This window comes from Ruegeria sp. ANG-S4, assembly GCF_000814005.1.
GTDB lineage: Bacteria > Pseudomonadota > Alphaproteobacteria > Rhodobacterales > Rhodobacteraceae > Ruegeria.
This window is the reverse complement of sequence record NZ_JWLK01000006.1, coordinates 115,344-172,616: the sequence shown is the minus strand read 5'-3', so window position 1 is coordinate 172,616 and position 57,273 is coordinate 115,344. Positions and strand designations below refer to the sequence as shown.

The window sequence follows — 57,273 nt, the reverse complement described above, 5'->3', positions numbered from 1 at the left end:
GCCCGGACGTTGACCGCCCTTGTTCAGACAGCGCGCGTATAGGCGGATTCCCTGTCATGCGCAAGCAGAAAGCCGTTTAACTAAAGGGATTGGCAATATCCCTACCCATTTTGGCGCGCTTTTGCCTGCCAGACATGCGCGTCCTTTTGCAACATCGCGCGTTCGATTTCTTCGAGCCGCAAGATTGCGGCATCCGGGTTGCGGGGGCCGCCAGCGCGGCTCCAGACTTTCAAGGCGGATTCAGGGCTCCATGGCAGACAGGCTGAAGCCAGCCAAAGACGCAGGTCGCGCGGCAGCGCATCAAAAGCGCGCATCCTCGACCCACCTCGCCGACGCGTTTTCATTGACGTTCTCAGATTTCGTCTGATCATTTTTTCAGTCATGGCACCCCTTACTTGGCACTTGCCCTGAACTTGCCTGCCGAAACCCGCTGGCGCGGAATCTGGTTGTCGTCGGAATGCCTCATAATACGTTATCTCATAACAAATCGAGCCCAGCAGACAAGGTCTATTTGGCTGGGTTTTCCAACCACTGTCGGCGTTCAAAACCGACGCTTCCCTATCGCTAAACGGGAAATTTCACCTCAATGAGTGACACAGCCTGCGCCAGCGCATCTTCGATACTGAGGTTTGATGTATCCAGCAGAACCGCGTCATCCGCCGGCTTCATGGGCGCCGTACTGCGTTCTGCGTCGCGCATATCTCGCTCTCGAACATCGGCCAGAACCTGATCGCGCGTTGCATCGCCACCCTTGGCGGCAAGTTCCAGAAACCGGCGCTCGGCACGCACCTCAGCACTCGCGGTTACGAATAATTTGACCTCAGCTTGAGGACAAATGACGGTACCAATATCGCGCCCGTCCAGCACCGCGCCCCCTTTTCGGAGAGCGAACGCTCGTTGAAAATCAACAAGGGCGGCACGAACCTCGGGGATCACCGCAACTTTCGAGGCCGCCTGAGCGATTTCGGCTGTGCGCAGGTCGCCCTGCTGCAGCTCTTCTGCCGTCAGGGTTTGCGCCGCAGTCACTGCGGATGTCCCGTCCAGCGTGCGTCGCCCCACCGCGCGATAAAGCAGCCCGGTATCCAGATGCGAAAACCCAAAGTGCGCAGCAACCCCTTTCGAAATCGTTCCCTTGCCGGCTGCCGCAGGCCCGTCTATGGCGACGGTGAAGCTCATTTGCGAACAACCTTTGCGCCCAAAGCAGTCATCAAAGGTTCAAAAATTGGAAATGACGTGGCGATCGGCCCGCCATCATCAACTGAAACCGCCGTCTGTGCGCCCATGCCCATCACCATAAAAGACATGGCAATCCGGTGGTCCAGAAAGCTCTCGCATGTGCCGCCGCCGGGTACATTTCCAATGCCAAGCCCTGTGACCGACCACCAATCCTCGCCTTCGTCCACGGTGACGCCATTGGCCCGCAACCCACGCGCCATGGCGTCGATGCGGTCGCTTTCCTTGACCCGGAGTTCTTTCACTCCGGTCATCAGCGTCTCACCGGTCGCGTTTGCGGCCACCACAGACAGAACCGGGTATTCGTCAATCATCGAGGCCGCGCGTTCTGGCGGCACGTTTATTCCTTTCATGTCGGGCGAGTATTTCGCGCGCAGGTCGGCCACCGGCTCACCGCCCTCTTCCCGTTCGTTTTCATAGGTCAGGTCCGCGCCCATCTCACGCAACGTCGTGAACAGGCCCGCGCGAGTGGGGTTCAGCCCGATACCCGGCACCAAAACGTCCGAGCCGGGTGTGATCAACGCGGCGCAAACGGGAAAGGCAGCGCTGGAGGGGTCGCGCGGTACCGCAATGACCTGCGGCTTCAGTTCCGGGCGTCCGGTCAACGTGATGACACGTCCTTCGTCTGTGTCTTCAACTGTGATTTCGGCGCCGAATCCGGCCAGCATACGCTCTGAGTGATCGCGGGTCGCCTCTTTCTCGATCACCACGGTTTTGCCGGGTGCGTTCAGACCCGCCAGCAAAACGGCCGATTTCACCTGAGCCGATGGAACCGGGACCTCATAACGCACCGGCACCGGATTTGCCGCACCGACAATTGTCATGGGCAGCCGTCCGCCCTCTCGTCCCACGGACTGCGCGCCAAACAGCGCCAAAGGGTCGGTGACCCGCGCCATGGGACGTTTGTTCAGACTGGCATCGCCCGTGAAGGTCGCCGTGATCGGGGATGTTGCCATTGCTCCCATGATCAGCCGCACGCCGGTGCCCGAATTGCCACAATCGATCACCTGATCCGGTTCGGCAAAACCGCCGACACCGACACCATGTACTGTCCATGCACCGTCGCCGTGGTCGATAACTTCGGCCCCGAACGCACGCATAGCCTTTGCGGTGTCCAGAACGTCTTCGCCCTCCAAAAGCCCCGAGATTCGGGTCTCACCGACCGCCATTGCGCCCAAAATCAGTGACCTGTGCGAAATCGACTTGTCGCCCGGCACTTCGGCCGTCCCGGTCAGCGGGCCGCTCGGATGCGAGGTCATCGGGATGGGCGTGCCGTGTCCGGACATGGAGGCTCCTGTTGTCGCTATCAGTCTCAGGCCGATTAGCGAATTGGGGCCGATTGGTCCAGCAGCAATCAGTCTTTGCGGCGGAAGGTCAGGTAATGAGGCGTTCGGCCTTCGCGTAAGGCCTTCTGCTCATACCGGGTTGAAATCCAGTCATCCCAGGGCTCGCGCCAATCAGAGGGGTGTTCCGCCAACCACTCGAACCCTGCGCGCGGGACTTGTTCCAAAGTTTGTCGCACATAGTCTGGAATATCGGTGGCAACGCGGAATATCGAACCGGGTTTCAGCGCCTGCACCAAAGGCTCAAGATGCTCAGGGGTCACAAACCTGCGGCGATGATGCCGCGTTTTGGGCCAGGGATCGGGATAGAGCAGAAATGCGCGTGAAACACTTGCCTCGGGCAGCACGTCGAACAGGTCGCGCGCATCGCCGGGATGTACCGCAAGGTTTTCGACCCCCGCTTGTCGGATTTTACCCAACAGCATCGCGACGCCGTTGATGTAGGGTTCCGCCCCAATGATGCCGATATCGGGATTGTTCTGCGCCTGATGTACCAGATGCTCACCGCCGCCAAAGCCAACCTCTAGCCAGACAGGCTTGCCGCCGAACAAGGCGCCCAGATCCAAAGGGTTGCGTTTGGGGTTGGCGTCCCAATCAACATCACCGGGTGAAAGTGCTGCCAAATCTTCGCTCAGATAGGTCTTTTGGCTGGGCTTCAGGGCTTTGCCTTTGAAGCGGCCATAGAAGTTTCTGCGTGGACGTTGTGGGATATGTGTGCTCATACCGGTGGCCATACTGCGGCGGTCGCAGCGTGACAAGGGGCGGAGGTGGGGGCCAGCCCCCACACCCCCGGAGTATTTCGAAAAAGATGAAGAGCGGTCAGACTGCGGCTTTTAGGGCGTCAGTCAGGTCGGTACGCTCCCAGCTAAAACCGCCATCGGCATCGGGCTCACGGCCAAAATGGCCGTAGGCTGCGGTTCGCTGGTAGATCGGTTTGTTCAGTTGCAGGTGTTCACGAATGCCGCGCGGGGTCAGGTCCATGACCTCGCCGACAGCCTTTTCGATAACGGCATCAGCGATCTGACCGGTGCCATGCGTATCGGCGTAGATCGACAGCGGTTTCGACACGCCAATCGCATAGCTCAACTGGATCGTGCAGCGATCCGCCATGCCAGCCGCCACCACGTTCTTCGCCAGATACCGCGCGGCATATGCGGCAGAGCGGTCGACTTTGGTTGGGTCTTTGCCGGAAAACGCGCCGCCGCCATGCGGCGCGGCCCCGCCATAGGTGTCAACGATGATCTTGCGACCTGTAAGGCCTGCATCCCCGTCCGGCCCGCCGATCACGAATTTACCTGTCGGGTTCACGTGCCACTCGGTCTCGGCCGACAGCCAGCCTTCGGGCAGTGTTTCAGTGATATAGGGTTCGACGATCGCCCGAATATCTTCCGAACTGAGCGATTCATCCAGATGCTGGGTCGACAATACGATCGAGCTTACACCAACTGGCTTTCCGTCGCGGTAGATGACGGAAAGTTGCGACTTGGCGTCCGGACCGAGCGCAGGTTCCGAGCCGTTTTTGCGCACCTCGGCCAAACGCCGAAGAATCGCGTGCGAATACTGAATCGGGGCGGGCATCAGCGCAGGGGTTTCCGTCGTGGCATACCCGAACATGATGCCCTGATCCCCAGCACCTTCGTCCTTGTTGCCCGAAGCGTCCACGCCCTGTGCGATATGGGCTGACTGTTCGTGAAGCAGGTTTGTTACTTCGACGGTTTCGTGGTGGAACTTATCCTGTTCGTATCCGATATCTTTGATGCACGAGCGTGCGATTTCGTCGATACGCTCCATGTAATCATGCAGCTTTTGCTGATCAGACAGCCCTACTTCGCCGCCAATGACGACGCGATCCGTCGTGGCGAAGGTTTCGCAAGCGACGCGCGCTTCGGGTTCTTCGTTCAGAAAGGCGTCAAGCACGGCGTCGGAGATCCGGTCGCAAACCTTGTCAGGGTGCCCTTCGGAAACGGACTCCGAAGTAAACGTGTAGTTTTGTCGGGACATGAAAGTGCTCCATTAAGTTATCTCCGTCACGCCAGGAAGCCGTTGTGACGGGCCTGCGCGGGGATACGCCTGCACGCGCGCGGGGTCAATCCCGATTTGCCGCTCCTGTGCGAGCGTTGCGCCAAAACACTGCAAACAGAACCAAAAGCACGCCAAAAACGCCAATGTCGCCAATCCGTGAATAGAGCGTCGGCGGATGGGGTTGCGACAAATCGGCGTCGATAAACCCTGCCTCACCCAGCCCAAGTGACAGCGTCACGCGCCCCAATGGGTCGATCATTGCCGACACTCCGGTATTTGCCGATCGCATCATCGGCAGTCCCTGCTCAATCGCACGCATCTGCGCCTGCGCGAGATGTTGGTAAGGACCAGACCGTGTCCCAAACCAGGCATCGTTTGTGATTTGCAACAGAAAGTCGGCGCGCCCCGGCGCGGACAGGACATCCTGCGTAAACACCGCCTCGTAGCAAATCAGCGGCAACGCCTTTCCCAATGGGCCGGCATCCAACAGCGCGGCACCCGGCCCGGCGCTGAACCCATGGCCTGCGGTTGCGGCCATGCCATAGATCCCAAATTGCCCCATCAAGTCACCGAAAGGGACATACTCGCCGAAGGGGGCAAGGTGATGTTTGTCGTAAAGCCCCCCCTGCTGACCGTCCTCGTCCAGGTAGATCATCGAGTTGTATATGCGCGGGCCATCACCACGTTGAATGCCCAGAACCACGGGTGTCCCGTCCGCCGCGCCGATAACTGCGTCAAGATATGGCTGCGCACTGCTCAACCAGGCAGGTATTGATGTCTCCGGCCAAACGATCAGGTCCGGTCGTGGCTCGGCGGCGGTGAATTCGACCTGACGGGCAAAGAACAAAGGCGCATAGTCCGGATCCCACTTTTGGTGCTGTGGGGCATTGGGCTGAACCAAACGTACGACGTGACCCGTAAGTGTAACTTCGGGGCGCGTGACAGCGTAGACCAGTGCGAAACAAGCAAAGGCGATTGTAGCGCTGGCGGGCAAGGCAATATCGCGCAGGCTCTTGGCGGTGTTTATTGCTGCCCCCACTGGAAGGGTCGCCAGCAACGTCAATGCCCCCAACCCGTAGGGCCCAATCATGGACAGGACTTGCGCCACCGATGTATTCACCCAGACCTGCGCAACGCCCGCCCATGGAAACCCGGTCAAAACGTAACCCCGCGCAACTTCGACCAGCGCCAGGGTAAGTGCCAGGATCAATCCCTGCTGCACGGGGCGCCCACCAATCCTGCGAGTCAGCCAGAATGCCAACGCCCAAAAGATCGCAAGCCCGCCCGCCATAAAAACCAATGCGAACGGGGCCATCCAGGCGTGACGCTCCGCATCCACCAGAAATGGCTCGATGATCCAACTGAGCGCATTGGCAAAGTACGCGGTCGCAAAAACCCAACCGAGCCAGGCGGCCCTGCGGGGTGTTTCGCAAGACAGGTACAGCGGCGCAATCAAGACAAACCCGATCAGCGTCGCCCACCAATGCCCCCAAGGGGCCAGCCCAAACGCAGCTGCAACACCAAGTGCCGCAGCAAACGCAAGCCTGACCCCAAAAGACCAGCCATGGGCAGGGTTCATTGAGCGATATCCGGAAGCATCACACGCAACCGTTTGATGCGGCGCGGGTCAGCATCGACCACTTCAAATTCAGGGCCTTCGGGGTGCAGAACGACCTCTCCGCGCGCAGGCACCCTGCCAGAAAGCATGAAGACCAAACCGCCCAGAGTTTCGATCTCTTCCTCGTCCACATCTTCGTGACTGGTCAAAGAGCGACCGATTTCAGCTTCAAATTCCTCAAGTGGAACCCGTGCCTGAACAATGTAGCATCCGGGTTTTTCCTGAACCCAAAGCCGATCTTCATGCGCGTCGTGTTCGTCGGCAATCTCACCAACCACCTGTTCGATCAGGTCCTCGATCGTCAGCAAACCATCGACACCACCATATTCGTCGATCACAAGGGCCATGTGCCGCCGCTCGGTCTGCATTTTGGTCATAAGAACGCCGATCGGCATGGACGGTGGAACAAACAACAACGTACGCAGCATCGATTTCAGATCAAACACCGTTGAATTGCCATTGAACCCGTGGGTCAACGCGAAATCCTTTAGGTGCACAAAGCCGAGCGGCGTGTCCAAAGTGCCGTCATAAACGGGGATACGGGACAGGCCACTTTCGCGAAACACCTCTGCCAATTCGTCCTTGGTGGTTGTCAGCGGTACCGAGATGATCTCGGCCGTTGGTATTGCCACATCTTCGACCCGCATCCGCCGCAAGTTAATCATGCCGCGCGACTGGGGCGGGCTGACTGGCGTTCCGTTCACCGGTTCAGCCTCTTCAGTATGAGAAGAAAATGCATCGAAAAGTCGGGAAATCAGTCCGCTTTTCTCTTCGCTTTGTTCATTGCCGTTCTCTGGATGCGCGCTGTGCGCCGCCCTAGAACTGCCGTCTGTATCGCCCATTATCCTATTCCAAATGATCCGGGCTCGCGCCCTGTGTCATGTATTATATGGGTTATCTTTACCCATTTTGCCAAGTATCTCGACCTCGACGCCCTCCATCAAAGTGGCGTCCGGGTCACGAATGTGATCGTAGCCCAGCAAATGCAAAACGCCGTGAACGATCAAATGTGTGACATGATCGTCCATTTCCTTGCCCGCTTCTGACGCCTCCCGCGCGCAGGTGTCGTATGAGATTGCAATGTCGCCCAGCGCGATCTCGCCGCTGAAATCGGCCTCTGGCGGGTAAGGTTCGTGTCCGGGCTCTTCGGCGGACAACTCTGCGGATGGCCAGCTGAGCACATTTGTCGGCACCGGTTTCTCACGAAATTCCGCGTTGAGTTTTGCGATGCGCGAATCATCGCAGCCAAGGATGCTGATTTCGCAAATGCCGTGCTCTACCCCGCAATGATCCAGAACGGCCAGGATAGCAGGGCGCGCAAGGGCTTCGAGCATTTGCCAACGCGCATCTTCGATCGATATGTCCAGGTTCATACCCAAGGTCCAAAGCTGCAGCGCCGTTCGGGTTCGATGGGTTAGCTTGCGTCCCGACCGGCATCGGCCTCATACGCCTCGATAATGGCGGCGACAAGCGGATGGCGGACCACATCTTTCGAGGTGAAATAGTTGAAGCTGATATTCGGGATCATTTTCAGCAAACGTTCGGCATCCGCCAAACCCGACTGCACCCCGCGTGGCAAGTCGACTTGAGACCGGTCGCCGGTAATGACCATGCGACTGCCCTCGCCCAGACGAGTCAGGAACATCTTCATCTGCATGGTTGTCGCATTTTGCGCTTCGTCCAGAACAACGAAGGCATTTGCCAAGGTGCGACCGCGCATGAACGCCAGCGGAGCGATTTCGATTCGCTTTTCTTCGATCAGTTTTGCCAGTTGCTTCCCCGGCAGAAAGTCATTCAGCGCATCATACAGCGGCTGCATGTAAGGATCGACCTTGTCCTTCATGTCGCCGGGCAGGTACCCCAGTTTTTCGCCAGCTTCGACCGCCGGGCGGCTCAGGATAATCCGGTCCACATGGCCGCCGATGAACATCGAAACCCCAACAGCCACCGCCAGATAGGTTTTGCCGGTTCCCGCGGGACCGATTCCAAAGGCCAGTTCGTTGTTGAAAAGCGATTGAACATAGGCTTTTTGTGCATCTGTTCGGGGTTCGACCAGCTTTTTCCGGGTTTTGATTTCGACAGTGCCACCCTTGAACATCTCAAGCTGGTCACCGTCTCTTGTGCCGGTTCCGACCTCGGAGTTGCCCATGCGCAATTCACGATCTACATCCGCGGCTTCGACCTCGCGACCGCCTTCCAGACGGGTATAAAGCGCCTGCAAAACCTCGATCGCTTGTTTCTGAGCGCCTTCGTCGCCCATAACGACCAACTGGTTCCCTCGCCGAACGATCTGAACCATGAGTTTCTGTTCGATATCGGCAAGATTGCGGTCATATTCGCCGCATAGATCAATCAATAACCGGTTGTCGGGAAATTCAACAAAAGCCTCGCGCTGGGGCATGTCGTCTGGCGGTGGGGTCAGGGCACCGATGGCCAATACGTTCTCCTGTTTTGGCGTTTCATCTTGAGCGTAGACAACAACCTTGGCCGGGTGCAAGCGGCAGAATGGATTTTTCGGCATGAAATGGCAAAAGCGCCGATCAAGCCGCAATCCGGCTTCAGGCAATGTCACCACAGAAATGCGCAGACACGGCCAACGGCCCTAAAACGTATAATTCAACCCAACGCGTAAACCGCTGAAACTCGGGGTCGATTTGGTTGAAAACCCCGAACCGAAATCAACGTTTTTGGAGTCGAACTGATAGTATTCGATTTCCCCGGTGACGGACCAATTCTCGTTGAACCGGTGTTCTGCACCGAGACTTGCTGAAAAACCATTCCGATTGTCAGATTCTTCAAAATCGCTGACCGAATCCACGCTGGTTAACGAGGTGGAGGTTTTGACATCCCCCTGCACGTACCCGAGCGAGAAAAAATACAACATGCTGCGACTGCGATTCGTGATACCGTTTCGAAACCGGATCGACAGTATGTCTGAGATTTCAGATGACGCGTCGACCGTGGTGCCACCAATCTGGGTCGATGTGCTGTCCTCAAGCGCGCCGAAATCATACAGCAGTTCGAACCCATAGACATAATCGCGTCCGCCGATCGTGGGCACAGAACCGCGCCAACCGGCACGAATGCCGCCATAGCCACCACTGGGTTCCAGATCACCGATACGCAGCCTGTCCCCGGGGACGGCAAGGCCGAAGCGATCGTTCCTGCCCCATCCATATCCGCCGCTAAGGCCGAGGTAGAAGGCGCTGACGTCTGAAGAAATGGTTTCAGGCGAAAGGACATCCGGCTCTGTCACGTCGCCGATTACATCACCTGCCCCGGACGGCCCTGCAAAAAGCAAAGCCAGCGCAACAGCGGACAGAAAACCAAAACAGTTCGATCGTTGAAAACGCGCGCTGCTCACCACTCGTACCCTCCCGGCGTTTTTTGCGACCAGCTGCCCTGTAACTCAGGCCACTGAGGACGCGCACCCCGGTCAAAAAACTGGGATATGTCGGAGCATAGTTTTATTCCCTAAATCAAGGGTAAATTTCTGGTTACGATGTCACTTTGGGTGCTGAAGGCTTAGATCAGAGCAATTCGCCGGCCAACGAATTTGCGCCCGACGCCACTATGCGAACGTCGCGCAGTTCACCGACCGAGGGCGCATCGCTGGCCACGTGAACCGCGTGTAGATACTCGGATTTTCCGACCATTTGACCCGGCTGACGGCCCGGCTTTTCGAATAGTACGCTGACTTTCCGCCCAACCATCGACTCCTGAATCTCGCGTTGGTGACGCGTGATCATTCCCTGGAGACGTTGTAGGCGGTCATCCGCCTGTTCCGCGTCGACCTGTGGCCGTTCTGCCGCAGGCGTGCCAGGACGTGTCGAATATTTGAACGAGTAGGCGTAGCCGTACCGAACCTCTTCAACAAGGTCCATCGTTGCCTGAAAATCCTCTTCGGTCTCTTCCGGGAAGCCCACGATAAAGTCACCCGACATCAGAATGTCCGGGCGCGCCGCGCGAATCCGTTCGATCAGACGCAAATAGCTTTCAGCCGTGTGGCTGCGGTTCATCCGCTTGAGGATTTTGTCCGACCCGGACTGAACCGGCAGATGAAGGTAAGGCATTAGCTTGTCGCAGGTGCCATGCGCCTCAATGAGGTCATCGCTCATGTCATTCGGATGAGAGGTGGTAAAGCGGATACGCTCCAGCCCGTCGACCTTGTTCAGCTCCCAGATCAAACCTGCGAGGGTCATCTCGCCATTCGGACCTGCGCCGTGATAGGCGTTGACGTTCTGGCCCAGCAAGGTGATCTCACGCACGCCACGCTCCACAAGGTCTTGCGCCTCACGGATGATACGATCGGCAGGTCGGCTGACCTCAGCGCCGCGCGTGTAAGGCACGACGCAAAAGGCGCAGAACTTGTCACAGCCTTCCTGAACGGTCAGAAAAGCCGTCGGCCCGCGTTTTGCCTTGGGCCGGTTCTTGAGCTTTTCGAATTTGTCCTCTTCAGGAAAATCGGTATCCAGCGCCTTTTCGCCGGTGCGGGTCTTCGCCTCCATCTCGGGTAGACGGTGATAGCTTTGCGGGCCCACGACCAAATCAACGAGGGGCTGGCGACGCATGATCTCTTCACCTTCGGCCTGTGCAACACAGCCGGCGACACCGATCTTCAGGTCCGGATTGTCAGCCTTCAATCCCTTGAACCGCCCAAGTTCGGAATAGACCTTTTCAGCAGCTTTCTCGCGAATATGGCAGGTGTTCAGCAGGATCATATCCGCGTCGTCGGGCGACTTGGTCTCGACATAACCCTGCCCGCCCAGTGCCTCGGACATACGTTCGCTGTCGTAAACGTTCATCTGGCAGCCGTAGGTCTTGATATACAGCTTTTTGGGTTCGGACATGGGACAAGCCTTTGCACTCGCTGGGTCGGCGTCGTCTATACGCAACGAACGCCGCTTGCAATGGCGGCGCGTTTACCTGAATTTGGCAAAAACTTCCAGCAAGGCGGAGCCGAAACGGGCAATGCAGTTCGATTCTGTAGATCATTTTCTGAAGTCGGGTCGAGCGGTTTTGGCGCAGGGTCCAATTGCCTTGCTATTTGCGGAAGACGACGTGGAACTGGACAGCACCCTGCAGCATCATTTGAAGCTTGGGTTCAAATCCGTGATCTTTTTCATGCCGGACGACTTTGTTTTGGCCCAAGACTTGCCGGCAAACGTGCACCGGGTCACGTTGTCCTGCGCGCCGCGTCAAGTGGTGTTCGATACCATCAACAAAGTCATCAAAGCCGCCCCGGGGGTGTGGATGTATTATGGCTATAACGCCGAGTACCTGTTCTACCCATTTTGCGAAACGCGAAATACCCTGGAACTGCTGGCTTTTCATTCGGAAGAGCGGCGCGATGCAATGATGGTTCATGTCGTCGACCTTTATGCCGACGATTTGGCCCGCCACCCAAACGGTGTCGCCGTGGACCATGCCATGCTCGACCGCATTGGATACTATGCACATGCACGCCATACGGCGTCCGGGGAAGCGCTGGAAAGGCAGCTGGACATGTCGGGCGGACTGCGCTGGCGCTTTGAAGACCACATCCCCTATGCCCGACGTCGTATTGATCGAATCGCGCTGTTCAAGGCCAGAAAGGGACTGGAACTGCAACCGGACCACACGTTCAATATTGCCGAGTACAATACCTATTCCTGCCCATGGCATCACAACCTGACGGCAGCCGTCTGCTCCTTCCGCGCAGCCAAAGCGCTCAAATCAAACGCAGGATCGACCTTCGATATTCAGAGCTTTCAATGGCGAGGATCGACACCATTTGAATGGAATTCACATCAATTGATGGAATTGGGCCTGATGGAACCCGGTCAGTGGTTCTGATCCTGTCTTACCGCTGCAACAGTACCGGAAACCAATCCTCTCGCAGTCGCTGCCCCGACACCATGTCGTGACCCGGAAACGGAGGAGACGTCCGGCCCGGGCGTTCGACGTAACGGGCGTCGTCACCGACCAGGCGCAACGAAAACGCGCGGCGGCGGCTGTCCGACTGATTGCCACGCGCGCCGTGCAGCGTTCGATAATTGAAAGCGACAGCGTCCCCAGGCTCCATCTCGAATTCGACAACCCGCATTCCTTCGGCGTCGGGGTCCGGGACAGGAATGTACTGGCCCTCGTCGGGGAAAAACCCCGCTTCCGAGACCCACCGCGTGGGCAATACCTCTTTCTCCCAGCGATGTGAGCCCGCAACGCAGCGCAAGGTCGCTTGCTTGACCGGGTCCAGCGGGGACCAGAAGCTGACCGTTTGTTGCCCCTCGACAAAGTAGTAAGGCCCATCCTGATGCCACGGCGTGGCCATTGATGTACCAGGCTCTTTGACCAGAACATGATCGTGGAACATTTGTACGCGATCGGATTGCATCAGATCGGCGGCCACTTCGGCGGCAGACGACGACTCGATCACCGCACGAAACTGGGGAATCCGAGACCAATTGCAATAATCGTCAAAGAACCGCCCGGTCTCGCCCTCCTTTTTGTTTTCCGAGGCGTAAGGGCCCGGCTCTGCCATGTTCACTGCGATGCCTTCGCGCAGTTCCGAAACGTGATCGGCAAACAACCCTTTCACCAAGACGACGCCGTCGGCTTGATATGTGTCAATCATCTCTTGTGTAACTAAAGGATGGGGCATGCTGGTCTCCGCGCCGTTTCGCGACCGATCTGGTCACATTCGCACGTAGATCGCAATCCTATTCGAAATGTCACGAAATTGTGCGGCTCACGCGTCCGAATCGGGACACGCAACGGCCTCATCAAAAGACAACCAGAGGTCGCCTTTTACTATTAGGATTTCCGGCGCAGACGGATCACAACGTCAACCGATGCGATCTCGACCCCTTCGGGAGCTTCCGGGAGACGCTTGATCACCAACTGATCTGACGGTGCGTCACTCAAACGGCTTTCATCCTCCCAAAAGAAGTGGGGATGATCATGTGTGTTTGTGTCGAAATAGCTTTTGGAACCGTCAACCGTAATTTCCTGCAAAACGCCGGCATCACAAAAGGCGCGCAGCGTATTGTAGACAGTTGCAAGCGACACGGCATCGCCGTTGCTTTTGGCCGACTCAAACAGACTTTCCGCCGTGACGTGGCGATGACGACCATCGCCCACAAGCAGTTCCGCCAATGCAACGCGCTGACGCGTCGGTCGCAGTCCGGCATTCACCAGCCATTCTGTCGCTATGTTTCGGCTCTGAGGTGTCATTTGTCCGATACCCGTTTTCGCTGAGGATATATATAAGTGCTGCGGACCTGCAATTTCAAATGAAATTCATTCGCAAGGAATGTCGTAAGCACAACAAGATGAGACGTGCCGCTCTTGCAGGACCTTGCATACGGGTGCTAGACGAGGCCAGATATAACGAACGGACCCCTGGCAGGAGAGGCGGCAGAATGGCCCAATTCCCGAGCAGCTTTGACAAGGACGATCTGCTGAAATGCGCCCGTGGCGAGTTATTCGGCCCCGGCAATGCGCAGCTGCCCGCTCCGCCGATGCTGATGATGGACCGGATCACCGATATTTCCGCCGACGGTGGTGCCCATGGAAAAGGCCACGTTCTGGCCGAATTCGATATCACGCCGGATCTGTGGTTCTTTGAATGCCATTTCCCGGGCAACCCGATCATGCCCGGCTGTCTGGGTCTGGACGGGTTGTGGCAACTGACCGGTTTCAATCTGGGTTGGCGCGGCTGGCAGGGGCGCGGCATGGCTGTCGGCGTTGGCGAGGTCAAACTGACCGGGATGGTACGCCCTGATCGAAAGATGCTGACGTACAAAATTGACTTCAAGAAAGCGATACAGACCCGCCGTCTGACGATGGGTGTGGCGGATGGTATCGTCGAAGCAGACGGCGAAATGATTTACGACGTCAAAGACATGAAGGTCGTTCTGTCCGAAGCCTGAACCGGATCGGTCTGAAATAAGGAGCACGCACATGCGTCGAGTAGTTGTCACCGGTTTGGGGGTCGTGTCCTCCATCGGGAACAATGCCGAGGAGGTTCTGGCCTCTCTCAAATCCGGCAAATCCGGCATCGAAGCCAATGAGCAGATGGTTGAACACGGGTTTCGCAGCCAGATCGCCGGGTCATTAAAAATTGACGTTTCCGAACATGTGGACAAGCGCACGCTACGGTTCATGGGGCCGGGGGCGGCTTACGCCCACATCGCCATGAACCAGGCGATTGCGGACGCCGGTTTGAGCGAGGATCAGGTGGTGAACCCGCGCACGGGTCTGGTCGCCGGATCGGGCGGGCCTTCAACCAGCGCGATGCTGACCGCGCATCAAACGGTGCTCAAAACAGGTGCGACCAAACGGATCGGGCCATTTGCCGTGCCAAAGTGCATGTGCTCGACAATCTCTGCGAATTTGGCCACCGCGTTCAAAATCAAGGGTATCAACTACTCGATCACATCGGCCTGCTCGACGTCGCTGCACTGTATCGGCAACGCTGCCGAGCAAATCATGCTGGGCAAGCAGGACGTGATGTTTGCAGGTGGCGGCGAGGAGTTGGACTGGACCCTGTCCTGCCTGTTCGATGCAATGGGTGCGATGTCCTCGAAATACAATGACACACCCGACAAGGCCTCGCGCGCATTCGATGAAAACCGCGATGGATTCGTCATTTCCGGAGGCGGTGGAATCGTCGTTCTGGAAGAGCTGGAACATGCGCTGGCCCGCGGGGCCAAGATTTATGCCGAAGTGACCGGTTACGCAGCCACCTCGGATGGTCACGACATGGTGGCACCGTCAGGTGAAGGCGGTGAACGCGCGATGCGGTTGGCCCTGTCGACCGTGCCCGAAGGCCGGAAAGTCGGCTATATCAACGCGCACGGAACGTCGACCCCGGTCGGGGATGTCGGCGAGGTCGAAGCTGTCCGCCGTATCTTTGGCGAGGGCAACGTGCCCCCGATTTCATCGACCAAATCAATGACCGGACACGCGCAAGGCGCGGCAGGCGCTTTGGAGGCGATCTTCTGCCTGCTCATGCTGGACAATGATTTCATTACGCCGTCGATCAATGTCGACACACTAGCCGAAGGCATCCTGCCCGGTGAAATTGCAACGCAAGTTGTTGAAAACGCAGGCTTGGACAGTGTCATGACCAACAGCTTCGGCTTTGGCGGCACCAATGGGTCCATGGTTCTATCGAAATATAACGGGTGAACACGATGTCGGATCTTCTCAAGGGAAAACGCGGCCTGATCATGGGTGTGGCCAATGATCGGTCAATCGCGTGGGGTATTGCCAAGGCAATGCACGAGGCCGGCGCGGAACTGGCATTCACGTATCAGGGCGAGGCATTCGGAAAGCGACTGGAACCACTGGCCCAAAGCCTCGGCAGTGACTTCATGGTCGATGCGGATGTCACTGACGACGAATCGCTGGAACGCGCCTTTGATGAACTGGGCGCGAGGTGGCCCACCATCGACTTTGTAGTTCACGCCATTGCCTACTCGGACAAGTCTGAACTGACCGGCCGTTTCCTGAATACCACGCGGGCAAACTTCAAACACTCGCTCGATGTATCCGCCTATTCCTTCATCGAAGTGGCCCGCCGCGCCTATCCTTTGATGCAGGAGAATGGAGGCACCCTGCTGACGTTGACCTATCAGGGTTCGAACAAGGTTGTCCCCAACTACAACGTCATGGGCGTCGCGAAGGCCGCACTGGAGTCGGCAACCCGGTATCTTGCCAACGATCTTGGCCCCGAAGGCATCCGCGTGAACGCGATTTCTCCCGGACCAATGAAGACGTTGGCCGGCGCCGCAATTGGCGGCGCGCGAAAAACCTACAAGTTCTGCGATCAAAACGCGCCGATGCGATCAAACGCGACGCTTGAGGCGGTTGGCGGAACTGCCGTCTACCTGACATCGGATGCCGGGATGTTCACGTCGGGTGAAATCATACGCGTCGACGGCGGCTATCACATACTGGGAATGCCACAACCTGACCATATGTGACCATTTCTTTCCCTGCTGACGTCAAGATTTGACCATCTTTACCCGGCAGGGATAGCAATATGAGCAAAGTTGAACAAATCCTTGCCAGCAACGGCCGTGGTATGACCACGCGCCACAAATCTGGTCTTCGCGGTGGTCGGGCACGCATGCTGCTTGTCGCACTGGTGGCGCTTTTGACGGCGTTCCTGTTCTTCACACAGCCAGAGGTCGTTTCCGCATTCGAGTCGCTGATCCAAAGATGATCATTCCGCTAGCGGGCGCTAGTTGACCGAAACGATCTCAATATCAAATACAAGATCATGCCCGGCCAATGGATGATTGGCATCCAAGGTCACGGTCGCTTCGTCTGCGTCGACAACGGTGACCGGCAACGCCTGCCCATCCGGCGTCTGCATCTGAAGTTGCGTGCCCGGCTCAAGTGGGATGTCGTCTGGAATACCCTCGCGCGGAATTTGTTGGCGCGCGCCCGGGTTGATCGGCCCGTAGGCATCGGCGCACGGTATCTCGACCCTTTTTTTCTCGCCGACTTCCATGCCCGGCAGCGCGGCGTCTAACCCGACGATAACCTGCCCTGACCCAACGGTGAACGCCAGCGGATCACGACCATCGGAACTGTCAAAAACCTTACCATCCAACAGCGTACCAGTGTAGTGGATGCGAACGGTGTCGCCGTCTTTGATCGCGGTCATTTGTGCCTCCGGGCTAGCGCATTGAACGGCCAAGCTTAGGGCTTGGTACCGCGTTGTAAAGCCTGGGCTCTTTAACCCCCCAGACACTTGTGCCAACCTGCATCCGATTACGGGAGGAACGGATGGCCATCACCACTTGCATCTTTGACGCCTATGGCACGCTTTTCGATGTGGCCGCCGCCGCGCGACAGGCAGCAGCCGAGCCTGAATTTCAGGCTTTGCAGGACAAATGGCCCGAACTGGCTAACCATTGGCGATTGAAACAGTTGCAATACACGTGGCTGCGCGCAGTCGCGGATGCACATGCCGATTTTTGGGACGTGACGCAGGACGGGCTGGATTGGGCGCTGGAAGCGACAGGCTTGCAGGGTGATGCCAAACTCCGGCAACGTTTGCTGGATCTGTATTGGGAGTTGCAGGCCTATCCCGAAGTTCCCCAGATGCTTGCGACTCTCAAATCCGGTGGACTCCAAACTGCCATCTTGTCCAACGGCTCGCCGCCGATGCTTGATGGCGCGGTGCAGTCTGCTGGGATCGGATCGGTTCTGGATGATGTTTTGTCGGTTGAAAGCGTGGGTGTCTTCAAACCCCATGCGCGCGTTTATGATCTGGTCCAGCAACGGTTCGGGTGCGCGAAAGATGAAGTTCTGTTTGTAAGTTCGAACGGATGGGATGCCGCTGGCGCAAGCGGCTATGGATTCGTCACAGCCTGGGTCAATCGTGCGGGCGAGCCTATGGACCGATTGCCCTGGACCCCGGCGCATGTTCTGCCCGACCATAGGACAATTCCGCAACTGGCAGGTCTTTGATGGCGTTCTTCAACACTTCAGACGGGTTGCGGATTCACTTCGAAGAAACCGGTTCTGGCGCAGCGCTGCTATGTCTGGCGGGTCTGACTCGCAACAGCAAAGACTTCTCTTACTTCGCACCCCATGCCACCGACCTGCGCCTGATCACGATGGATTACCGGGGGCGCGGGCAATCGGACTATGACCCGGACTACATGAACTACAATGTGCTGCGCGAAGCGCATGATGTCGTCGAGCTGTTGGATCATTTGGAGCTTGAGAAGGTCACAATACTGGGCACCTCTCGGGGCGGGCTTATTGCAATGGCACTGGCCGCCAGCAATCCCGAGCGTCTTGCGGGTGTCGTTCTCAACGATGTTGGACCTGTTATCGAGGCTGCAGGTATCGCCAAAATCATGGACTACGTCGGAAAAAGACCGGCAGCAAAAACCTATGACGAGGCTGCCACAGCTCTCAAACAGATCATGGAACCGCAATTTCCCGGGGTTTCGTTGGATGTCTGGAGGCGTCAGGCAGAAATCCAGTTTGAGCAAACCGACGACGGCCTGAAATTGCGCTATGATGAAGCCCTGCGTAAAGCGCTGTTGGAGCAGGCAGCAAGTGGTGCGACCCCGGATTTGTGGTTGTTTTTCGAGGCGCTGCGCGACATTCCAACCGGTGTGATCCGGGGTGCGAACTCGGATGTGTTGGGGGCAGCGACAGTGGAAGAGATGCACGCACGCCATCCCGGTCTGATCTCTGCAGAGGTGCCGGACCGGGGTCATGTGCCGTTCCTGAATGAACCACAATCGCTCGATATTATTCGCAAAATACTGGATGCCGCATGAGTACCCTGGAATTGGTCGAAGCCGCCGCTGAACGGCTCAAAGGACACGCGCGAGAGACACCGATCCTGTCTTCGCCATTTCTGGACGAGCTGGCCGGTCGCCGCGTTCTGGTCAAACCCGAATGCTTGCAGCACACAGGCAGCTTCAAGTATCGCGGTGCTTGGTCGGCGATTTCCGCGCTGGACGAGTCAGTGCGTCAACGCGGAGTAATTGCCTATTCATCCGGGAACCATGCACAGGGTGTAGCTTATGCAGCGACGCAGCATGGCATCGCGTCAGTCGTCGTAATGCCAGCCGATGCACCACAGCTGAAAATCGAAAACACGCGCGCGTTGGGGGCCGAGGTCGTGCTGTACGATCGCGCCGATGAAAGCCGCGAAGAAATTGGTGAGACATTGGCGACCGAGCGCGGCCTGACCTTGATCCGCCCCTATGACGAGCCACAGGTCATCGCCGGGCAAGGCACTGTTGGGCTGGAGCTGGCCCGCCAGACCCACGACCTGGGCGTTTCAGAGGCCGATGTTCTGATTTGTTGCGGCGGCGGCGGACTGACCGCTGGCATTTCGCTCGCTCTTGAGGGTCACGCGCCGGGGCTGAGACCAAGACCATGCGAGCCTGAAGGATTTGATGACGTGAAACGGTCGCTGCTGACTGGGCAAATTCAGAACAACAATGCTGCATCGGGCAACATTTGTGACGCGATCCTGACACCGCAGCCCGGAAAAATCACCTTCCCGATCCTGAAGCGCCTTTGCGGACCCGGACTTGCAGTGACCGAGCAAGAGGCGCTTCACGCCATGGCATTGTCGTTCTTGCGCCTGAAAATCGTGCTTGAGCCGGGTGGTGCCGTGTCTCTGGCCTCGGCCCTGTTCCGAAAGGATGAGATTGAAGGAGATACGGTCATCGTGGTTGCGTCGGGCGGCAATACCGATCCGCAGGTTTTCGCGCAAGCGTTGGAATTCCTTACCTGACATCCCTATATCGACGGTGCAAAATCCGTAGGTACGTCTGGCTCACGGACAGGAATAGAAGATGAATATTGCCGAACTCAGGGATGTGCGACTGCATTACCGGATTGATGGCGACCCAGATGGTGTTCCGCTGGTGTTGGCCAATTCGCTGGGCACCGACCTGCGCCTTTGGGACCCGATCCTGCCCTACCTTCCCAAAAGTCTGCGCGTGATTCGTTATGACAAGCGCGGGCACGGGCTGTCGTCACAACCGCCCGGCCCATATACCATGGGTGCACTGGTGCGCGACGCCGAGGGGCTGCTGGACCATTTGCAGGTCAAAGACTGCGTTTTCGTCGGGCTGTCGATTGGTGGATTGATCGGACAGGGTTTGGCGGTAAAGCGAATGGACCAGGTCCGCGCTTTGGTTCTGTCAAATACGGCCGCGAAAATTGGCACGCCGAAGATCTGGCAGGAGCGGATGACCGCTGTTCAACAGGGTGGCATCGAAGCGCTGGCCGATGCCACAATGGAACGTTGGTTTTCCCGCACCTTTCAGGCCAGCCCGGAACTGACCCTTTGGCGCAACATGATGACCCGGCAGCCTGTTGACGGCTATCTGGGATGCTGCGCTGCTATTTCGGGAACGGATTTCTATACGCCAACCAGCGGGTTGCGCCTGCCGACACTGGGGATCGCGGGCAGCGAAGACGGCTCGACCCCACCCGATCTGGTCAGGGAAACGGTCGACCTTGTTCCGGGGTCTGAATTTCACTTGATCCGAAGGGCGGGCCATTTGCCCTGCGTTGAAAGGCCCTCGGAATACGCAGAGATACTTACGAATTTCCTGACCCGGATCGGTCATATTTAAAGGAGCCCTAGGTGGCAGATTTCTTATTGGTTCACGGATCGTGGCACGGTGCCTGGTGCTGGCGGGATCTGATCCCCGAATTGAGCGCGCTTGGCCACACGGCGCGCGCAATCGACCTTCCCAGCCACGGATCAGATCCTACTCCGGTGGCCGATGTAACGCTCGAAATGTGCCGGAATGCCGTTCTGAACGCTTCGACCTCTGAGACCATTGTCGTCGGGCATTCGTGGGGCGGCTTTCCGATCAGCGCGGCGGCCGACGCAAACCCGGATGCGATGCGCGGTTTGATCTATGTTTGCGCCTATGTTCCTGATGCCGGACACTCTTTGATTGAGATGCGAAAACGCGCGCCCCGGCAACTGATTGGCGACGCGCTGGAAAAGGCCGCAGACGGGTCGTCCTATAGTGTATTGCCCGACCGCGTACACGCTTTGCTCTATCATGACTGCCCGTCTGATGTCGTCACCTATGCCCTTGCCCGCCTGTGCCCGCAGGCAATCCGACCGCAAGACACCGGGTTGCCTGTCGGCGACGGTTTCGAACAAGTCCGCAAGGCTTACATCCGCACAACGGATGATCGGATCGTTCCGACAGAGTATCAATCCAAAATGAGTGAGTGCGCCGCGCCGCATCTGCGGTTTAGCATCGAAAGCTCTCACTCGCCATTCTTTGCCCAACCCCGGAAGTTGGCCAAGCTGATGGACGAAGCCGCGCAGCAAATGTGACCCCGCGTCTGTGCCAACGACGCCTCTTTTCACATGGACAGGCGGACGCTAGGGTTTCGGGCAAATCCGAACCTTTGGACCGCCATGCGTCTGCCTTTTTTGTTTGTTCTTGGAACCGTAATGATCGACGCGATGGGCATTGGCCTGGTCCTGCCGATCATGCCGCAACTGATTGTCGAGGTGCAGGGCGGCTCGCTGGCGAATGCGGCGATCTGGGGCGGTGTTCTAAGCACCGCGTTCGCAACCATGCAGTTCCTGTTCGGGCCTGTTCTTGGCAATCTGTCCGATGCCTATGGGCGGCGAACCGTGCTGCTGGTTTCGCTGTTCGTAATGGCGCTGGACTATGTGGTCATGGCGGTGGCGGGCAGCATCTGGTTGCTGCTGCTGGGTCGAATTGTCGGCGGGATCACAGCCGCAACACATTCGACTGCCGCCGCTTTTATGGCCGACGTGTCCAAACCCGAGGAAAAAGCCGCCAACTTCGGCTTGCTCGGGGCGGCGTTCGGCCTGGGATTTGTCCTTGGCCCTTTGATGGGTGGCCTGCTGGGTGAATTCGGAACGCGAGCGCCGTTCTGGGCTGCCGCGGGCCTATCCGCCATCGGTTGCTTGGTTGGCATGCTGGTCATGCCGGAGACAGTCACGGATGAAAACCGGCGCCCGTTCCGCTGGCGCCGCGCCAACCCCGTTGGATCTTTGCAGGCAATATCGGCATTGCCCGGCATTCGACCTTTGCTGGGTGTCTACTTTCTGTATTCCATTTCGATCTACGTTTACCCTGCCATCTGGTCCTATTTCACATTGGAACGCTTCGGTTGGTCGCCGCAGATGATCGGCCTGTCTCTGGCCGTTTACGGGCTGGGAATGGCCGCCGTGCAAGGCGGATTGATTCGACCGGCAACCAAATATCTGGGGGAGAGAAAGACTATCGTCTGGGGTATGGGTATCGAGATTTTCAGCTTTATGCTGCTGGCGTTTCTGACCAGCGGGACACTCGCGTTGTTGCTGATCCCAATAACGGCGCTGGGGGCCGTTGTGACCCCGGCCTTGCAGGCGATGATGTCCAAGGCAACACCGGATTCGCAACAGGGTGAATTGCAGGGCGTTTTGGCGGCACTTCATGCCCTTGCGATGATCATCTCACCTTTGGTCATGACCAGCGTCTTTGCCGAGTTCATTCGCAGCGGCGCTCCAATTTACCTGCCCGGTGCGCCCTTCCTGCTGGCGCTGATGCTCATGCTTGGGGGCTTCGTCCTGTTTCTGCGACCCAGACCTGAAACCCCGTAAACGACGAATATTTGCCGGAAACTGCCTTGCAGATCACATCTTTGCAGGTCACCGTGCCCAAAACCAAGATTGGACAGGAAAACGGTGCGCGGATGAAACTTCAAGACCTCGACGTGATTGTCACGGCTCCTCCGGCACCCGGCTGGGGTGGGCGGTACTGGATTTTGGTCAAAGTCACGACCGACACCGGAATAACCGGATGGGGTGAATGTTATGCATCATCCGTCGGACCAGAGGTCATGCGGCACGTTATCCGCGACGTATTCGAACGCCACATGGCAGGAGAAAACCCCGAAAACATCGAGCTTATGTTTCGCCGGGTATACTCAAGCGGATTCACGCAACGCCCCGACCTCACAGTCATGGGTGCGTTTTCCGGTTTGGAAATCGCCTGTTGGGATATTCTGGGCAAGCATCGCGACCGGCCCGTTTACGCACTATTGGGCGGCTGCATGAATGCGCGAATCCGGGCCTACACCTATCTGTACCCCCTGCCCCGGCACAATCCGACCGATTTCTGGACGTCACCCGAATTGGCGGCTGAATGTGCCAAAGAAATGGTAGGACTTGGCTACACGGCGGTAAAATTTGACCCGGCAGGCCCCTATACAATCAGGGGCGGGCATATGCCGGCAATGTCCGACATCTCGCTGTCGGTGGATTTCTGCAAAGCCATTCGTGAAGCTGTCGGTGACAAGGCGGACCTGCTGTTCGGGACACATGGACAGTTTAACACCGCCGGCGCCATTCGTTTGGGTCAGGCGCTCGAGCCGTACTCGCCATTGTGGTTCGAAGAACCCACCCCGCCGGACATGATCGAAGACATGGCCCGTGTAACTCGAAATGTTCGCATACCCGTCGCCACGGGTGAACGGTTGACGACCAAAGCAGAATTCGGCGCTGTGCTGCGCGCTGGAGCCGCCGAAATCCTTCAGCCCGCACTGGGCCGCGCCGGTGGGATTTGGGAGATGAAGAAAGTTGCCGCGATGGCCGAAGTTTTCAACGCGCAGATGGCGCCTCATCTTTATGCGGGTCCGATAGAATGGGCCGCCAACGTTCAACTTGCGGCATCGATCCCCAACCTGTTGCTGCTGGAGACCATCGAGACGCCGTTCCACGATCAGTTGATCAAAGGCTCCATTCGCATTCAGGATGGTTTTGTGATCCCGCCGACCGCGCCGGGACTCGGAATAGACGTCGACGAAGACCTGGCTCGCGCGCATCCCTTCACTGGAGAAGGTTTGCATCTGCAGATGCAGGAAGATCCATGCGACTATGCCAACGGAAACGCCTTTCAGGGCGGAGCACCAACAAACGAAGGGTGACAGGCGCGATTGGCGGCAGGTTGGCGAACTGTTCGCTAGTTCGACACGTAGCCCGCAATAACCTGCAAAAGTTTGAAGGCTGTGGCGGCATCGTTTTCAACCACAGCCAAGAATTCTTCTTCGCCGATGCGCAGGCAGGACAACTCCGTTTCTGCCACCATGCTCAGCGCGCGCGGTTCCTTGCGGATCAGTCCAAGCTCGCCCACAAGGGCGCCGGGCCCGACAGCAAGGATCAGTTTGTCCGGCCCGTCCGGTTGCGGCAGGTACAGCCCTGCTTCACCTGCCAGAACAACGTACGCGCCATCTGTGGGTTGATCGTCCTTCAAAAAGATAACCTGTCCGGCAGCCGCATCGAACCATCGCGCACCAAAGGCCAACAGGCGCAATTGCCGCCTGTCCAGGCCGGAAAACAGTGGCGTCTGCTCCAAGGCGCGCAGCTTGCGTGCCAGATCGGCTGAGGCTGCGCTGTCTTCTTCGACGTTGGTGGGTCCTTCGTCAGTCACAACCCGACCCTGCCGGATTTCGACATACATGTCGAACACTTCCGGGTTCTGAAACTGGTCGTTCAGGTAGATGACCGTGGTGTCTGGCAGCAACTGCCGCAGGTTCTTGTACACCGCGACTTTGGTTTCCATGTCATAGCTGGCCAGAGCGTTTTCCAAAATCAAAATGTCAGGCTTTTTGATCGTTGCCCGGGTAAAAGCCAGCGGCTCTGCAAACACGGCTGGCAGGTTCTGACCGCCCATCGCCACCGGAATGTCGTAGATCAATTCGACCACCAACGGGCGTGCCCCGTTTTCTGCCAAAACATCGACGATCAGTTTTCGAACCTCATCCGACCGGGCGCCTCCGATCTGACTGACCTTTCCGAACAGGGCGTTTTCCATCACGGTCAGGCCCGGGGCAAATTCGGCGGCATCCAATGGCACAAAGACGTCTTGCAGCCGTTCCATCAGCTTGTCTGAATGGCTGGCCCGCAATTCCAGAATGCGGTCTTTCAATTCATCGGTAAATGCGGGGCCGATCTGCTCGGCCGATATCACGAACGGCACGGCCAGCAAGTTCGCCAGCTGATCGTCGTCCAGACCCTGACCACCTTCTTTCCGGGTGCGTTCGACCAACTCAACAGCCGCCTCATAAGTCTGCGCTTGCAGACCTAATTTGCGGAACAGCGGATGATCTGTGCCATCAAGGCCGAAGATCTGGCGCAGCATGTCGATGACATCGCGGGTCAGGCCAATCAGGGTCTCGTCCAGACCCAGTTCGCGCAATTGGCTCAGGAACACTGTTTGCTGCGCCAACAACTCCTGCGTGACCGGGACGCGCGGGGTAGCAAACAAAAGGTTCTCGGCAACCGGCAGCGCAGCGTTGTATACAGCGCGGTCGAAAATCAGCGCCTGTTGATCCAGCTCGGCCCGTCTCACGGCCTGTTGGACGACTGGACGGAGCTCGACCAGCTTTTTTGCAAGCTCTGCGTGGTTCTTTGCATCAAAGACCTGCTCGGCCCCGCGCTGATACAGCGCGGTGCCCGAACCCATCCCGTCTATCAGCTTTAGCCACCACTCCCGCAAGTCGCCCTTGCTTTCAAGTCCGGCGAGTGTCGGGTCCAGCCAGTCTGCCTGAAACGGATCGCTGCTGTTTCCCGCGCGCTGCGTTTCCGCGAATTCCTCGGTTTCAGTGGGCTTTGAGACCGGCTTGTATCGCATCGGCATCATCACGTTGTCACCCAACGACCCCTGAAACATCACCGGCCGGGACGACGCGTAACCGATGCGTGCCGCAACCACGCCCTGGTGCAGCTCGGCCAGATTCTGCCCGCCAACTTCAACCCGGCCCGAGCTGGGCAGAATCTCGCGGGTCAACAGTTCGGCCACTGCGCGGCGGTCTTCCTCGGATTGGGCCGCGATGCCAATTGTGCTGCCGGTTGGAAAGGTCAGGTCCAGATCATCCAGGATTTGATTACCGTCGATGTCGCGCACAGACACCTGGTTTAATACGATGTCGCCATTCAAGTGTGGTCGCGTTTCAGGCTCGCCCTCAAACTGCGCCTCATTCGTCATTCCATCAGGGGCAAAACGATCGATTACAACGCCCCAACGCAAGGACATGTCCTGTGTTTGGTTGTAATAGGCCAGCAATTCCTTCCACGGAGAGCTCAGGTCCTTGTACGCCGCCAGCGCGGCCACCAGCGCCCCCAACGAGACTGACCCCTGCAACACCAGTAGCCCGCCCACCAGATAGAACATGAAGGGCGTAATCTGAGAAATGAAGTTGTTGATGAACTTCATGAAGAATTTCTTCTGATAGATTTCGAACCGAATGCCGAAAAGGCGACCCAATTGGTCCGAAATCATCGCCCGGCGATAGCGCCAGCCGCCATTGGCCCGCAATGTCGCTGCGCCCGCGGCGTTTTCGCCGATCTGGGCGGCCAGCACGCGCACCTCTTGGATGCGCTGTTTGTTCAGAAGATTGATTTGCCGTTGCAGTTTCGGGATCAACCAGGCCTGCAGAGGAATCAGAGCCACCGCCGCCAACCCGAACCAGACGCTTTGCAGAAAAAGGAAGGACAAAATGGTGATCATTTGACCCGCCTGTAACACCGGCTGGCTGATCGCATCCCCCATCAAGCCGCCCATCGGTTCACTTTCCGCAGTGATCATCGAGACCATTTCGCCCTGACTGACGCGCTCGAAATAAGGCTGAGGAAATCGCAAGGCGCGGCTGATCAACTGATAGCGAAAGCGACGCAGCATGCGCTCGCTCAAGACGCCCTTCATGGTGTTGATGCGCATTTTCATCAAACCATGCGCCAGAACTGCAAGCAGGAAGGCAAAGCACAGGATCATCAGGAATGTCGTTTGGGGCAGGCTGAACCCCCAAACGTTCACGATTGTGCTGGAGGCACCAATGGCGTCGTTGATGATCCGCTTCGGAAGCTCGAGTGTCAGGTAGAGCAACGGAAACAGCGTCGCCGTCACGGCCAGCAGAATCAACTGGTCGCGTCTGGAGTATTTCCAGATGAACTGAAAAATCGTCCGCTCGATAAAACTCGCCCCCGGTTACTGGTCTGCCTATCAAACCCTTGATTTCGGCACGAATACTCCTGTTTTAAAATACCGCATTCCCAACCAAAGACGCAAATAGATTTCCAATTTGCGCCAAATTCGCCTTATGTGAACTAGTTCATTTGCGCATGTCGAAATTACATCCTAGTGTTCGGATCAGGACGATATCGGGAGGGTTCATTTGCCTGCCACGCTAGGCACCGTTTTGTTGCTGCTCTGCCTGCTGCAGATCAAACACATGTTTGCCGACTTTTACTTACAGACGCCCAAGATGCTTTCGGGGCGGAGTACATATTTTCACATAGGGCGTGCTCAACATGCTGCGGTGCATGTCGTGGGTTCCGTCATCATTTTCGCACTGTTTCGCGCACCCGTAGAATTCATCCTGATCATTGCCGCACTGGAATGGATCGTTCATTTCCACATCGATTTTGCCAAGGCCCGCTATTCGGACGAAAAAGAGCTTAGGCCCGATCAGGCAGCATTCTGGCGGGCGACGGGTCTGGACCAGCTCATGCATAATCTGACCTACATTGCGATGGCATGGGCATGGGCCGCATTCGCCGCCGGATAAGCCGAAGCCCCAATTGACTCAGGCAACCTGTGCCATTCGCGCGTTTCTGTAAGCGTCCAACCAAAGACGATCCAAAGCATCGATGCTTGCTGGATCGTATTTGTGCTGTTTGTCCCAATAACGGCCCGTCGGATCAAAATAACCCAACTCGCTTTCGCGTGTCAGCGCTGGTCCCATAGATTTCGGACAGGGCATTGATGCTTCGCTCAACCGTTCCATCGACACAGGCGGAAAGACCAGTCGGCTTTCCCCGGTCGAAAGGCGCACGACACCGCATCCCTGGGCGGCCCCAAACAGGGCCAGCCGCGCTGATTTGGCTTCGAGCGAGCGCAGGGTCACATCACGTCGCAATGGATCGGCCGCGCCCGTTCCGTAAAAATGGGTTTTTCCGGACCGTGGGTAGACCATGTCGCAGCCGAAATACGCAATCACAGCAGGTTTCAGAGCGGCAAGCGCCCAATACCCCGCAGTGAATGCCATCGTTCCGCCAGCGTAGACGAATCCGCCATACTCGTTCTGCAATGGAACGTATTCGTGCGCCGTCACAAAGCATTGGTGGCTGCCGATAACGTCCGGTTTGTTGGCATCCGGAAAGTCCTCGGGGTGGATCAGGATGTCCCAATCGGGCCTGACACGCCAGGCGTTATTGATTGCAATGATGTGTGAAAACCTGCCACGCGGCCAATCCCGCGCGCTCAGCGCAGACGGCGCGCTGCCAAGGATAAGGACATGGGGCCGTTTCGGTTGCATAACAAACTGCACGCATTGTTCCGTCCGCCAATGACCTAGCCCGGCCAAAAAACGAATCCAGCAACAATTTTAGCGCAGCGATCTTAAGTCTCAGCGCCAGCCCAGTGGTGCTGAGAATAGGCAGAGAATTCTTCGACTTCCTGCGGCTTCGGTTCCACGCCGGTGAAAACATAAAGGTAATGCGGCACCATCGAGATCCGAGTTTCCATCGGCTCATTCAATTGGGCCAAATCGTAACCGATCTGCATATAGTACAGGACACGCGCGCGTGTCTCTGCCTCAATCTCAGAATAGCCATAGCGGGCAAACATAGCGTGCAACGCCTTGAGCCTCTTGGCATCCGACTGATCCAGGATCCGGCGCACCTTGCCCGATTTGCGGGCCCAGTCGCGCACCGCAAAGTCTAACGCGGTGTCAAACAAGGCCGTGTTCACAACGCAGCGGTGAACATTGCAAACCGCGGCCGTGATCGTCGGCGCTGCCGCTTCGGCCTGTCTGATCAGACCCGCCGTGTTGGTGGCCTGCCAGCGTGCCAGAAGCGCGTCCAGCAGTTCCTGTCGAGACTTGAAATACCAATAGAAGGACGACCGCGACACCGCCATCCGTTCGGCCAGATTCAGTACCTTGATCTGATCCACGCCATCCGAGATCAGCACATCCATCGCCACGTTCAGCCAGTCGTCACGTGTGACCTTTATGTTGCCGACCAACGGGGCCGCCTTGGGGTCATCGCGATGCAGGATCGGTTTCGTGTTCATTCAACTCTCCGGCGGGGCGCCACCTTCTGCTGTTCGGCGTTCGACATAGTCTTTCAACGCGCCGATCCGGTCACTGTCGCTGGGGGGCGCCTTGAACTCGCTCAGAATACCTTGCCAGACGCCGGTTGCCCGTCGGTTGGCATCTATCGCGCCGCGTTCCGACCAGGTTCCAAAATTGGCGTAATCGTGCACATGGGGTTCGTAGAACTCGGTGTTGTATCGCTCCATCGTCTGACTGGAGGCAAAAAAGTGCCCGCTGGGCTCTACTTCGCGTAGCGCAGTGTCAAAACCGATCTCGGAGGTTCCGGCCTGAGCACCCGCACAAAGTTCCGCGACCATGTTCAGAACTTCGGCGTCGCAGACCAGCTTTTCGAACGATACCGTCAGACCGCCCTCAAGCCAGCCCGCAGAGTGAATGATCACGGTGGCACCCGCCATCAGGCAGCCCCAAAGCCCGAACTGGTTTTCGTTTGCCGCCTGCACGTCATTGATATTCGACGCAGAGCCCGCCGCAGACCGCCACGGCAAACCCAGATGCCGCGCCAATTGTCCGGCTGCAAGCGAGGCTTGAAAATGCGACGGCGTCCCGAAGGCAGGCGCGCCGGATTTCATGTCCACGTTGCTGGTGAATGTGCCATAGCAAACCGGTGCGCCGGGATTGGTGAGTTGTGTCAGCGTGAGCGCGGCCAAAGCTTCGGCATGAGACAAGGTGATCGCACCGGCCACCGTGATCGGTGCCATCGCCCCCATCAGGGTGAATGGCGTGATGATGGACATCTGACCGTGACGCGCGAAGTCGATAAGGCCTTGCGCCATTGGTATGTCCAGTGTTCGCGGACTGTTGGTATTGATGATCGTATAACAATGGGGATTTGCGCGAAATTTCTCATCAGTCAGCCCGCGCGCGATGGACAACATCTGAAAGCAATCCATGACCTGCGGCGTCCCGCGCGAGAAAAAGAAGGGGAATTTATCGGTCAATTCCATCTGCGCCTGCGTCGTAAAGTAGTGACGCAAGTGGGTGGGAACATCCTGTGGCTCGACCTGCGGCGAAATCATCTGGAAAACGTCGAAGTGATGGGTCAGCTTCAGGAATTCAAGGTAATCCCGCCCCGTTGCAGGTCGGCGACCCCGCTCGAGATCGGTGGCGTTGGGCGCACCGGCCCCCGGCTGAAACACCAAAGAGCCCAATTCCAACGTGAAATCCCGATACCGGGCTCCGGCTTGGCAGGCGATGGATTTGGGGGCCGAAGCAACCGCGGCATCGACGATATCGCGTCCGATAAAAACCATCTCGCTGTTTTCATCCACCCGCGCACCGCCTTCTGCGAACAGGCGGCGGGCCTCGGGCAACAAGACTTTGACTCCCAGCTCCTCTAGCGCCCTTAGGGCGGTTTCGTGCATGTCGGCAATCTGGTCGGCGGGGAACACTTCCATCTGAGGGAACGGGTTGCGCAACTGCCGATAGTTTACCTTGCGGCCTTCGGCAGGCGCGGCTTCCGCGCCGCGCCCGCGTCGCCGCCGCCCACGCTCGGGGGGGTGCGCAGTCATCGTCAGCCCCTCATCGCCTTGCCTTGCGGGTCATACGGCGACGGCGCAATGACGCGCGCTGGTCGCTCAAGCCCCACAACATGCACCGTCAGTTCCGTTCCCGGTTCGGCCTTGTCGCGGTCGACCAACGCCATTGCCAGTGATTTGCCGGTATGGTGGCCATATCCACCCGAGGTTACAAAACCGACGCGGGCGTCTCCGGACCAAATCGGTTCATAGCCGCTTGCATCAGCGTCCAGCGCGTCGATTTCCAACGTCACCTGCAGCTGTGCCGGACCGTTTCCATCACGTTCGGCAACAGCTGCATCTTTGCCGACAAAGTCCTTGTCCCAATCGATCCAACGGTCCATGCCCGTCATGCCCGGTGTATAGAGCTGCGTAAACTCCGCAGACCAGATGCCAAAGCTCTTTTCAAGGCGGGTCGAAAGCATCGCGTTGAACCCGCATTCACGAATGCCTTCTTCAGCCCCTGCTTCCAGGAGCATTCGGCGCAGCTTGATATGATCGCCATAGCGGCAGTTGATCTCGTAGCCCTTCTCACCCGTCACTGACATGCGCGCAACGCGGGCGCGGACAAGGCCGATATCGAACTTACCGCATGCCATAAATTTCAGGTCCGAAATATCCTGTTCCGCCAGTTTTTCGACCACGGCCTGCGATTTGGGTCCGACGACAGCGAACCCGCAGTATTCTTCGCCCAGATCGCGGACGTTGACGCCGTCGATCATGTGATCGTCAAACCAGCGCATATGCCAGGCACGCAGGTAGTAGCTGCCCATGATCCACCAGGTGCCGTCGCCCCAGTTGAGGATAGTCAGGTCGCCCTTCAACCGCCCGTTTTCGCCCAGCATCGGGGCCAGTTTCGCACGCCCCGGCGCAGGCAGCTTCGAGGCCATAACCTTGTCGAGCCAGATTTCTGCGTTCGGCCCGCTGACCTCAAACCGGGAAAAGCCCGAAATATCCAGCAGGCCGACGCCTTCACGGATCACTTTGCATTCCTCGGCCACGATGTCATGCGCGTTCGAACGCTTCAGGGTCGGCGTTTCGTCAAAGCCCTTCGGCGCAAAATACAGCGGGACTTCGAGGTCCCAGCTCACGCCCCATTTGCATCCTGCTTCGGTCATTGCGTCATGCGCAGGTGCCATTTTCAGCGGACGGCCCGCCGGCAACTGCTCGTTCGGATAGGTCATCACGAAACGGCGGGAATAGAACTGACCGGTGGTTTCGCGAATGTAACGCTTGTTTTGCGCAAAATCGCCGTAGCGCGCCACGTCCATCGGCCACGCGTCTGCCTCCGGCTCGCCGTGAATCATCCATTCGGCCAGCGTCTTGCCAACACCGCCGCCCTGCAGGAAGCCCGCCATTACTGCACAGGCAGACCAATAGCCGCGCTTGCCCGGCACCGGTCCGACCAGCGGGTTGCCATCAGGAGAGAACGTAAAGGCGCCGTTCACCCATGTCTTGATTCCGACATTCTGGATCGACGGGTAGCGTTCAAAGCCCAGCGTCAATTCGTTTTCGATCCGGTCCAGCTGCTCTTGAAACAACTCTTCGCCATAGTTCCAGGGCGCACCATCCATCGCCCAGTGCTCGTGATCGACCTCGTAGATCCCGACCAGAACACCTTTCTGGTCTTGCCGCATATAGGTGAACCCTTCGAGATCCACGGTCATCGGCATCTCGAATTCCGATGCAGCCACTTCGGGCACGGTATCCGTGATCAGGTAATGGTGTTTTAGCGGCGAAACCGGCAATTCAACGCCTGCCATCCGCCCGACCTGCTTGGCCCACAGACCTGCGGCGTTGACCACGTGTTCGCAGGTAATAGTACCCTTGTCGGTGACAACCTGCCAGCCATCAGCGGTCTGAATCAGCTCTTCAACTTTGGTTTCCTCATAATACTCCGCGCCGCGTTTTCTTGCGGCCGTCGCATAGGCCTGCACGGTGCCAGTGGTGTCGATATACCCTTCCCGGTCTGCCCACATCGCACCCAGAACACCGTCGGTAGACATGATCGGGCATCGTTTCTGTGCCTCTTCCGGGGACAGCAACTCGCAATCATCAATGCCGATAGACTGGAAGATGCGGTAATTCGCCTGCAGCCATTCCCAGCGCTCGGGTGTGCCCGCCAAAGTCAGACCACCGGTTACGTGAAAGCCGATATTTTGACCCGATTCCTTCTCGATCTCGCTGAGCAAATCGATTGTGTAGGATTGCAGTGCCGCCATATTCGGATCAGCATTCAACGCATGCACGCCCCCGGCCGCGTGCCAGGATGACCCTGAGGCCAAGCGTCGACGTTCCAGCATGACCACGTCAGACCAACCGAACTTGGCCAGATGATACAGAACCGAGGCGCCAACGACGCCGCCCCCGATAACAACGACACGATAATGCGATTTCATCCTGCGCTCTCCTGAATGACTCGCGAGGGACGCTAGACGCACTGTTCAATTCTGTCTAGACATTTCTGTACAGTCCTGTTCCGGACCAATATTTTACGTGCAACCGCATTCTCAAAGACTGGCGCTTGGACGTTTAAAGACTGGCGCTTGGACGTTTTTTGATGTTCTCGAACCAAGTCAGAGTTGCGGTGTTTTCGTGAGGAATCCGCGCCTTTACAACCCGCGCAAAGTCAACAAACACAAACGCTGTTATGTCCGCCAAAGTAAACGCGCTGCCTGCCAGAAACGTGCTGTGCTGCAATCGATCCTCAAGCAAATCAAAGAACGCGTCCACGCGGTCTCTTCCTCTTTGGGCGAGTTCGGGAATTTGCGCGTAATTTGTCGGGCCGGGAATAGCACGGTCGGCAAATGCCGGGTGAGAGTTGCGCAGTGTTTCACCAATCGGTGCGCCTCCTTGGTGTTCAACTATCGCATTCCACATGTGAACCAGACCGATTTCATCCGGGGTACGTCCCAACAGTGGCCGGTCCGGAAATCTGGCTTCGAGATACGCGGCAATACCAAGATTTTCGGTCAGAACCGTTCCTTCGTCCGTCAACAGAACTGGCAGCGTTGCACGAGGATTGACCGCACGAAACGCTGCGCCCAGTTGTTCGCCTTTTGCAATCGAGACCTCTTGGGTCTCTATGTCCAAACCTTTCTCGGCGATGAACATCCTTGCCCGGCGCGGGTTTGGGGCGGTTTTGCAATCATAAAACAGCATCAACTGAAGTCCCTGCAGATTTTCACGCGGATCACGTTAGCCCGCCTCTGCGCATATTGACCAGTCGGGCCGCTGCGTTCACCAGAACGATCAACGGCGGTAGATGAAACAGCGACCTGCAACCGCATCGGGGGGCAGCGGTAATTCGGTCAGGTCCTCGAAATACATCCTGTCGCTGGAAACCATCAAACCCCCAGGTGCCAAAAGGGGTTGGATCAGCGGCGACACAAAGCGCGCAAACGCATCATTTTTTTCCCGGTTGTGACCACCCAGATCAGCATGGATCAGACTGGCCGATGCCCCGAACCTTTCAACCGCAGCCGGTAGAGTTTCGCGCACATCCCCCAAAATCACGCGATCTTCGGGTGGTGTCGAGTCGGGATGCGAGGCCACTGCCCGTTCAAAAACAAACACCGGACGTTTCTGAATATACTGGATCATATGGTGGTACGTCCGGCCGTTGCCGAGACCCAGTTCAAAAACCGGACCGGTTTGGCCTGATGTATCAGCGATGGCGAAATCCAGACAAGCGCGCTGTGATACCATACGGTCGATAAACAGATCCAAACGGCTTTGATTTTCGGACACCAGAGATTCCTTTCTTTGGATTTACCAACCCAAATGTGATGCTTACGGAACGGTTGATGTCAAAATCTCAACGCATTGTGTAGTCAAACGTCCCGTATTTTCACGTTTCCGCGACAATTCTGCCGAAGAAGGTGTTTGACTACGCCGCCCCAACCGCGCGAAACTGCGCTAAAAAAGTCAGGGAGTTCACAAATCCGATGATTTGCCACAGCCAGCCGGGTGGAAGACCCGCATGACTGCGTTACTGTCCGTGCGGGATCTCAGCATTGGCTTTGGCGCGGGTGAATCCGTTGTTCAGAAAGTCAGCTTTGATGTCGAAGCAGGACAAACGCTTGCCCTGGTGGGCGAATCCGGATCTGGCAAGACGATCTCATGTCGCGCCGCTCTTCGAATTCTACCACGCACGGCGCAGATACGCTCGGGCACGATCACGCTGAATGACTCGAAAGGTACTGCAGAGCTGACGACCATCAACGAGCGTCAGATGCGCGGCATTCGCGGCAACCGGATTTCGATGATCTTTCAAGAACCCATGCGATCACTTTCGCCGCTGCACAAAATCGGAAATCAGGTCAGCGAAGTACTTTGGCTGCACCGCGGCGCATCCGAAGCCGACGCGCGCAAGGAGGTTTTGACCCAGTTCGAGCGAGTGGGTTTTCCCGATCCCAAGCGCGCATACGACTCGTACCCGTTCGAATTGTCCGGCGGGATGCGCCAGCGGGCGATGATTGCCATGGCGATGGTTTCAAAACCAGAACTGTTGATCGCGGACGAGCCGACAACGGCGTTGGACGTGACAACGCAAGCTCAGGTTCTGGGGCTGATCAAGGAATTGCAGCGCGAGACCGGCATGGCGCTTATTCTGGTCACGCATGATCTGGGCGTTGTTGCCAACATGGCCGAGCAGGTTGTGGTCATGCACAAAGGGCGCATCATGGAAGCCGGGGCTGCTGCGCCAATCCTGACCGAACCCGCCCATCCATACACCAAGCAACTGTTTGATGCGGCACCTGCGATCCCGGACCAAGATGCCGTCGGGCTGCCCATGCCCGACGAGGATTTGATCCTTGAGATGGTCGATGTTTCAAAGACTTACACAATGCGTTCCAGCAAAGGCTGGAAGGCTGACAAGCTGATCCATGCCTGCCGCGGTGTCGAACTGAAACTGGCGCGTGGCAAGACGCTTGCAATAGTGGGCGAAAGTGGTTCGGGCAAGACCACTGCGGCGAGAATTGCCTTGGGTGCCGAATTGCCGGATCCCGGCGGGCAGGTCCTTTTCCGCTCCAGCCCCGATACCGACCCCATAACTGTTCACAAGATGTCCAAGGGTGAACGCACCGCCTTTCAGCGCAAAGCGCAGATGGTCTTTCAAGACCCCTACAGTTCGCTCAGCCCACGCATGCGTATTCAGGACGCGATGACCGAGCCGTTGGAAATCCACAAGCTTGGGTCGGTGTCCGAGCAACGCGACAAAGCCGCCGAGATGCTGAAACGTGTCGGGTTGAACACCGACATGCTGAAACGCTATCCGCATGCGTTCTCAGGTGGTCAGCGACAGCGGTTGTCGATTGCACGTGCCATGATGCTGGACCCTGCGATGATTGTCTGTGACGAGCCGACCTCGGCATTAGACGTATCCGTGCAGGAGCAAATCCTGACCCTGCTGGAACATCTTCAGGACAGCCTGAACCTTTCGTACTTGTTCATTTCGCACGACCTTGCCGTCGTGGCCCGTATTGCCGATGAGGTCGCGGTCATGCGTCAAGGTCTGGTGGTCGAGCAAGCCCCGCCTGAAACTCTGTTCTATAACCCTCGCCATCCCTACACCAAGGCGCTGATCGCGGCGCAGCCGGAACCTGATATCAATCGCCCAATCAACCTGAAACTAGTTGCTTTGGGTGCAGGTTCACCGGACAGTTGGGAAGACGCCTTTCGTTTCTCAGACTCCGTGATACCCTCACTCACAGAGATGGAGCCCGGCCATAAGGTACGTTGCCATGTTTAAGACCACTCATCGTTTCATGTTGGCCGGTTCGCTGGCACTCTTGGGATGGCTGCCCGCCATGGCCCAGTCCGTTCCAGATCTGCAGGAAGGCGCATTCTGGAAAACCGAAGTTGACAGCGGGCACTTGCCACCTGTGCAAGAGCGCATTCCTTCTGAACCCTTGGTTGTCGATCTGGCGGCAAAGGGCCGCGACCTTGGGGTGCCCGGTGGCACGATGCGAACGATGGTGACCCGATCCAAGGACATCCGGCAGATGGTTGTCTATGGCTACGCGCGCCTCGTTGGGTTCAACGAAAAATACGAAATTGTGCCCGACCTGCTGGCCTCCTACGAAAACGAGGACAACCGCAAGTTCACACTGCGCTTGCGCGATGGCCATAAGTGGTCCGACGGAACACCATTTACTTCGGAAGACTTCCGGTACTGGTGGGAGGATGTGGCGAATAACGAACTTCTCAGCCCATCCGGGCCACCAGACTTTTTGCTTGTCGAAGGCCAAGTGCCGACGGTGACTTTTCCCGATGAGAAAACCGTTATTTTTGAATGGGATGACCCGAACCCGGATTTCTTGCAATCGCTGGCGCAGGCGCGCCCGCCGTTCATCTATCGTCCATCCGCCTTTCTGAAGCAGTATCATGAGAAGTTCGCCGATGGCGAAGAACTGGCGCTTCAGGTCGAGGACGCGCGCGTAAAAAGCTGGGCCGCGCTGCACAACAAGGTCGACAACCTGTACAAGTTCGACAATCACGAATTGCCCACATTGCAACCGTGGCTGAATGCAAGCTCTGGCAAGAAGATCAGACACAATTTTGTGCGCAACCCCTACTACCACAGGATCGACACGAACGGGGTGCAGTTGCCTTACATTGATGTTGTGGAAATGGAGATTGTGGCACCGGGATTGGTCGCTGCCAAGGCCAATGCCGGCGAAACTGATCTACAAGGGCGCGGGCTTGCGTTCCGTGATGCCTCGATCCTCAAGAAGGGTGAGGCCGAGGGCGGGTATAAAACCTATCTATGGAAGACCGGTGTCGCGTCTCAGATCGCAATATATCCGAACCTGAACTACGAAGACGAAGCGTGGCGTGAGGTCTTGCGGGACGTGCGCGTTCGCCGCGCCTTGTCATTGGCCATTGACCGCAAAACGATCAATCAGGCGCTGTACTTCAAACTGGCGCAACCGGGTGCAATGTCAGTTCTGCCTGCGTCCCCGTTCTACAACGAAGAAAACGCGCAGGCCTGGGCGCAATTCGACACTGATATGGCCAACGCTCTTTTGGACGAGGCCGGATTGGATCAACGAGACGGTAACGGAATTCGGCTATTGCCCGACGGTCGCCCGATGGAGCTGGTGATTGAAACCGCCGGCGAGCGGCAAGAGGTCGAAAACGCGCTTCAGATCATCACGGATGACTGGCGCAAAATCGGGGTCAAACTGGTCATGCGACCGTTGGACCGCGACATTCTGAGGAACCGGGTATTTGCCGGCAATACCATGGCGTCGGTCTGGTTTGGCTGGGATGACGGCATCCCGCAGATGCACACGTCGCCCGCATATTTGGCCCCAACCGATCAGGTTTTCCTCGCCTGGCCGAAATGGGGGCAGCACTATCAAACAGGCGGTGATGTCGGCGAAGCGCCAGACATGCCCGAGGCTGAACGCCTTATGACACTCGCTCATGATTGGGAGGTCGCAACAAGCGACGAAGACCGCGCCGCCGCCTGGAACGAGATGCTGAAAATCCATGCTGACCAGATTTACGCCATCGGCGTCTTGAATGGCGCACCTCAACCCATTGTCGTATCAAACCGGCTGCGTAACGTTCCCGAACAGGCCATGTGGGCGTGGGAACCCGGCGCGCACTTTGGCGTCCATCGTCCCGACGAGTTCTTCTTCGCCGACTGATCCAGGAGCAGCAAAATGGTCATGCTGCGCTATGCGGTGTATCGCTTCTTCACGATGCTGCTGACACTGTTGGTGGTCTCGGTGCTGATTTTCGTGATCATCAACCTGCCGCCCGGCGATTACCTGAGCAACCAGATCGCTGAGCTTCAGGCGTCAGGTCAGTCTGCAGGTGTGGCCAAGGCCGAGTTTCTGCGCACCGAGTATTCGCTGGATCGGTCATTGCCGGAACAATACCTGATCTGGATGGGTTTCTGGCCCGGCCCGCATGGGTTCGAAGGTCTGCTGCAGGGCAACTATGGCTGGTCATTCGAGTTTGACCGCCCTGTGTCCGAAATCGTCGGTGACACGCTTTGGCTGACCGTAGTTGTTAACTTGGCGGCCATCCTGTTTGTCTATGCCGTGGCTTTGCCGCTGGGCGTCATTGCTGCCGCCCGGTCGCGCACCTGGATCGATTATACCTCGGCCTTTGTCGGGTATCTGGGCCTGGCGACCCCCAACTTTCTTTTGGCATTGATCCTGTTCTATTACGGCCATCGGTATTTCAACCTTCCCATCGGTGGCCTTATGGATCCGGTCTATGAAGGCCAGCCCATGAGTTGGGACAAGCTGAAATCCATCCTTCTTCATCTGATCGTTCCAACATTCGTGATTGGTACGTCCGGCGCGTCAGCCATGATGCAGCGCCTGCGCGCGAACATGCTGGATGAATTGGGGAAGCCCTACGTCGAGACGGCTGTGGCCAAAGGCATGGCACCGTCGCGGATGTTGACGAAATATCCTTTGCGTGTGGCATTCAATCCCTTTGTGGCAGACATCGGGAACCTGCTGCCTTCGATGGTGTCGGGTTCTGTTCTGGTGTCCGTTGTTCTTGGCCTCCAGACTATTGGCCCAACGCTTCTGACGGCGCTCAAGACACAGGATCAATTCCTGTCGGCCTTCATCCTGATGTTCGTCGCCTTGTTGACACTTATCGGCACCATGATATCCGACATCCTGCTGGTCATGCTCGATCCGCGCATTCGGTACGAGGGGCGTGAAGCATGACGCGGAAACCCGATGGTCGCTATGTCGACGACGCCCCGTTTGATCCCGAAGCCTCGATCCAGCAACTGGAGCGCGCCGATCTTGACGCCCCGAATTGGGTATTGGTCTGGCGTAAATTCAAGACGCACAAGCTGGGGCTGATCTCGGGCATCTTCCTGTTGCTGTGCTACCTGATGCTGCCCTTTGCAGGATTTATCGCGCCATATGGCCCAAACGACCGGAACGGAGAGCATCTCTATGCGCCGCCGCAATCTGTCAATTGGTTTCACGACGGTGAATTCATCGGCCCTTACATCTATCCGATAGTGGCCGAGGCCGATCTAGAGACCTTTCAGTGGAAATTCGTCCCCGATACCGAAGACCCTCGCCCGATCCGGTTCTTCTGCGAAGGCTCGGAGTATAAGCTGGCAGGGTTGATCAAATCGGACACCCACCTGTTCTGTGCACCCGAAGGCGCCACTCTGTTTCTCTGGGGATCAGACAGGCTGGGCCGCGACATTTTCAGCCGCATCCTCTATGGCGCACAATTGTCGCTGACGGTTGGTCTTATCGGCATCTCGGTGTCGTTCTTTCTGGGCATTCTGTTCGGCTCGATGGCGGGGTATTTCGGCGGGCGCATCGACTGGGTGATCAACCGGGTTATCGAAGTCCTGCGCTCGCTGCCTGAACTGCCGCTGTGGCTGGCCTTGTCCGCTGCCGTGCCTTCGAACTGGAGCCCGGTTGCCGTTTTCTTCATCATCTCGATCATTCTGGGCATCCTCGACTGGCCGGGTCTTGCACGATCCGTGCGTGCCAAATTCTTGTCCCTGCGCGAAGAGGAATATGTCCGCGCCGCTGAAATGATGGGGGCCAGCTCGGGCCGGGTGATCCGCAAACACCTGCTGCCGAATTTCATGTCCCACCTGATCGCCTCGGCCACATTGTCCATACCGGCGATGATCCTTGGGGAAACGGCGCTCAGCTTCCTTGGTCTGGGCCTGCGCGCGCCTGCCGTCAGTTGGGGTGTGATGTTGAACGACGCGCAAAATCTGGCTTCCATCGAAATCTATCCATGGACTGCGATCCCGATGCTGCCGATCATCGTCGTCGTTTTGGCGTTCAACTTCCTTGGCGATGGGCTGCGGGACAGTCTTGATCCCTATCAACAATGAGCTTGCTGGCCTCTCTTCCTGCGTCGGACACGTTCGAGACCCTTGGGACCGGGGATCGCCCCAGCGCCTTTGCGGTTTCTGAACTCGCCACGCTCAGCTTCGCGGCGGTGGGACAGGAACTGGCCCGACTTATCGCCGCTTTGGACCTGTCAAATGAACCGCAAGACGTCGTGGTAGATCATCGTCTGGCATCGCTATGGTATGGGTTTTCCTTCAAGCCCGACGGTTGGGACATGCCCAACCTGTGGGACGCAATCGCCGGAGATTACCGCGCGTCGGACGGGTGGATCAGGCTGCACACCAATTTGCCGCACCACCGCGCGGCAGCCTTGAAGGTGCTTGGAACCCACGCCGAACGCGATGCTGTTGCCCGCGCCGTTCGGGACTGGCCGATCGCTGAACTCGAGGCCGCGATTGTTGCGGAGGGCGGTGTTTCCGCCGCGATGCGCAGCCGGACCGAATGGCAGGATCACCCGCAGGGCCGTGCCGTCGCACGGGACCCTTTGATTGACTGGCAATCGCCGCGCAGCGTTTCGTTGCGGGATCGTCCGCAGGCGACTGCGCAGCGCCCCCTGGCTGGTTTGCGCGTGCTGGACCTGACCCGTGTTCTGGCCGGGCCGGTTTCGACCCGTACGCTCGCCGGGTTCGGAGCCGAGGTTTTAAGGGTGGACCCGTTGCAATGGGATGAGCCGGGCGTGATACCGGATGTTTCGCTGGGCAAGACCTGTGCCTATCTGGACCTGAAGTCAGAAGCCGGGTTCGATCAATTGCAAAACATGCTGGCTCAGGCAGATGTGTTCATCCACGGCTATCGCCCCGGTGCATTGGATGCGTTGGGTTTGACGAAAACCAAGCGCGATGAAATTGCGCCGCAACGAATAGAAGTCACGCTGGATGCATATGGTTGGCAAGGACCCTGGGCCACCAGGCGTGGCTTTGACAGTCTTGTGCAAATGAGCGCCGGAATCGCACATGCTGGCATGGAGTGGGCGAAGGCCGACAAACCAACGCCGCTGCCGGTTCAGGCACTGGATCATGCGACTGGATATCTGATGGCCGCAGCGGCCCTGTCCGCCCTGACCGAGGCCGCGCTGGGCAACACTGTGATGACAGCCCATTTGTCATTGGCCCGAACGGCGGAACTGCTGGCGAGCCTCGCAAAAACCAGTGATTTGGGCGATATAACCGCGGCCAACCGGGACGATTATTCTGCCGCCAGCGAAGCCTCTGGCTGGGGTCCGGGGCACCGTCTGAAACCGGCGTTGCAGGTCGGACAATCGGACATGCGATGGTCGCTTCCAGCATCAAAGCTTGGCACTTCAGCGCCAAACTGGCCATCGTTCCAGACATAAGACATTCACGCACCGGGCGCGACATGGTCCAAGGCGATACGCGCGGACCTTAGCGGTCGTCACCTCCCGGTCCGATATCATCCAGATAGTCTTCGTCAATCGCCGCTTGCACTGCACCGGTCACAGCCTCGCGTTGTTTGGGTGTAAGGTCCTCCGCCTCTTTGCCGTCGGCCAGGCGTACGGTGACTTCCCTATGCGCAAATCGTATACCTTCACGGGCAAACAGTTCGCGAATTTCCTGATACACCTTCTTGCGCACCAGCCATTGATCGCCCGGTTTGGTCATGAATTTGACCCGTATGATCATTGCAGAATCCTGCATTTCGATCACGCCCTGGGACTTCAACGGCTGAATGAAGTTCTCACCGATTACCGGGTCTGTCAGCAATTCCTGCCCCAGTTTCTTGATCAGTTTCCGCACCTTTTCGACGTCGGTATCATAGGTTACCCGCAGCGGCAGTTTCATGATGACCCAATCGCGCGAGTAGTTGGTCAGAACCTTGATTTCACCAAAGGGGATGGTGTTCAGCGCACCCAGATGGTGGCGCAACTGAAATGACCGGACCGATATTTTCTCGACCGTCCCCTTCACATCCCCGATATCGATATACTCGCCCTTACGGAATGCGTCGTCCATCAAAAAGAACGCGCCCGAGAAGATATCGCGAACCAGTGTCTGCGACCCAAATCCAACAGCCAGGCCCACGACACCGGCACCAGCAAACAACGGGCTGACATTGATCCCAAGCTCCATCAATACGATCAGAGCTATGGTCACCACGACAACCGCCAGAATCGCCCCGCGGAACAACGGCAACAAGGTCGCCAGGCGGCTCTGGCCGCCCTCGCCGCCTTCGTCACCCAATTCAGCTTCTCCGCCGCTGTCTTCTTCCTCCTCTGCGATTTTGCTGTCGATCCAAATGCGGAAGAAGTGAAACAGGATGTATCCGATGAACAGGATCACCATGACATCCAACGCCCGTTCGATCGGCAGGTCCTCGCTCCAGCTGGCCTGCGGGTTCCAGATGACGACCAGCGCGTAGATGCCCACGACAAAGGCCAGAATACCTGCCACGCGACGTGCCAGGTCTTCGTAAGTCAGAATGGAATGCCGACGCATTTCGGCCTCGGGCGTAACAACCACCTGCTCATCATCCGCGGGCATGTCGGGGTCTGGTGCCTGGGCATTCATCTCTTCAATCGCCCGATTACGATCAAAATAACGTTCCAGAAGGTAGTTCATCGCGCCATAGGCAACGACCACCGACATAAAGATTGCATAGCTGCTGGCCACGATCGGGATCGAGTCGTGGACTTCAAGAACAAGGTCCACGGCCAGCCTGAACCAACTGAACACCATGTAAAGGATCAGAACCGGCGCCCATGCAAATGAGATAAAGCGCAAGATCCAGGACACCTGATCCGGTGCCCGACCGCCGCGAATAGCATTGGATATGGCGCGCGCATTGAACAGGATCATCAACACATTGCCCAAGGCACCCGCCAACGTCAGGCTGCCATAGACCATGGCGTAAACATTGTAGTTCAGCCCGAAATCAGCCACCCAGGTGGAAAACAAAACAACAGAAATATCGTATGTTGCAAGCACCGATGCCCAGATATACAGCCGCTTTGCATCCCGATCCGAAAACGGGGGAAGACGGTATTGGCTGAGATAGGGCGACAAAACCATCCGCCAAAGGTCGGACACGGTGCGTGACAGGAAAAATGCGGTAAAGATCGCCGTGACCGTAAATTGGATCGAAATGTCTTCGGCTTCTCCAAAGAACAGATAGCCCACGATCAGCGCCATCAGCATGGCAAAGACCGTGGCTCCGATACCCATAATGAACCGGAAGACAAGGAAGGGCATCTTTTCGCGATACCCTTGCGGGTTATCCTTGATCCGCGCGACGACCCATCGCTTGGCGATCCGCTTGGCGTAGATTTCGATGGACAGCCAACGCCCCAACAGCAGGAATAGGATGTTCCAGCCCAAGACCTCGACATATGTCTGGATACGCCCGTCGGGGCTTGTCTGGCGCAGAATATACTGCACCTCGAACACCGAATACGGCAGTGCCTGCAGGCGCGAATTGACGGATTCCTGAAATTTCGAAAACCGCTCCTGCGCTTTCATCAATTGCGACCCTTCGCCCATTGGGTCGGTCGACGACTCCTCGGGCGTATCCGGGCCTGACGTCGTCGATACAACCTGGCCGGCGCTGTCAATGACGATGACGCTTGCTCCGGCCTCGGTGGCTGATCGGATTGCTCCGGCCAGATCACCTTCTGGCGGCGCCTCTTCTGTCGTGCCCGAAGTGTATCCGGGAATTAACGAGGTTTGCGCAGTGGCAACCGACGCCAAGGCCAGCATTGCCGCAAGCGCAGCCCAGACCACCCAGGCAAGAAGTTTAGGTTTCATCGTATCTTGCATCCGATTCAGAGTTAACGGGCAGAATACAGAAGCAGTTGAGCGGGTTCAAATCGTCCGCCCCGATATCTCAAATTCGTGTTGAACCCGTGTTCTGACCGCAATGGCCGGGATAGACGGTTCCCAAGTCATAAAAAATTGAATATGTCGCGAGGGGGACTTGTGTATGATTTGGGCTGGCTTCTGGGACTTGCGCTTTTTATGCGGAAACGGGTAATGCCCTGGGGCTTTGCAACTTTGTTGTTGCCACCGCGCAATGGCAAGCAGACTTTCAGGGCAAAAATTGCCCCTTTCGTATGGACCCGCTGTGAATGTACGATAACAGGTGCAAACGCGCGGACTTGCACGGACACTTGAAATAGGCAAAGGCATGGGCCTAGGCAACAAAAACACAAAGACCGACCGCGCGCCGCGCATTCTGTTCTACAGCCACGATACCTTCGGACTGGGGCATTTGCGCCGATCCCGCGCTCTCGCGGCCGCACTGACACAGGCTGACCCCAGCGCGTCGGCCCTGATTCTGACCGGCTCACCGGTTGCCGGGCGGTTTACATTTCCGCGACGCGTCGACCACGTTCGCCTGCCCGGGGTAACCAAACGATCAGATGGGTCATACGCATCTCAGACCATTGGCATGGGCATTGATGAGGTCACAGAGCTGCGCTCGAGCCTGATCCAGACCTCGGTCCGCCAGTTCAATCCCGATGTTTTGATTGTCGACAAGGAGCCAACAGGTTTTCGCGGCGAGCTTTTACCGACGCTGGAGTATCTGGAACACGCCGGCGATACCAAGCTGGTTCTTGGCCTGCGCGATGTTCTGGATGAGCCAGAGGTTCTGGCCGCCGAATGGGCGCGCAAAGACGCGCTGACCGCGACCGAGCGTTTCTATCACGAAATCTGGGTTTATGGTCTTCGGTCGATCTATGATCCGACGAAGGGTTTGCCGCTCAGCCCGGCTGCGCAAGGGCGCATACACTGGACGGGGTACCTTCGTCGGGATCTTGGACCGGTGGGCGAGGCCCCTGAGCAGCCCTACATTCTGATCACCCCGGGCGGCGGCGGTGATGGCAAGGCGATGGTCAACCTTGTCCTTTCCGCATACGAAAAAGATCCAACTCTCTCACCGCGTGCGATCCTTGTTTATGGTCCGTTCTTGTCGGGTGAATTGCGCGAGGACTTTGAAACCCGCGTCGCAGCACTCGACAGTCGCGTGGTGGCTGTTGGGTTTGAATCCCAGATCGAAACCTTGTTTGCCGGGGCAGCAGGCGTCGTCTGTATGGGCGGATACAACACGTTCTGCGAGGTTTTATCTTTTGACAAGCGCGCCGTCATTGTACCGCGCACCACGCCGCGGCTGGAGCAATGGATCCGAGCTGCCCGTGCGCAGGATCTGGGCTTGGTTCGAATGCTGGACGAACGGCGTGGTGGCCTGACGACCGAGGCGATGATACAGGCCATTCGCGACCTTCCGCATCAACCGCTTCCGTCCCAAGCAATCGAAAGCGGGTTGCTGGACGGTCTGGATTACGTCGCCCATCGCATAAACGACCTGCTTGGACCTGAACAAGAGCGCGCCACCGGATGAACAGAACAGACCCCAAGCTGGCGGTGCTGGTCAAAGGATGGCCGCGCCTGTCTGAGACATTCATTGCGCAGGAACTGGTGGCACTGCAGGATGCCGGTCATGAATTTGACATCTGGTCTCTTCGGCACCCGACCGACACCAAAAGGCACCCGTTGCATGACCGTTTCAAGGGACAAGTCCGGTATCTTCCGGAATACTTGCATGACGAACCCAAACGTCTGAGTGACGCCCGCCAGATCGCCACGCAGTTGCCTGGTTACCACCGCGCCTACCAGATATGGCGTCGGGACTTGCGGCGTGATCCGACCCACAACCGCATTCGCCGCTTTGGACAAGCCTGTGTTTTGGCGGCTGAGTTGCCTGCAAGCACACGTGGTCTGTACGCGCATTTCATGCACACCCCCTCGTCTGTTGCGCGTTATGCTGCCGTTATGCGTGGACTGCCGTGGAGTTTCTCGGCCCACGCCAAAGATATCTGGACGTCGCCGGAATGGGAGAAACAAGAGAAACTGAGGGAAGATACGTATGGCGCGTCCTTTGGTGCCACCTGTACCAACATCGGGGCGCAGCATTTGCGAGGCCTTGCAGATGATCCGGATCGGGTGGACTTGATTTATCATGGGTTGGACCTTTCCCGTTTTCCGGACGCGCCCGAGCGCATTCTGAGAAAACCCGAAGCGCCGTTTCACATGTTGTCTGTTGGTCGTTTGGTCGAAAAAAAGGGGTTTGACCGGCTGTTGGATGCCTTCGCCATGCTTCCGCAATCACTGGATTGGCATTGGACCCATATCGGCGGCGGAACATTGGACGGACCCTTACGGGCCAAGGCCGCAGATGCCGGATTGTCGGATCGGATCACCTGGCGGGGCGCTTGTGACCAACCCGAGGTCATCGCAATGATGCGCCAGGCGGACCTGTTCGTGTTGCCCAGCCGAATAGCCACAGACGGCGATAGAGACGGTCTGCCCAATGTGCTGATGGAAGCTGCATCCCAACGGCTGCCCATTTTGTCCACGCCCGTCTCTGCAATCCCCGAATTCATCAGCAACGGAACGCATGGTGTATTGTCCAGCGATGATCCTGCCTCGTTGGCTGCGGCCATTTCGGATTTGGCGAGCAACCCCGCCAAGGCAGATGGTATGGCATGCGCTGCCCATGACCGCCTGCTGGCCGATTTTCGCATGGATCCGGGCATCGCCCGCCTGTCTGCGCGGTTGACAGCGCTCTGCGCGGACCGCTCCTGATGGCAAGGGTCGCCTTTTACGCACCAATGAAATCGCCGGACAGCCCGAAGCCTTCGGGTGACCGCGAAATGGCGCGAAACCTTATGAAGGCGATTTCCGCGCAGGGCGATCAGGTTGATCTGGCGTCTGAGCTGCGTATTTTCGACAAAAGCGGCGATACCTCACTGCAGGACGAACTCCGGCAACAAGCGCGTATTGAAGCGGATCGGCTGATCCGGGAATTGGCACCGGATACCAACCTTTGGGTTACCTATCACAACTACTACAAAGCCCCTGATCTTGTTGGTCCTGCGGTATGTAAGGCGCGTGGCATTCCCTATGTGCAGTTGGAGAGCACCCGAGCATACAGTCGGCTGGACGGGCCCTGGGCTGGATTCGCCCAGGCGGCCCATGATGCCTGCGACGCGGCCAAAGTCGTGTTCTACCACACTGCAAACGACCTGATCACGCTGGAACGTGAGCGGTTCGGGGATCAGGCACTTGTCGAATTGCCGCCATTCCTGCCTACAGATAAGCTGCCCAAGGCAGGGTCCGCCGATGGCCCCATGCTGACGGTGGGGATGATGCGCGAAGGCGACAAATTGGCCTCTTATCGCATTCTGGCGGAATCCCTGTCGCAGCTAACCGGAGATTGGTCCCTGAACATTGCGGGTGACGGTCCCGCAAGGAACAAGGTAGAGGCCATGATGGCCCCTTTCGGTGGAAGGGTGCAGTGTCTTGGTCAATTGGATCGCCCCGCCTTGCAGCGCCTCTATGAAACCTCATCTTTGTTGATTTGGCCGGGCATGAACGAAGCCTATGGCATGGTCTACCTTGAAGCTCAGGCGGCCGGGCTGCCTGTCGCCGCACAGGACCGGCCGGGCGTTCGGGACGTTCTGATGCCATCCGACTATCCAACGGTTGAGGCTGGGCCGGAGGGGCTGGCCCGCCGCGTGCAATCGTTTTTGAATGACAACCATTTTCGCAGGGCGCAGGGCGTGCTTGCGCGCCGCTACATTGCCCGACGTCACCTGATGCCCGCTGCGACTAACCGGTTCTGGAACGCAGTCCGACCCTTGGCGGAGGTTCCGGCATGACCCGCCTAGCGCTTCTTCGCCATGGGCACACATCATGGAACCGGGCCGGAAAGATTCAGGGCCGCAGCGATATACCCCTGGATGCCGACGCGCGGTCCGAATTGGCAGGGTACTGTTTGCCGCCCGGTTGGGATCAGGCCAAACTCTGGTCCAGCCCGCTGGAACGCGCCGTGGAAACCGCACGGTTGGTTGCGGGCCAGGACCCCGTTCCATCGCCAGCCTTGATGGAAATGAACTGGGGCGCATGGGAAGGAAAGCGCGGTGCCGATCTGATCGAAACACCAGATAGCGGCTATCGTCATATCGAGGATTGGGGTTGGGATTTCCGCCCACCCAACGGAGAAAGCCCCGCCGATTTATGGACGCGGCTGCAACCGTGGTTGTCTGCGTTGCGGCACGATAACCTGGCTGTGTGTCACATTGGTATCATGCGCGTCATTCTTGCCAAAGCCTGGGGGTGGGACTTTCAAGGCCCCGCGCCGTTTAAGATCAAACGCAATCGGCTGTTCGTGCTTGATCTTGATCCGATGCGTCTACACGCGAATCCCGTGCGACTGATACCGCGCGAGGTGACCCTATGAGGGTCATGATCGTGGTGACTCATCTGCTGGGTACAGGCCATCTCAGTCGGGCACTCACGCTTGGCCGCGCGTTTACCGAGGGCGGCCATCAGGTTCTTGTCGTCTCTGGCGGCATGCCTGCCCCGCAGTTGGACGTAAAAGGCCTCACGCTGTTAGGGTTGCCGCCTTTGCGGTCAGATGGAACCAACTTCACTCGCTTGCTGGATCAGGATGGGCGCGAAGCGCGTGACGCGTATCTTGCCGAAAGGTCCAAAGAACTGACGCGGGCTGTTGGGCAATTCCTGCCCGATATCCTGATAACCGAGCTTTTCCCCTTTGGGCGCCGCATTCTGACGGCAGAATTTCAGGCAGCGCTGGAAGCTGCACATGCGCTGCCGCAAAGGCCGGTCATTCTCGCATCCGTACGTGACATTCTTGCCCCGCCATCAAAACCCGCAAAGGTCGCCTTGGCAGAGGAGATGGTCACGAAATACTATGACGGGGTTCTGGTCCATTCCGATCCGTCGGTGATTTCGCTGACGACCAGTTGGCCGGTATCACCTGCGTTGGAGGAAAGGCTGTACTATACCGGCTTCGTTGCACAGCCGGCACCCGTCCCCCATCCCCACACGCTCGGGGCCGAAGAAATTCTGGTCAGCGCCGGCGGCGGTCCGGTGGGGCAGCCGATCTTTCACGCGGCCATCGAAGCCGCCCGAAAGATGCCCAACAGGCGCTGGCGCCTTTTGGTCGGTGGCCAAAACGCATCATTGCGCATCAAGGAACTCTCAAAGCTCGCCGCTGACGCGCCGGTTGTTGTGGAACCCGTGCGACCTGATTTTCGCCAGATGCTGCCCTTTGCAGCGGCCTCGGTCAGCATGTGCGGCTACAACACCGCAATGGATCTGTTGCAAAGCGGCACGCCTGCCGTGTTGGTTCCCTTTGACGACGGGAATGAGGTAGAGCAAACCCTGCGCGCACACAGCCTTGTTCGGCATAGCGGCTTCCGAATGGTGGAAAGCGCCGGACTGACCGGAGACACCCTGAGTGATGCCCTGAACGCTGCCATCGCTGACGCGCCGCGCGCGCCTATGGTCAAAGGGATTGATGGCGCAAGAACGTCGGTCGAGATTGCCGAAACTCTGGTAGAGGCGAAAAGATGATAGCCGATTGGCACCCGTTGGAAGCCGAGCTGGAACATTGGCAGCTTGAAAGTCTCACACTGCCGATGTGGTGGCGCGACGACGATGCGGTGACTGTGACGCTTCAGTTGGACACATTGAACAAGATGGCCGAGGATTTGGGTGTCCCGGTGCATCTGGCGGTTGTTCCCCGCGATGCGGATGCCGATCTGGCAGGATTTGTTGCACAGGCCCCACAGATGATTCCGGTTGTTCACGGGTGGGCGCACAAGAACCACGCGCCGCCAACCGAGAAGAAGTCGGAATTCCGTCTGCACCGACCTCTGTCCGAGGCTGTTGAAGACGCACGCCACGGTATGGCTCGATTGCAGGATTTGTTCGGCAATCGGCTCTGCCCGATGTTTGTCCCGCCGTGGAACAGGATTGCGCAGAAAGTCGTCGAAGAACTGCCCGGAATGGGGTTTCGTATCCTTTCGACTGCGACACCGCGCAAGGCCGCTTTGGCTGCGCCGGGACTTTTGCAAGTAAATACCCATTTGGATCCTATTGATTGGAAAGGCACGCGCGGTCTGGTCGATCCGGACCTTCTGGTGGCACAGGTCGTTGACCTGCTGAAAGATCGCCGCTTGGGTCGAACGGACAATGCCGAAGCGTTTGGGATTCTCACGCACCATCTTGTTCATACGCCAGATGTCTGGACCTTCACACAAAGCCTGATCCAACGATTGCTGGATGGACCGGGGCAGGTCTGGACCGCCACCGAGACGCTGAACAACTACGGAGATCATCTATGAGCCGACTGGATTCCATGCTGCGCCGCCTGACCGCCCAGCGCGATGGGTTGAACTGGGCAGCGGCGCAAATTGCTGACATGGAAGGTGACGTTCTGGATATGGGGCTGGGCAATGGCCGAACCTATGATCACCTGCGGGAAATTCTGCCGGATCGCCGCATTTGGGTGATGGACCGGGTTCTGCAGTGCCATCCTGACAGCACCCCGCCCGCGCAGGATTTCTTGCAGGGCGAAGCTGAGCCGATGTTGCAAAAGCTGGCAGCGACCGGGCGCAGGATTGCCTTGGCCCACTACGACTTTGGTCGGGGGATCAAGTCAGAAGACGTCGATGAAGCGGCCCACCTCAGCCCTCTGATCGCGAACGTTGTGAAACCGGGCGCGTTGTTGATCTCGGGCCAGCCTTTGGTCGGATTTGATCAGATTGATGGTCCCGAAACCATCGCGCCCGATCGGTACCTGTTCTATCGCGCGTAGGAAAAACGTTCTGAAGTCAGGCGTGCCCTGCATCGAAAGGCACGCGCTCCGCTGCATCAATTTTCGATCCAAGCCAAACCGACCTAAGCGACCCGCCGCCCGCGCGACCACACGGCGTTCAATGCAGGGACCCCGGCCCGCATACGGAACCGGATCAGATCAGCGCGCGCGCCGCTGCGCAATTCACCCCGATCATCCAGACCTGCTGCCTCAGCAGGTGTTTGTGTAACGGTTTTGATTCCGCGGGCCATATCTCCCCACATCTCGCCGAGCTGTGCGGCAGACAACAGCAGCGCTGAAGGCACGTAATCGGAGGACATGATGTCAAGATGGCCAAGTTCGGCCAGTTCGCGGGCAGAGACATTGCCGGAATGCGAGCCCCCGCGGATCATGTTGGGCGCACCCATCATGACCTTGATACCGTGATCATGGCATGCCCGGGCGGCCTCGACCGTTGTCGGGAATTCGGCCAATCGGATGCCGTGAGTCGCGGATACCTGAACCTGTTCTTCGGTTGTGTCATCATGGCTGGCCAGCACGGCACCGAACCGGCGCGCCGCCTTGACGGTTTCAACCTCATGCTTGTCGCCGTTCCGGTCGCGCAAGGCTTTTAGCTGGGCGACGTGCTGCATGAACGTGTCATCGTTCATCGCATGTTTCCCCTTCAAATAGGTTTCCAGTTTCGCCATGTCACGGAACTGGCGTTGCCCGGGTGTGTGATCCATGATCGACACCAGCCCGACCCGGTCTTCGGGCCCGAATTCGTCAAGCTCATCGACCAGAGTTTCCGAGCAGACCTCAGCCCGCAAATGAAGGAAATGGCTGATCTTCAGGGCATCCTGTTCCCGCAAGTGCCAAAGCTCTTTCGAAAGGCTGCGCGCATATTTGAGGTACCGTCCCGCGCCGGATGGTATCGAACCGACCCGCATCGCGTCAAAAACCGTGGTGATCCCCGTGCTGGCCAACTCTGCATCGTGCGCAAAGATTGCAGCCGCATGGGGCCAGTCGACATTGGGGCGCGGTTGCATATGGCGTTCCAGATTGTCCGTATGCAGTTCAACCAACCCGGGGGCGACATAGTCCCCGCCACAGTCGATCGCGCCAGCGGGAACCGATGCACCCGTGTCGATGGCGACAATCGTGCCGTTCTTTGTCTTTAGGCTGCCAATGACGGTTTCGTCGGGCAACACAAGCGTGGCATTGGCAAGGATCAAGTCTTCTGTCATCTGGATTTCACGCACTTAGAGTTATGGATCGGCCACGCAGGCAGGAGGCCAATGTGACATTCACGCGATACGCGATTTATTTTGCCCCGGATCCGCAGGCTGATTGGGTCGGTTTTTCCACGCGCTGGCTGGGCTGGGACATGGAAACGGGTGATCAGGTCCCGCATCCGATCATTGATGGCGTTGACGTCGCGACCGTTTCCGAGACACCGCGCAAATACGGCCTGCATGCGACGATGAAACCCCCGTTTCGGTTGCGCGAGGGTCAATCTGTTGAAGCCCTGCAGCGCGCTTGCGAGGCGCTTGCGGCAAAGCAAGCGCCGGTCCAGTTGGATGGATTGCAGGTCGCTCGCCTCGGTCGCTTTCTGGCCCTTTGTCCAGTGGGCGGCACCGATGACCTGAACACGTTGGCCGCCGCCTGCGTCCAGGAGTTGGACGATTTTCGCGCACCTGCTGGTGAGGCGGAACTGGCGCGCCGACGGGCATCGGGATTGACGCCCCAGCAAGAGCGACATCTTGATGAATGGGGGTATCCTTACGTGCTGGATGCGTTTCGCTTTCACATCACGTTGACCGGGCGATTGGACAGATCGACGCTCAGTTTGGTTGAGACCGCGCTGGGCGTCCACCTTGTTCCATTGCTGCCTTCGCCGTTCCAGATCAGCGATCTGGCATTGGTGGGCGAACGCGAAGACGGGCGGTTTCAACTGATCCATCGCTATACCCTTTCTGGCTGAATTCGGGTCAGGATTTCGTCCACAGTTGCCGTTAACGGACCTGTGTTATCCACTTCGATGACCTGCAGCAAACCGTCGGGCAATGCGGTACGCGCGCGACCCAGCCGACGCGCTTGCTCGTCCCGGTTTTCCCGCGCACGGGCTGACAATCTTTGCCTCAGAACGTCGGCATCCGCCGTCAGTGAGATGACAATAAGATCCCCAAACACCTCTTGCGCCTGTAGTAAAACGGCGCGGGATAGGTTGACCAGAACCGCCTTGGCCTTCTGGCGCTGATCCTCAATCTCTTTCGGGATGCCGTAGGTCAATCCGTGGGCGGACCAATGAAGGGCAAAGGCACCATCTTCAGCCATTTGGGCGAATTGTTGAGACGAAACGCGGTCGAAGTCTTCACCGTCTTCCCCAGCGGGCCGGGTGATGGCCCTCCGAACGCGTTGGAAACCTGGTGCGCGCGCCGCCAAAGCCTCCATCACGCTGTCCTTGCCAACGCCCGATGGTCCGACGACCGCGATGACGGGGGCAAGGGTCATGCGGCAAGTCCCGGTGTGAACTGCGAAACGTCCACTTCCCGATCGCTGACACGCTCGCGCGCCTCGGCGTCGTGGAAAATGCCGACGATCGCTGCCCCCCTTTGCTTGGCCTCTTCTATCAGCGACAACACGGTTTCCCGGTTCCTGGCATCCAGGCTCGCCGTCGGCTCATCCAACAGCATCGCAGGGTAATGATGTACAAACCCCCGCGCGATGTTCACCCGTTGCTGCTCGCCGCCGGAAAAGGTTGTTGGGCTAAGGCTCCAAAGCCGTTCCGGAATATTGAGACGCTCAAGAATATCGGCCGCCTTGTCCATTGCAGCTTGGCGGTCGTGCCCGACCGCCAAAAGGGGTTCGGCAACAACATCCAGCGTTGGCACGCGGGGCACCACGCGCAGGAACTGGCTCACATAACCCAAGGTGTCGCGCCGCAAAGCAATGATTTCGCGCGGTTCTGCTCTTGCGACGTCGAGGTCGCCAACCACGACCTGTCCGGACGCGGCAAGGTAATTGCCGTAGATGACCCGCATCAACGTCGATTTGCCTGCACCCGAAGCACCGGTCAGGGCGACGCATTCGCCGGGAGAGACCTGCAGCGAGGCGCCATCCATCACAGGGATCACTGCGCTGCCTTGATTGTGCAGGGTAAAGCTTTTGCTCACGTTCTTCACATTGATCATCGGATCCATCCTCACACCTGCAACACGCTGGAAACCAGCAACTGCGTATAGGCGTGCTGGGGGTCGTCCAGAACCTGATCGGTAAGACCAGTCTCGACCACGTGCCCATCTTTCATCACCATCAGGCGATCTGCCAGCAAGCGAACGACGGCCAGATCGTGCGTCACGATGATGGCGCTCAATCCCATTTCGCGAACCAGACCGCGGAGCAAATCAAGCAAGCGGGCCTGAACCGAAACATCCAACCCACCGGTCGGTTCGTCCATAAAGACCAGGCGGGGACCCGTTACCAGGTTGCGCGCGATTTGCAGTCGTTGCTGCATCCCGCCAGAAAACGCCATTGGGCGATCATCGACCCGGGTCACATCAATTTCGACTCGCCCCAGCCAGTCAATCGCCTTGTCGCGTATATCGCCATAATGCCGGTCACCGACGGCCATCAGACGCTCGCCTATATTGCCTCCGGCGCTGACGGACATACGCAGACCATCTCGCGCGTGTTGATGCACAAAGGCCCAATCCGTTCGGCTCAGCATGCGGCGTTCAGGTTCCGACATGGTCACTGTATCCACCGGTCCTTCGGCACGCGTGTCAAAGATCACCTGCCCGGCGTCCGGAATGAGATGTCCTGCCATACAGTTAAGTAAAGTCGACTTTCCCGAGCCGCTCTCTCCGACAATGCCCATCACCTCGCCGGGATAGAGATCAAAACTCACATCCATGCATCCGATCCGCGCGCCATAGTGCTTGTCGATGCCTTTGACTTGCAACAGAGGGGTCATGCCGCGTTCTCCTCGGCCAGTCGGCCCACATGGCCCGCAGCACGGCGTGACCGGCAGTAATCGGTATCCGAGCAGACAAACATCCGATTGCCCGCATCATCCATGATGACTTCATCCAAGTAACTGTCTTCTGCACCGCATAGATCACAGGCATGATTGGCCTTGGACGCTTCGAACGGATAGTCTTCGAAGTCCAGCGATACGACTTTGGTATGCGGCGGCACGGCATAAATACGTTGCTCACGCCCTGCCCCGAACAATTGGATCGCATCCATCTCAAGCTTTGGATTGTCGAATTTCGGGATCGGAGACGGGTCCATAACATAACGATCCGAAACTTTGACCGGGTAGGCATAAGAGGTTGCGATCGCCCCGTGTTGGCTGATGTCCTCATACAGTTTGACATGAATCAGACCATATTCCTCAAGGCTGTGCATTTTGCGCGTTTCGGTTTCACGCGGTTCAAGAAACCTCAATGGCTCGGGGATCGGCACCTGATACACGAGGATCTGGTCGTCTCGCAGCTTGGCCTCGGGAATGCGGTGGCGGGTCTGGATGACCGTTGCCCTGTACGTTTCCTCGGTCGTTTCAACGCCCGCCGTTTTTTCAAAGAACTTGCGAATGGACACGGCATTGGTCGTGTCATCAGCGCCCTGATCAATCACCTTGAATGTATCGTCGGGTGTCAGCGTCGCGGCCGAGACCTGAACACCACCGGTGCCCCAACCGTACGGCATAGGCATCTCACGGCTGGCAAATGGCACCTGATACCCGGGAATGGCCAGCCCCTTTAGAATGGCCCGACGGATCATGCGCTTGGTTTGTTCGTCCAGATATGCGAAGTTATACTCATTCATTTGACGTATCACTTTGTTTTTTGGTGTTTTTGTGGACGTAATTGTATTAGGCTCAGTCTTTTTGGTCGTTTTGGCTTATTCCTATTGGCACAACCGTCATCGCGCGCGTCGCCGACGTGCGCTGAGGCGGGACCAGGCGAACGCGTGGAGCGCACTCGAACCGCACGATACGACCGTTCTAGGCGACAATTCGCCGGTGCACGCGCCGGGGCCGCACAGTCCGGGCGCTGAGCGACCGGGGCACTGACACGCCTCTGCGGACCGCGCGAAAGCGAACTGTTTGTATGACTACAGCGCATACGGCCGGCGCGCCTTGGACATGCAGTATCGGGCTGCCCGTCAGGTACGCTCGACACCGCAGATGCTTGTGCGATCATAGCAACCCTCGCTCGGACAGCGCAGATTCCAACGCCTGCGGCGAAGTGAAGTGAATCCCATCCATACCGGTCGCCCGGGCACCATCGACGTTTTGCGGGCTGTCGTCGATAAATACGCAATCCTCGGGCGCAATGCCCGCCCGCTCGCAGAGAAGGCGGAAAATACGCGTGTCCGGTTTCGCCATCTTTTCCTGCCCGGAAACGACCAGTGTTTCAAAGACCTCTCCGAGCCGCGGATGAACTTTCAAACCCTCCGGCCAAGTTTCGGCAGACCAGTTGGTTATGGCGTGGACGGGCGTGCCCTGCGCCTTGAGCCGGTCCAAGACCTGCCAAGTTCCGTGGATCGCGGTTTCCACCGTTTTTGGGTACAGTTCGACATAAGAGGCAAACAGCACTTGATCCCTCGGATCATGCAACTCCTGCGCCAGATCGGCGAACCGCTCTCCGTTATCGCCGCGTGCATTTCGTGCTCGAAAATCGGTGCGGTCGATAAAAGCATGCGCTGCTTGTTCCGACCCAAGCGCCTCGACCCACGCGAGGTGTGGCTGCCAATCAACCAAGACGCCGCCAATATCAAAAACAACAGCCTTCATTCCGCGGCCTCCTTTGGGGTGATCCGTTCTTCGGCCTCGCGGCGAAGTTTTCGTACAAGTTCAAGTTCCGACTGAAAGTCCACGTAATGCGGCAGCTTGATATGCTCGAGGAAACCGGTGGCCTGAATGTTGTCGGCATGGCTCAGCACAAACTCTTCGTCCTGTGCCGCGGCACCAAGATAGTCTTCACCCAGTTCCTCCCAGCGCAAGGCCCGGTCCACCAGCGCCATCGAGATAGCCTTGCGCTCGGACTGGCCAAACACCAACCCGTAGCCCCGCGTGAATTGGGGCGGTTCGGTTTTGGATCCCTGAAACTGGTTCACCGTTTCGCATTCGGTCAGTTCAATCTCTCCAAGATCAATCGCAAAGCCTAGTTCTGGGATAACCATCTCAACAGCGACCTTGCCGATCCGCAATTCGCCGACAAACGCGTGGTTGCGCGCATAGCCGCGCTGAGTCGAGTAAGCCATGCCCAGTACGAACCCTTCGTCTCCGCGTGTCAGGGATTGCAGGCGCAGCGGGCGGCTGGACGGAAACTCCAAAGGCTGGCGCGTCAGATCGCCCGGGGTATCTTCGCTGGCGGGCTCGTCCTGAATGATGTCCTCGCCTT

The 57,273-nt window shown here is 57.8% G+C and carries 55 protein-coding genes and 1 riboswitch (1 of these 56 cut by a window edge); of the genes, 26 read left to right on the top strand and 29 right to left on the bottom strand.

Features of this window, described 5'->3' with window-relative positions; genetic code table 11:
• Positions 1-101: 101 nt before the first annotated feature.
• From RA28_RS18675 to miaB, 11 genes are all read right to left on the bottom strand, one after another.
• A complete protein-coding gene (locus tag RA28_RS18675; protein ID WP_082029868.1) occupies positions 102-371 on the bottom strand; it encodes a DUF6525 family protein in 270 nt (89 codons plus the stop codon).
• A gap of 193 nt (positions 372-564) precedes the next feature.
• Complete coding sequence (locus tag RA28_RS18670; RefSeq protein WP_039532106.1) at positions 565-1,176, bottom strand: (d)CMP kinase; 612 nt, start codon at positions 1,174-1,176, stop codon at positions 565-567.
• Positions 1,173-2,519, bottom strand: a complete 1,347-nt coding sequence (aroA, locus tag RA28_RS18665) for a 3-phosphoshikimate 1-carboxyvinyltransferase (RefSeq protein ID WP_039532104.1) — start codon at positions 2,517-2,519, stop codon at positions 1,173-1,175. Before aroA ends, RA28_RS18670 begins: the two co-directional genes overlap by 4 nt.
• Before the next feature lie 68 nt (positions 2,520-2,587).
• Positions 2,588-3,298: a tRNA (guanosine(46)-N7)-methyltransferase TrmB gene (gene trmB, locus RA28_RS18660; RefSeq protein WP_039532585.1), complete on the bottom strand. Its 711-nt coding sequence runs from the start codon at positions 3,296-3,298 to the stop codon at positions 2,588-2,590.
• A 97-nt stretch (positions 3,299-3,395) separates the two neighbouring features.
• Positions 3,396-4,577, bottom strand: a complete 1,182-nt coding sequence (metK, locus tag RA28_RS18655; RefSeq protein WP_039532102.1) for a methionine adenosyltransferase — start codon at positions 4,575-4,577, stop codon at positions 3,396-3,398.
• Between the two features lie 5 nt (positions 4,578-4,582).
• A riboswitch (SAM-SAH riboswitch) is annotated at positions 4,583-4,631 on the bottom strand.
• Positions 4,632-4,662: 31 nt separating this feature from the next.
• Positions 4,663-6,177, bottom strand: coding sequence for an apolipoprotein N-acyltransferase (gene lnt / locus RA28_RS18650; RefSeq protein ID WP_039532100.1), 1,515 nt, complete (start codon positions 6,175-6,177; stop codon positions 4,663-4,665).
• Positions 6,174-7,058, bottom strand: coding sequence for a hemolysin family protein (locus RA28_RS18645; protein WP_039532099.1), 885 nt, complete (start codon positions 7,056-7,058; stop codon positions 6,174-6,176). Before RA28_RS18645 ends, lnt begins: the two co-directional genes overlap by 4 nt.
• A gap of 36 nt (positions 7,059-7,094) precedes the next feature.
• Positions 7,095-7,589 carry an rRNA maturation RNase YbeY gene (ybeY, locus tag RA28_RS18640; protein ID WP_039532096.1) on the bottom strand — a complete coding sequence of 165 codons (495 nt, stop codon included), beginning with the start codon at positions 7,587-7,589 and terminating at the stop codon, positions 7,095-7,097.
• A gap of 41 nt (positions 7,590-7,630) precedes the next feature.
• A complete protein-coding gene (locus RA28_RS18635; RefSeq protein WP_039532583.1) occupies positions 7,631-8,653 on the bottom strand; it encodes a PhoH family protein in 1,023 nt (340 codons plus the stop codon).
• Positions 8,654-8,818: 165 nt separating this feature from the next.
• Positions 8,819-9,580 carry an outer membrane protein gene (locus RA28_RS18630; protein ID WP_152612109.1) on the bottom strand — a complete coding sequence of 254 codons (762 nt, stop codon included), beginning with the start codon at positions 9,578-9,580 and terminating at the stop codon, positions 8,819-8,821.
• A gap of 166 nt (positions 9,581-9,746) precedes the next feature.
• Positions 9,747-11,066, bottom strand: coding sequence for a tRNA (N6-isopentenyl adenosine(37)-C2)-methylthiotransferase MiaB (miaB, locus tag RA28_RS18625; RefSeq protein WP_039532093.1), 1,320 nt, complete (start codon positions 11,064-11,066; stop codon positions 9,747-9,749).
• A gap of 121 nt (positions 11,067-11,187) precedes the next feature.
• Between miaB and RA28_RS18620 the strand changes: the two genes are divergently transcribed.
• Positions 11,188-12,051, top strand: coding sequence for a hypothetical protein (locus RA28_RS18620; RefSeq protein ID WP_039532581.1), 864 nt, complete (start codon positions 11,188-11,190; stop codon positions 12,049-12,051).
• A gap of 7 nt (positions 12,052-12,058) precedes the next feature.
• On the opposite strand, the gene RA28_RS18615 is transcribed toward RA28_RS18620, so the two are convergent.
• Together RA28_RS18615 and irrA are read right to left on the bottom strand one after the other, a co-directional pair.
• The gene (locus RA28_RS18615) at positions 12,059-12,856 is read right to left on the bottom strand and encodes a phytanoyl-CoA dioxygenase family protein (RefSeq protein WP_039532092.1); all 798 of its coding nucleotides are present in this window, start codon (positions 12,854-12,856) and stop codon (positions 12,059-12,061) included.
• 152 nt (positions 12,857-13,008) lie between these two features.
• The gene (gene irrA / locus RA28_RS18610; protein ID WP_039532091.1) at positions 13,009-13,428 is read right to left on the bottom strand and encodes an iron response transcriptional regulator IrrA; all 420 of its coding nucleotides are present in this window, start codon (positions 13,426-13,428) and stop codon (positions 13,009-13,011) included.
• Between the two features lie 188 nt (positions 13,429-13,616).
• Between irrA and fabA the strand changes: the two genes are divergently transcribed.
• Genes fabA through RA28_RS18590 form a run of 4 tightly spaced genes read left to right on the top strand, consistent with a single transcriptional unit; the run spans position 13,617 to position 16,426 of the window.
• Positions 13,617-14,126, top strand: a complete 510-nt coding sequence (gene fabA / locus RA28_RS18605) for a bifunctional 3-hydroxydecanoyl-ACP dehydratase/trans-2-decenoyl-ACP isomerase (protein ID WP_039532090.1) — start codon at positions 13,617-13,619, stop codon at positions 14,124-14,126.
• 31 nt (positions 14,127-14,157) lie between these two features.
• Entirely contained in the window at positions 14,158-15,387 is a 1,230-nt protein-coding gene (gene fabB / locus RA28_RS18600) for a beta-ketoacyl-ACP synthase I (protein WP_039532089.1), read from the top strand.
• A 5-nt stretch (positions 15,388-15,392) separates the two neighbouring features.
• A complete protein-coding gene (locus RA28_RS18595; RefSeq protein WP_039532087.1) occupies positions 15,393-16,184 on the top strand; it encodes an enoyl-ACP reductase FabI in 792 nt (263 codons plus the stop codon).
• Positions 16,185-16,243: 59 nt separating this feature from the next.
• Positions 16,244-16,426: a hypothetical protein gene (locus RA28_RS18590; protein ID WP_039532084.1), complete on the top strand. Its 183-nt coding sequence runs from the start codon at positions 16,244-16,246 to the stop codon at positions 16,424-16,426.
• A gap of 18 nt (positions 16,427-16,444) precedes the next feature.
• Here the strand turns inward: RA28_RS18590 and RA28_RS18585 are convergent, their stop codons facing one another.
• Complete coding sequence (locus tag RA28_RS18585) at positions 16,445-16,873, bottom strand: FKBP-type peptidyl-prolyl cis-trans isomerase (RefSeq protein WP_039532082.1); 429 nt, start codon at positions 16,871-16,873, stop codon at positions 16,445-16,447.
• A 122-nt stretch (positions 16,874-16,995) separates the two neighbouring features.
• On the opposite strand from RA28_RS18585, the gene RA28_RS18580 reads away from it, so the two are divergent.
• From RA28_RS18580 to RA28_RS18550, 7 genes are all read left to right on the top strand, one after another.
• Positions 16,996-17,682 (top strand): haloacid dehalogenase type II, encoded by a 687-nt coding sequence (locus tag RA28_RS18580; RefSeq protein ID WP_039532081.1) that lies wholly within the window; start codon positions 16,996-16,998, stop codon positions 17,680-17,682.
• Positions 17,682-18,509: an alpha/beta fold hydrolase gene (locus RA28_RS18575; protein ID WP_039532080.1), complete on the top strand. Its 828-nt coding sequence runs from the start codon at positions 17,682-17,684 to the stop codon at positions 18,507-18,509. The genes RA28_RS18580 and RA28_RS18575 overlap by 1 nt, the downstream gene beginning before the upstream one ends.
• The gene (locus RA28_RS18570; RefSeq protein ID WP_039532079.1) at positions 18,506-19,480 is read left to right on the top strand and encodes a threonine ammonia-lyase; all 975 of its coding nucleotides are present in this window, start codon (positions 18,506-18,508) and stop codon (positions 19,478-19,480) included. Before RA28_RS18575 ends, RA28_RS18570 begins: the two co-directional genes overlap by 4 nt.
• 61 nt (positions 19,481-19,541) lie before the next feature.
• Positions 19,542-20,330 carry a 3-oxoadipate enol-lactonase gene (pcaD, locus tag RA28_RS18565; RefSeq protein WP_039532078.1) on the top strand — a complete coding sequence of 263 codons (789 nt, stop codon included), beginning with the start codon at positions 19,542-19,544 and terminating at the stop codon, positions 20,328-20,330.
• Between the two features lie 11 nt (positions 20,331-20,341).
• Entirely contained in the window at positions 20,342-21,055 is a 714-nt protein-coding gene (locus RA28_RS18560; protein ID WP_039532076.1) for an alpha/beta fold hydrolase, read from the top strand.
• 84 nt (positions 21,056-21,139) lie between these two features.
• Positions 21,140-22,339 carry a TCR/Tet family MFS transporter gene (locus RA28_RS18555; RefSeq protein WP_039532579.1) on the top strand — a complete coding sequence of 400 codons (1,200 nt, stop codon included), beginning with the start codon at positions 21,140-21,142 and terminating at the stop codon, positions 22,337-22,339.
• Between the two features lie 92 nt (positions 22,340-22,431).
• Positions 22,432-23,664 (top strand): mandelate racemase/muconate lactonizing enzyme family protein, encoded by a 1,233-nt coding sequence (locus RA28_RS18550; protein ID WP_039532577.1) that lies wholly within the window; start codon positions 22,432-22,434, stop codon positions 23,662-23,664.
• Between the two features lie 35 nt (positions 23,665-23,699).
• On the opposite strand, the gene RA28_RS18545 is transcribed toward RA28_RS18550, so the two are convergent.
• Positions 23,700-26,696, bottom strand: coding sequence for an ABC transporter transmembrane domain-containing protein (locus RA28_RS18545; RefSeq protein ID WP_082029863.1), 2,997 nt, complete (start codon positions 26,694-26,696; stop codon positions 23,700-23,702).
• Positions 26,697-26,910: 214 nt separating this feature from the next.
• Between RA28_RS18545 and RA28_RS18540 the strand changes: the two genes are divergently transcribed.
• Positions 26,911-27,303 carry a DUF3307 domain-containing protein gene (locus RA28_RS18540; protein ID WP_039532073.1) on the top strand — a complete coding sequence of 131 codons (393 nt, stop codon included), beginning with the start codon at positions 26,911-26,913 and terminating at the stop codon, positions 27,301-27,303.
• 18 nt (positions 27,304-27,321) lie between these two features.
• On the opposite strand, the gene RA28_RS18535 is transcribed toward RA28_RS18540, so the two are convergent.
• The 6 genes from RA28_RS18535 to RA28_RS18510 all read right to left on the bottom strand — a co-directional run bounded on the left by RA28_RS18535 (position 27,322) and on the right by RA28_RS18510 (position 34,118).
• A complete protein-coding gene (locus RA28_RS18535) occupies positions 27,322-28,053 on the bottom strand; it encodes a hypothetical protein (protein ID WP_039532071.1) in 732 nt (243 codons plus the stop codon).
• A gap of 83 nt (positions 28,054-28,136) precedes the next feature.
• Positions 28,137-28,811 carry a TetR/AcrR family transcriptional regulator gene (locus tag RA28_RS18530; RefSeq protein ID WP_039532070.1) on the bottom strand — a complete coding sequence of 225 codons (675 nt, stop codon included), beginning with the start codon at positions 28,809-28,811 and terminating at the stop codon, positions 28,137-28,139.
• Positions 28,812-30,362, bottom strand: coding sequence for a trimethylamine methyltransferase family protein (locus RA28_RS18525; RefSeq protein WP_039532069.1), 1,551 nt, complete (start codon positions 30,360-30,362; stop codon positions 28,812-28,814).
• Positions 30,363-30,364: 2 nt separating this feature from the next.
• On the bottom strand, positions 30,365-32,767 hold the full coding sequence (locus RA28_RS18520; RefSeq protein WP_039532067.1) for a GcvT family protein: 2,403 nt from the start codon (positions 32,765-32,767) through the stop codon (positions 30,365-30,367).
• 133 nt (positions 32,768-32,900) lie between these two features.
• A complete protein-coding gene (locus RA28_RS18515; protein ID WP_039532065.1) occupies positions 32,901-33,530 on the bottom strand; it encodes a glutathione S-transferase family protein in 630 nt (209 codons plus the stop codon).
• 90 nt (positions 33,531-33,620) lie between these two features.
• A complete protein-coding gene (locus RA28_RS18510; protein ID WP_039532063.1) occupies positions 33,621-34,118 on the bottom strand; it encodes a class I SAM-dependent methyltransferase in 498 nt (165 codons plus the stop codon).
• 232 nt (positions 34,119-34,350) lie between these two features.
• On the opposite strand from RA28_RS18510, the gene RA28_RS18505 reads away from it, so the two are divergent.
• From RA28_RS18505 to RA28_RS18485, 5 genes are read left to right on the top strand one after another with little or no spacing between them, the layout of a single operon-like run.
• Complete coding sequence (locus RA28_RS18505) at positions 34,351-36,123, top strand: ABC transporter ATP-binding protein (RefSeq protein ID WP_039532061.1); 1,773 nt, start codon at positions 34,351-34,353, stop codon at positions 36,121-36,123.
• Positions 36,116-38,029 (top strand): ABC transporter substrate-binding protein, encoded by a 1,914-nt coding sequence (locus tag RA28_RS18500; RefSeq protein WP_052261518.1) that lies wholly within the window; start codon positions 36,116-36,118, stop codon positions 38,027-38,029. Before RA28_RS18505 ends, RA28_RS18500 begins: the two co-directional genes overlap by 8 nt.
• A gap of 15 nt (positions 38,030-38,044) precedes the next feature.
• Positions 38,045-39,073: an ABC transporter permease gene (locus RA28_RS18495; protein ID WP_039532058.1), complete on the top strand. Its 1,029-nt coding sequence runs from the start codon at positions 38,045-38,047 to the stop codon at positions 39,071-39,073.
• Entirely contained in the window at positions 39,070-40,224 is a 1,155-nt protein-coding gene (locus RA28_RS18490; protein ID WP_039532056.1) for an ABC transporter permease, read from the top strand. Before RA28_RS18495 ends, RA28_RS18490 begins: the two co-directional genes overlap by 4 nt.
• Complete coding sequence (locus RA28_RS18485) at positions 40,221-41,576, top strand: CoA transferase (RefSeq protein WP_039532054.1); 1,356 nt, start codon at positions 40,221-40,223, stop codon at positions 41,574-41,576. Before RA28_RS18490 ends, RA28_RS18485 begins: the two co-directional genes overlap by 4 nt.
• Before the next feature lie 49 nt (positions 41,577-41,625).
• Here RA28_RS18485 and RA28_RS18480 read toward each other — a convergent pair whose 3' ends face one another.
• The gene (locus RA28_RS18480) at positions 41,626-44,001 is read right to left on the bottom strand and encodes a mechanosensitive ion channel domain-containing protein (RefSeq protein ID WP_039532575.1); all 2,376 of its coding nucleotides are present in this window, start codon (positions 43,999-44,001) and stop codon (positions 41,626-41,628) included.
• 379 nt (positions 44,002-44,380) lie between these two features.
• On the opposite strand from RA28_RS18480, the gene RA28_RS18475 reads away from it, so the two are divergent.
• Genes RA28_RS18475 through RA28_RS18445 form a run of 7 tightly spaced genes read left to right on the top strand, consistent with a single transcriptional unit; the run spans position 44,381 to position 50,881 of the window.
• The gene (locus RA28_RS18475; RefSeq protein WP_082029862.1) at positions 44,381-45,595 is read left to right on the top strand and encodes a glycosyltransferase family protein; all 1,215 of its coding nucleotides are present in this window, start codon (positions 44,381-44,383) and stop codon (positions 45,593-45,595) included.
• The gene (locus RA28_RS18470; RefSeq protein ID WP_039532052.1) at positions 45,592-46,839 is read left to right on the top strand and encodes a glycosyltransferase family 4 protein; all 1,248 of its coding nucleotides are present in this window, start codon (positions 45,592-45,594) and stop codon (positions 46,837-46,839) included. Before RA28_RS18475 ends, RA28_RS18470 begins: the two co-directional genes overlap by 4 nt.
• Positions 46,839-47,915, top strand: a complete 1,077-nt coding sequence (locus RA28_RS18465) for a glycosyltransferase family 4 protein (RefSeq protein ID WP_039532051.1) — start codon at positions 46,839-46,841, stop codon at positions 47,913-47,915. Before RA28_RS18470 ends, RA28_RS18465 begins: the two co-directional genes overlap by 1 nt.
• Positions 47,912-48,496, top strand: coding sequence for a histidine phosphatase family protein (locus tag RA28_RS18460; RefSeq protein WP_039532049.1), 585 nt, complete (start codon positions 47,912-47,914; stop codon positions 48,494-48,496). Before RA28_RS18465 ends, RA28_RS18460 begins: the two co-directional genes overlap by 4 nt.
• Positions 48,493-49,635: a glycosyltransferase family protein gene (locus RA28_RS18455; RefSeq protein WP_039532047.1), complete on the top strand. Its 1,143-nt coding sequence runs from the start codon at positions 48,493-48,495 to the stop codon at positions 49,633-49,635. The genes RA28_RS18460 and RA28_RS18455 overlap by 4 nt, the downstream gene beginning before the upstream one ends.
• Positions 49,632-50,408: a polysaccharide deacetylase family protein gene (locus RA28_RS18450; protein WP_039532045.1), complete on the top strand. Its 777-nt coding sequence runs from the start codon at positions 49,632-49,634 to the stop codon at positions 50,406-50,408. The genes RA28_RS18455 and RA28_RS18450 overlap by 4 nt, the downstream gene beginning before the upstream one ends.
• Positions 50,405-50,881, top strand: coding sequence for a class I SAM-dependent methyltransferase (locus RA28_RS18445; protein WP_039532043.1), 477 nt, complete (start codon positions 50,405-50,407; stop codon positions 50,879-50,881). Before RA28_RS18450 ends, RA28_RS18445 begins: the two co-directional genes overlap by 4 nt.
• Before the next feature lie 83 nt (positions 50,882-50,964).
• On the opposite strand, the gene RA28_RS18440 is transcribed toward RA28_RS18445, so the two are convergent.
• Complete coding sequence (locus tag RA28_RS18440) at positions 50,965-52,107, bottom strand: alpha-D-ribose 1-methylphosphonate 5-triphosphate diphosphatase (protein ID WP_039532570.1); 1,143 nt, start codon at positions 52,105-52,107, stop codon at positions 50,965-50,967.
• A 53-nt stretch (positions 52,108-52,160) separates the two neighbouring features.
• Here RA28_RS18440 and RA28_RS18435 point away from each other — a divergent pair, with 53 nt between their 5' ends.
• Complete coding sequence (locus RA28_RS18435; RefSeq protein WP_039532567.1) at positions 52,161-52,844, top strand: DUF1045 domain-containing protein; 684 nt, start codon at positions 52,161-52,163, stop codon at positions 52,842-52,844.
• Here RA28_RS18435 and phnN read toward each other — a convergent pair.
• The 6 genes from phnN to RA28_RS18405 form a co-directional block, all read right to left on the bottom strand.
• Entirely contained in the window at positions 52,826-53,374 is a 549-nt protein-coding gene (gene phnN, locus RA28_RS18430; protein WP_039532042.1) for a phosphonate metabolism protein/1,5-bisphosphokinase (PRPP-forming) PhnN, read from the bottom strand. The two genes, RA28_RS18435 and phnN, sit on opposite strands and share 19 nt — an antisense overlap.
• Entirely contained in the window at positions 53,371-54,054 is a 684-nt protein-coding gene (phnL, locus tag RA28_RS18425) for a phosphonate C-P lyase system protein PhnL (RefSeq protein WP_039532565.1), read from the bottom strand. Before phnL ends, phnN begins: the two co-directional genes overlap by 4 nt.
• Before the next feature lie 11 nt (positions 54,055-54,065).
• On the bottom strand, positions 54,066-54,836 hold the full coding sequence (gene phnK, locus RA28_RS18420; protein WP_039532040.1) for a phosphonate C-P lyase system protein PhnK: 771 nt from the start codon (positions 54,834-54,836) through the stop codon (positions 54,066-54,068).
• Positions 54,833-55,693: an alpha-D-ribose 1-methylphosphonate 5-phosphate C-P-lyase PhnJ gene (locus RA28_RS18415; RefSeq protein ID WP_039532038.1), complete on the bottom strand. Its 861-nt coding sequence runs from the start codon at positions 55,691-55,693 to the stop codon at positions 54,833-54,835. Before RA28_RS18415 ends, phnK begins: the two co-directional genes overlap by 4 nt.
• A gap of 373 nt (positions 55,694-56,066) precedes the next feature.
• Positions 56,067-56,663: an HAD family hydrolase gene (locus tag RA28_RS18410; RefSeq protein WP_039532037.1), complete on the bottom strand. Its 597-nt coding sequence runs from the start codon at positions 56,661-56,663 to the stop codon at positions 56,067-56,069.
• Positions 56,660-57,273 carry the 3' portion of a carbon-phosphorus lyase complex subunit PhnI gene (locus RA28_RS18405; protein ID WP_039532035.1) on the bottom strand. The gene runs 478 nt beyond the window's last position, so 614 of the gene's 1,092 nt are visible here — the last part of the coding sequence; its start codon lies off the right edge, out of view; it ends in the stop codon at positions 56,660-56,662. Before RA28_RS18405 ends, RA28_RS18410 begins: the two co-directional genes overlap by 4 nt.

Excerpts from the sequence above, each read along its gene's own strand:
- RA28_RS18675 (WP_082029868.1), bottom strand. The coding sequence starts at position 371 with ATGATCAGACGAAATCTGAGAACGTCAATGAAAACGCGTCGGCGAGGT.
- RA28_RS18670 (WP_039532106.1), bottom strand. The coding sequence starts at position 1,176 with ATGAGCTTCACCGTCGCCATAGACGGGCCTGCGGCAGCCGGCAAGGGA.
- aroA (WP_039532104.1), bottom strand. The coding sequence starts at position 2,519 with ATGTCCGGACACGGCACGCCCATCCCGATGACCTCGCATCCGAGCGGC.
- trmB (WP_039532585.1), bottom strand. The coding sequence starts at position 3,298 with ATGAGCACACATATCCCACAACGTCCACGCAGAAACTTCTATGGCCGC.
- metK (WP_039532102.1), bottom strand. The coding sequence starts at position 4,577 with ATGTCCCGACAAAACTACACGTTTACTTCGGAGTCCGTTTCCGAAGGG.
- lnt (WP_039532100.1), bottom strand. The coding sequence starts at position 6,177 with ATGAACCCTGCCCATGGCTGGTCTTTTGGGGTCAGGCTTGCGTTTGCT.
- RA28_RS18645 (WP_039532099.1), bottom strand. The coding sequence starts at position 7,058 with ATGGGCGATACAGACGGCAGTTCTAGGGCGGCGCACAGCGCGCATCCA.
- ybeY (WP_039532096.1), bottom strand. The coding sequence starts at position 7,589 with ATGAACCTGGACATATCGATCGAAGATGCGCGTTGGCAAATGCTCGAA.
- miaB (WP_039532093.1), bottom strand. The coding sequence starts at position 11,066 with ATGTCCGAACCCAAAAAGCTGTATATCAAGACCTACGGCTGCCAGATG.
- RA28_RS18620 (WP_039532581.1), top strand. The coding sequence starts at position 11,188 with ATGCAGTTCGATTCTGTAGATCATTTTCTGAAGTCGGGTCGAGCGGTT.
- RA28_RS18615 (WP_039532092.1), bottom strand. The coding sequence starts at position 12,856 with ATGCCCCATCCTTTAGTTACACAAGAGATGATTGACACATATCAAGCC.
- irrA (WP_039532091.1), bottom strand. The coding sequence starts at position 13,428 with ATGACACCTCAGAGCCGAAACATAGCGACAGAATGGCTGGTGAATGCC.
- fabA (WP_039532090.1), top strand. The coding sequence starts at position 13,617 with ATGGCCCAATTCCCGAGCAGCTTTGACAAGGACGATCTGCTGAAATGC.
- fabB (WP_039532089.1), top strand. The coding sequence starts at position 14,158 with ATGCGTCGAGTAGTTGTCACCGGTTTGGGGGTCGTGTCCTCCATCGGG.
- RA28_RS18595 (WP_039532087.1), top strand. The coding sequence starts at position 15,393 with ATGTCGGATCTTCTCAAGGGAAAACGCGGCCTGATCATGGGTGTGGCC.
- RA28_RS18590 (WP_039532084.1), top strand. The coding sequence starts at position 16,244 with ATGAGCAAAGTTGAACAAATCCTTGCCAGCAACGGCCGTGGTATGACC.
- RA28_RS18585 (WP_039532082.1), bottom strand. The coding sequence starts at position 16,873 with ATGACCGCGATCAAAGACGGCGACACCGTTCGCATCCACTACACTGGT.
- RA28_RS18580 (WP_039532081.1), top strand. The coding sequence starts at position 16,996 with ATGGCCATCACCACTTGCATCTTTGACGCCTATGGCACGCTTTTCGAT.
- RA28_RS18575 (WP_039532080.1), top strand. The coding sequence starts at position 17,682 with ATGGCGTTCTTCAACACTTCAGACGGGTTGCGGATTCACTTCGAAGAA.
- RA28_RS18570 (WP_039532079.1), top strand. The coding sequence starts at position 18,506 with ATGAGTACCCTGGAATTGGTCGAAGCCGCCGCTGAACGGCTCAAAGGA.
- pcaD (WP_039532078.1), top strand. The coding sequence starts at position 19,542 with ATGAATATTGCCGAACTCAGGGATGTGCGACTGCATTACCGGATTGAT.
- RA28_RS18555 (WP_039532579.1), top strand. The coding sequence starts at position 21,140 with ATGCGTCTGCCTTTTTTGTTTGTTCTTGGAACCGTAATGATCGACGCG.
- RA28_RS18550 (WP_039532577.1), top strand. The coding sequence starts at position 22,432 with ATGAAACTTCAAGACCTCGACGTGATTGTCACGGCTCCTCCGGCACCC.
- RA28_RS18535 (WP_039532071.1), bottom strand. The coding sequence starts at position 28,053 with ATGCAACCGAAACGGCCCCATGTCCTTATCCTTGGCAGCGCGCCGTCT.
- RA28_RS18530 (WP_039532070.1), bottom strand. The coding sequence starts at position 28,811 with ATGAACACGAAACCGATCCTGCATCGCGATGACCCCAAGGCGGCCCCG.
- RA28_RS18525 (WP_039532069.1), bottom strand. The coding sequence starts at position 30,362 with ATGACTGCGCACCCCCCCGAGCGTGGGCGGCGGCGACGCGGGCGCGGC.
- RA28_RS18520 (WP_039532067.1), bottom strand. The coding sequence starts at position 32,767 with ATGAAATCGCATTATCGTGTCGTTGTTATCGGGGGCGGCGTCGTTGGC.
- RA28_RS18515 (WP_039532065.1), bottom strand. The coding sequence starts at position 33,530 with ATGCTGTTTTATGATTGCAAAACCGCCCCAAACCCGCGCCGGGCAAGG.
- RA28_RS18505 (WP_039532061.1), top strand. The coding sequence starts at position 34,351 with ATGACTGCGTTACTGTCCGTGCGGGATCTCAGCATTGGCTTTGGCGCG.
- RA28_RS18500 (WP_052261518.1), top strand. The coding sequence starts at position 36,116 with ATGTTTAAGACCACTCATCGTTTCATGTTGGCCGGTTCGCTGGCACTC.
- RA28_RS18495 (WP_039532058.1), top strand. The coding sequence starts at position 38,045 with ATGGTCATGCTGCGCTATGCGGTGTATCGCTTCTTCACGATGCTGCTG.
- RA28_RS18490 (WP_039532056.1), top strand. The coding sequence starts at position 39,070 with ATGACGCGGAAACCCGATGGTCGCTATGTCGACGACGCCCCGTTTGAT.
- RA28_RS18485 (WP_039532054.1), top strand. The coding sequence starts at position 40,221 with ATGAGCTTGCTGGCCTCTCTTCCTGCGTCGGACACGTTCGAGACCCTT.
- RA28_RS18480 (WP_039532575.1), bottom strand. The coding sequence starts at position 44,001 with ATGAAACCTAAACTTCTTGCCTGGGTGGTCTGGGCTGCGCTTGCGGCA.
- RA28_RS18475 (WP_082029862.1), top strand. The coding sequence starts at position 44,381 with ATGGGCCTAGGCAACAAAAACACAAAGACCGACCGCGCGCCGCGCATT.
- RA28_RS18470 (WP_039532052.1), top strand. The coding sequence starts at position 45,592 with ATGAACAGAACAGACCCCAAGCTGGCGGTGCTGGTCAAAGGATGGCCG.
- RA28_RS18465 (WP_039532051.1), top strand. The coding sequence starts at position 46,839 with ATGGCAAGGGTCGCCTTTTACGCACCAATGAAATCGCCGGACAGCCCG.
- RA28_RS18460 (WP_039532049.1), top strand. The coding sequence starts at position 47,912 with ATGACCCGCCTAGCGCTTCTTCGCCATGGGCACACATCATGGAACCGG.
- RA28_RS18455 (WP_039532047.1), top strand. The coding sequence starts at position 48,493 with ATGAGGGTCATGATCGTGGTGACTCATCTGCTGGGTACAGGCCATCTC.
- RA28_RS18450 (WP_039532045.1), top strand. The coding sequence starts at position 49,632 with ATGATAGCCGATTGGCACCCGTTGGAAGCCGAGCTGGAACATTGGCAG.
- RA28_RS18445 (WP_039532043.1), top strand. The coding sequence starts at position 50,405 with ATGAGCCGACTGGATTCCATGCTGCGCCGCCTGACCGCCCAGCGCGAT.
- RA28_RS18440 (WP_039532570.1), bottom strand. The coding sequence starts at position 52,107 with ATGACAGAAGACTTGATCCTTGCCAATGCCACGCTTGTGTTGCCCGAC.
- phnN (WP_039532042.1), bottom strand. The coding sequence starts at position 53,374 with ATGACCCTTGCCCCCGTCATCGCGGTCGTCGGACCATCGGGCGTTGGC.
- phnL (WP_039532565.1), bottom strand. The coding sequence starts at position 54,054 with ATGATCAATGTGAAGAACGTGAGCAAAAGCTTTACCCTGCACAATCAA.
- phnK (WP_039532040.1), bottom strand. The coding sequence starts at position 54,836 with ATGACCCCTCTGTTGCAAGTCAAAGGCATCGACAAGCACTATGGCGCG.
- RA28_RS18415 (WP_039532038.1), bottom strand. The coding sequence starts at position 55,693 with ATGAATGAGTATAACTTCGCATATCTGGACGAACAAACCAAGCGCATG.
- RA28_RS18410 (WP_039532037.1), bottom strand. The coding sequence starts at position 56,663 with ATGAAGGCTGTTGTTTTTGATATTGGCGGCGTCTTGGTTGATTGGCAG.